A 54,201-nucleotide genomic window follows, 5' to 3' on the forward strand; every position below is an offset into this window, starting at 1 on the left:
AGAAGCCGGGCTCAGAAAGCAATCTGAAGATCGCGCTCTTTTCGCAGAGCAGATGATTGGCATTGTGAGTCACGACCTGCGAAATCCGCTTGCGACGATTCGGTTGGGCGTTCACACACTTGAAAAGAAGGGCGTCTCGCCAGATCAAAGCAAGGTGCTCAGTAAAGTTCACAGGGCCACCGACCGCGCAATCCAGCTCGTTAAGGATTTATTGGATTTCACATCCGCCCGCATTGGTAAGGGGCTCAGCGTGACACCTGAAGCCATTGAGCTTCACCAGGTCGTGGCGCTCGCGGTTGAAGAATTAGCCCTGGCATACCCAGGGAGGCGGATCGTGCATTTGCGTGCCGGCGCAAACACTTGTCAAGCGGATGCGAATCGAATTGCTCAGGCTATCGGCAATCTAGTGTCAAACGCTGTCAGCTACGGCGATCCCAGTCGTGACATTACCGTCTCTTCTGCAATCGAGGATCAAGAGTGGAAGATCGCGGTTCACAACTGGGGGAAGCCTATCGCACCTGAGGCTCAAAAGCACCTTTTCTCACCGATGGTTCGGGGTGTGTCAGCGGATAGCGCTAATAGAAATGTCGGGTTAGGGTTGTATATCGTGAAGGAGCTTGCAAGAGCTCACGGCGGAAGCATTGACGTGGTGTCGACAGAGGAATCTGGAACCAAGTTCGAGCTGCGTGTGCCTTTGCCGGGATCTCCAGATGGTTCGTAACGCTTTCTCAGTTATCGTTGTCAGCAATTATTAATCGAGTAAAGGTTACTTGGAAAAACCGTCGTTTCGAGGACGCGCTTTTTCCAGGTGTCTGGATTAAAAACGCCGCCCATTCCAGCCGTACACCACGCGCCCGCATATGCGCACTGGCTGGGTGCCATCCAGCACATCGACTGTGCGCACGCTGGGGTTATCGCTGGTGATGACATGTGCGCCGTCCATGCGACGGGTCACGCGTTTGATGAACAGCTGGCCATTTGCTTGCAGCACATAAACGCCGTCAATGTCAGCCACCTGGCAGTCCGTATCCACGATGGCGAAGTCGCCTGAATTCAGGGTGCCCAACATGCTGTCGCCGTAGGCGTGCACCAGCTGCAGCGCCTCAGGCCGGGAGCGGGGAACGTTGAGCCCCAACCAGTGGCGCGACACCGGTATCTCACCCATCAGCACGTCCTCAGTGATGAGGTCATTGCCCTTGCCCATGCTGCCGGTGGCGCTGAACAAGGGGATGCGGATGGTGTCTGCATCGCCTGCCGGAGCGGCTGCGGGGCCAGTAAGCGGTTTTGCGATACGGCGGCCAGTGATGATGTATTGCACATCGAGCCCGGAGTCTTCCGCCTGGGCTAAAAACTCTGCCTTGGGCGATCCCCTTCCAGATTCCCAGTCATAGATAGAACGGGATGACCAGCCGCCCATAGTCTGAAAGTCGGTGGGCTTGAGCCCCAGTCGTGTGCGTTCTTCGCGCAATCTCTCACCAATTGCATTGCGAATTTGCGCACCACCCTCCAGTTTCTCTACATTTTTCGCATTCATCTCTTGCCTTGTGCGAATTTGCGCAATATGATCTGGCGCAATAGGTAAACACGCCGTCTAACACGATGGTACACACCGCCACGCATGGCGGGTAGGAGGTTTTGGCAATGGCAGATCAAGACAAACCGGCGCGCAACTGGAGCGGGTTCGACGCCTGCAAGGCGAGGCTCGCGGGTGCGCTGGCAGCCCTGGTGGGCGATAGCCCTGCGCCAGGCACATTTGGCAAGGTGTCCGTTCACATTACGCCCGCGCAAGACGACAACGCCTTGTCGGTAGAGCGCTGGGTGCACGACGCGCAGGTGCTGATTGCATGCCTGCGAGCCATTGAGCCCACGGCGCAGGTGCGCATTGATGTGACGGGAGTGGGCATCCTGCAATACGGTGCCTTGCAAGCTGCGGGGGCGGACGTGGGGGCCTTCGTGAACACGGTGGACTACGCGCCCGCCCTTGCACTTATCCCAGAGGCGCTTCGCCCGTGTACACGTTGCGACCTGCAAGCAAAGCACGCGGTGATTGGTGAGGGGCCGAAAGCTGCCGGAGGGGGGTCGCATGGCTGATCCGTACCGCTGGGGTGGCCAGGCGCCACCTTCTGTTGCCTTGATCAAAAGGCGGCGGATGCATAGAGACAGCCTCAAACGCCATCAGGCAGCCAAGGTGGCCAGCTCGCAAACGGGTTTGCAAAGCTCTTGCGCGAACTTCGCACAGTTAGTTGCGAAGGCTGTATGCGCCGAACAGGAGCGCAGAGAGCGGGCGTTACGAGCGGTCAGCGCCCAACTTGGTGACGCTTGACCATGTTGGCGACGTTGTCCAAACGAATCAGCACCTTTTGCACATACCTATCAAGCGGATTGGTGCGGTTCCATTCGCTCCTCCAGTCGGAGTACTCCTGCGAACGTACCAGCTCAGTCCAATCCAAAGTGGGGTCTGAATACTTCTTGTCGCGCGCAGCATTGAAAGTCCCCTCGCGGAGTTTTACGGCTTGCTCACGCACGGTGGCAGCCAAGAGAAGTTCTTCTGTGGTGTAGCGCATTTGTTCCCTCGGGTAGATCAGTGCGCAACATCGTAACTCGCAAAGAAACAGAAAGTCATACATGGCATACGACAACAAGGAACAGCGCCGCGTTTACCGGCACACCGTGCGCTTCAAGAAGGCCGACGATGTTCTGCTGGCCGTGCTGGCGGACCGCCTGGGCGTGCAGAAGGCCACGCTAATCCAAAACATGGCGCTGCTGGCCGCTGAAAAGGAGCTGCAGAAGCTGGGCCTTGGAGCGATGGCACCCCAGGCCACCATGGGCGCAGCAGCGCGTTGCTGACGCCATGGAACCCGTTCATGCAGACCACAGAAACCCAGGTGGAAGTCTCCGCCGAAATGGAGCACCACCTGGAGCTGCTGCGGCAGGCGTACGGGCTGCCCAGCACGACCGCAGTTCTTGAGCTGCTAATCCGCACCCAAATAGACCGCAGCGTCTACGAAATGACGGGCATCAAGCCAGGCCCAAAGCTGGCGGTTGACAACACCCAAGGAAGAACATGATGCATACCGCAAAAACCTCCGCCCCCAGCTTTCAGGCGCTGGTGGCCGCCAATCGCGCCGCGGGCCGCCTGTCTGAGCCCGTGGCCCCCGACAACAGCAAGAAGATGCAGTTGGCAGGCATGCGCCTGTTGCCCGCTGAGTTGGTACAAGCGAAGGCGCTGGCCGATGCCGACGAACGCAGCCTGGCATGGTTCTGCCGCCGCATGTACCTGCGCGGCCTGGAAGCCTACATGGCCGAGCAAGGCAGCACAGCTGCCGCCGCGCAGTAAGGGGCAGCAAATAGCCGCTCAAAAGCCGCCCAATAGCTGCGCCACGATGACCACAGGGGACCGCATGTTGCACACCACCGCAGAGCAGGAAGCGCTGCAGCAAGCGCAGGCCGCGCGCAAGCACTCCAAGCACCAGGGGCGAAAGCTGCGCTACGAGGGAACGCGCATGGCTTGCCCCATGTGCAAGGCTTCCAGCGAGATTCGCACCAGCTACATGCCGAGCGAGACGATGCGCGAGACGTTCTACCAGTGCACCAACGTGGAATGCGGCTGCACGTTCGCTTTCACAGGCGAAATCTCGCGCATCTTGAACCCGGGCGCCACGCCCAACCCGAAAGTGAACATTCCTCTGTCCACCCACGTGCGCCGCGACATGGTGCGCGTGCTGCTGGACAACGCAGGGGAAGCGGCGCACCAAGCCAGATTCACCACGCCTGTGACCGGCGATCTGTTCGCCGGGGACGCCAACACGTCCTAGAAGGCGCCCAGAGCCGCTGAATAGCAGCGGCACCCATCACCTCCAACCCCGATTTTTTGCAAGGCGGCAACGCCAGGCGGGGATTTCTTTTGCCCAAAAAACCTGAAAGCCAGGGATGAGCCTTTACGCCATGACCTACCGCGCAGCCAATGGCCAGCGGATTACCCAGCACCTGCTGGCCGCTGATCGCCAGGCCGCCACGCACCAAGCGTTCGACCTGGCAGAGCGCCTGACGGGCTCCCGCTGCGGCTTCGGCATCGCCCCCGTGAAGAAGGGGAGCACATGCATCTGAGATTGGTTGCGCCTGACATGGACCTGTTGCAGCCAGCAGAGACGCCAGCGGCCATGCCCGTGCCACCGCCTGCAGACGTGCTCAAGCAGCTGATGAAGCTGCGCGACGAAATGACGCACACCGCGAGCAACGGGCGCTTCTACGACGCTGCGGCTCGTGAGTGGCGCGGGCTGCCGGTGATGTGGCGCGTGGCGCTGCTGATGATTGCTGGCATCGGTGCGGACGTAGAGCACCTGTACACGCTGGCCGACCGCAATTGGCAAGAGCTGCCGCCCCCCGAGCGCGAGGAATTGCGCAGCGTGGTGCGCGATGCGAAACGCCACCTGGGCCACCTGACGGCCCTTGCGGCGAGGGTGTAGCCGTGGCCGCAATACCGCGCAAGCTGCCCAACGGCAGCCTGGCTGAATGGAACGCCAACAAACCCACGCTGCACATGGCGCGCGGGCACTTGGAGCGCGTGATTCGGTGTGCGCCTGCCAGCTGGCAGGCGGCGGTGCGCGAGCGCTTGGCGCCCACCTCGCTGCCCATGCTGACCTCAAACAAGACGGATCGGGAGTGGCTGCAGGAGGCCCCCGAGTGGGCGCAGGCGTGGGACATGCTGCAGTCCATTGCGGACTACGAAGACCGCTTTGGTGCTGCTGCGCTGTGGAATCTGGATGACTTCGCCATCTGCGAGATGGCCAAGAAGCTGGCGGGAGAGGCCGACGAACTGGACGCGCTGGCCATCGGCCAAGGGGCCGGTTTGGCAGAGCGCGTGGACAGCATCCGGCTGCTGGTGCGGTGCGTGGGCATCGTGGAAGACAAGCCCATCACGGGCGAACCCGCCATCAAGCGGGCACAGGATGCCGCATGGTGGCGCCGCCGTCTGCGCGTGCATGTTGCGCGCGTAGTCGAGGGCGGAAACATAGGCATGGGCCGCGTGCACAAGGGCCTGGGCGGATACGTCAGCCATGACGGTCTGGCACGCCGCCAGGCGCAGGTGAAGCGCAATGCAGAGGCCCTGGGCCGCACGCTGTTCCGCAATGAGGCGGGCCAGGTGTACACGCTGCGCGAGCTGGCCGAACTGGGCACAGCAAACCCCATCGTGCGCGGTGGCGAATTGATGACGCGCATCCGTGGTGCCGAGGAATACGCTGACGCCCGCGCGCATGTGGGCCTGTTCGTCACGTTGACGCTGCCCAGCAAGTTTCACCCCGTGAAGTTGGGCAGCGGTGGCCGCCCGGTGCCGAACAAGAAGTATTGCGGCGCCACGCCGCGCGATGGCCAGCTGTGGCTGCGCGACATGTGGGCCAAGACGCGGGCCGCGCTGGGGCGCAAGGGCATTCGCATGTACGGCCTGCGCGTGGCCGAACCGCACCACGACGCCACACCGCACTGGCATGCGCTGATCTGGGCAGAGGATGAAGCGGGCGCGCAGGCCATTGAAGCCAAGGTGCGCCACTACTGGCTGAGCGAAGACGGCGACGAACGCGGAGCCCAAGAGAACCGCGTAAACATCAAGCGCATGGTGAAGGGCGGCGCCGCGGGCTACGTGGCGAAGTACATCGCCAAGAGCGTGGGTCACCTGGCCCTGGCTGAGCACCAGGACATGGTGGACGGCCAGCAGATCGCCATGGACTTCGGCGCCACCGATGCGCGCGACGTGAAGGAGTCGGGCGCCGGTCACCGCCGTGTGGATGCATGGGCCGCGCATTGGGGCATCAGGCAGTTTCAAACCATTGGCATGCCTAGCGTCACGGTGTGGCGCGAACTGCGCCGCGTGACGGGCGACCAGTTGGAGCTGTTCGCGCAGGAAGGCGACCGGGCCACGGTGCGCGCTTTCAACGCGTGCCACCGGCATGGGGAGATCAAGGCCGATTGGCGCATTTTTATGGAGGCCATGGGCGGCCACGCACTGCCGCGCAAGAAGTGGCACTTGCGCACAGCGCACCGCACCCCCGAGGCCGGCCAGGTGAACAAGTACGGCGAGGAGGTCAAGGTGGGCCGCATCGTGGGCTTGCAGGCGCAGCGCGGACGCATGTGCGGGCGCTGGCTGGTAAGCCGCCGCATTGCCTGGGCGCCCGTGGTCGATGAAGTGGCCATTGCCGCGCATGCGGCGGATTCCAAGGCTGCAGCAGGACAAGCGCAGGGCGACGGCACAGCCACGGCCCGCGCGGCTTTGCCGCGCGCTTGGACTGGTTTCAATAACTGTACGGCCCGCATCACGGGCGAGCTGTCGCGGGAGCTTTTTCCCCCGAGCCCGCACTTCAAAGAGGACTGGTGCACCCCTGAAACGGTGGCCCAGTTCCGCGTGTTACGCGCCATGCAGTCCACAGACGCCTTGAACTGATGAAAAAACAAACACCACAGCACACCACCGCCACAGAGGCGCGCAGCGGCATGGCCGAAACGGGCCGTCAGCCCACCCCGCTGCAGGCCCAGGTGCTGCTGGCCGCGCGCCGCCGCTGCGACGACATGGGCGACGGCCAGGCCGCCCGCGACCAGATGAAACACGAAGTGCTGCAGACGCCGGCCGAGCTGCTGCCCGACCTGTTGACCGCTCTTTCCACCGCGCGCATCACGCGCACCGACCTGTTCCACCCGACCACCACCAACCGAAAGGAGTGCAACCCATGAACGCCAAACGAACCGAGCCACGCGTGCATTGCTACCAGCGCCCGCTGCACGCGGGATACGTGCCCGAGGCGGCCACCACGCCGGAACACCTGCGCGCCGTGTTCGACGCGGAGCGCCAGCGCCTGGCCGATGCCGCCAAGCCGCGCCGCCGCCGCCGTCAACCGGCAGCACCCATCCAAAACCCCGCCCAGGCCCAGCTGCAGCTGGTGGCCTGAAGTAGTCACCCACCGAGAAAGCAAGCATGCAAAACCAACAGACCTACATCGACAAATACATGGCAAAGGGTGCGCCGCAAAGCGTGCCGGTGCATGGCATCCAGCGGCTGCGCAGCTACCGCGCCACGCTGGTGCCCGAGGGCGTCACGCTGTCGGACGTGGAAGACCTGGCCGACGCCGATCTGCTGCCCACCATCCGCGTGAAAGCTGCCAACGCCGAACAGGCCGAGGCCAATGCGCACATCACCAGCGGCAAGAACGTGCTGCGCGTGGAGCGCATCGAAGAACGTGCGGAGGCTTGAACCATGACGAAGCCAAAGAACGCAGCAGGCCTCGCCCACCCCGTAGCGCCATCGCGCTGGGCTCAGATCAAGCAGGCGGAGCGCGTGGACTACAGCACCGCGCAGCCCATCAGCATGAACTGGAAGACAGGCAAGCCATACACCTGCCCCGAGCTGCAGCACCGCAGTGCGGCCAATCAACCGCCCAGCCTGCTGATGGGCCGGCGCGTGAGTCGGGAGGGCTGACATGCGTATTTACGTTGCAGGCCCGATGACTGGCCACCCTGACCTGAACTTTCCAGCGTTCCACGCTGCTGCGGCAGAGCTGCGAGCGCTGGGCCACCACGTGGAAAACCCAGCGGAAATTAACGCTGATCCGAACGCGCAGTGGCTGGACTGCATGCGAATGGACATTGCGCGGCTGGTGACGTGCGATGCGGTGTACCTGCTGCCTGGTTGGGAGAAGTCACGCGGCGCGAAAGTAGAGCACGGGCTGGCGGTGGGCCTGGGCTTTCAGGTCATCCACGCGGAGGGCTGACACATGGGGCAGATCATCCTGAACAAGGCCCAGCTGCTGGAAGAGCTGGCCATTGTGGAAAATACTTTGCGGGCGCTCATCGAACAGCGAGAATTCCCCCGCCCGCGCAAGATGGGGTCAAAACTTTTCTGGCTGATATCTGAGGTGGCGGAGTGGCTGCATGGGTGCCCCAAGGCGTGGGCAGCGAGCGTTGAACCTGGGCCGGATTAAGATCACAGCTAACTGGCCGCTATCGGCCACTAGTGGACATTACGACACGTGCTCGCCCTACACATAGTTATTTGAAGCTGTGGCATAGAAAGTAGCTGAGTCCGCCTCTGCTTAGTTAAACAAAGCCTTGAAGGTGTTTTCATACTTCTGTCCAGTCGCAGACTCGATTTGCTGGACTCCTAAGCGACGTTGAATTGATATCGCCAGCAGCATCTGCACATCAAGCGATGAGTAGCCTACCGCCGGCTTGCAGCTGAGGGCGCCATACTGTTGAGTTGCTGTCACCCAAGGCGCCCAGTTGAAACACCGCCACGGTGTCCACCAAGTCGCGGGCCTGCATGTCCAGACTGCCAGCAGCTGCGGCCATCTCTTCCACAAGCGCTGCGTTCTGCTGCGTGGCTTGGTCCATTTGCAAAACCGCTTCATTGACTTGCTGGACGCCTTGGCTTTGCTCGCTGCCGGCAGCGCTGATCTCAGCCACGATATCCGTCACTTTCTGGATCGAGCTCACCACGTCCGCCATGGTCTGACCAGCGCGATCTACTAGTGCAGTACCTGTTCCCACCCGTTCAACGCTGGTGGCAATGAGCGCTTTGATCTCACGAGCCGCTGTGGCGGAGCGCCCCGCGAGGCTTCGCACCTCGCTAGCCACCACCGCAAACCCGCGCCCCTGCTCGCCTGCACGAGCGGCTTCCACAGCAGCATTCAAGGCCAGTATGTTGGTTTGAAAGGCGATGCTGTCGATCACTCCAATGATGTCAGCGATCTTGTTGCTGCTGTCGTTGATGTCTTTCATGGTGCGCACTACGTCTGCCACTACTGCGCCACCCTGTGAGGCGACCGAAGAGGCGCTTTGCGCAAGCTGGTTGGCTAGACGCGCGTTTTCGGCATTAAGCCGAACCGTGGAGTTCAGCTCTTCCATGGACGCTGCAGTTTCCTGCAAAGCACTGGCCTGAGACTCTGTGCGGTTGGATAGATCGTTGTTGCCAGCGGAAATCTGCGTGCTGGCGCTGGCGACGCTTTCCGATCCCATGCGCACTTTTGCTACCACCGTGGACAGGGAGTCCTGCATGACTGCCAGCGAAGCCAGCAGCGGCGAAAACTCGTCGCGGCTGGAGTCCGTAACAGGAACGGTAAGGTTTCCGTCTCGCACTCGGTCGGCTACCGCCTGCGACTCAATCACGCGATGCTTCAACGTAGCAGCGATGTGCCAGGAAAACACTAGCTGGCCCACTGCAATAGTCATCACCGCAGCCAGCAGCACGTGCAGCGATCTCTGAGCATCAATCTCAATGGTGTCCAGAGTGAGATCCAGGTGTTTCTCCTGAGCTATGTTTTCCTTGGCAAGCACGGCGAGCACAACGTTTCGAGCTGGAATGGTCTTCTCGACCAGGAAGTCGAATCCTGCTTCCTTATTGCCTTGCTCGATGAGCTGGATGTTGCCCGTCGCCACCTGCCAGAAAGAGCCGAACGCGGCCGACAGCTCGTCGTAAATGGCCCGCTCTTCGGGAGTCACAGCTGCGCTTGCAAAAGCCGCCAGATCGGCTTCAATGATCTTGCGCTTTTCGCCAATGTCCGCGAGCGTGCTGGTCAGGTCGGCAGGGGTGCGCACAAGCAGGGCGTGCCGGATCTGCAATGAGGAGCGTGTGACGTTCAGCTCCATGCGAGCAACGCGCAGTTGTTGCGGCACGTCGGCCTTGGCCACCACATCGGTAAGCCGAGCGACCTCGTTGAGATTGAACCAAGCGTAGCCCGCGGTGAATAGCAAGCCGAGGATCAACAAGCAGGAGATGGCATACAGCCGCGTGGCGATGCCCAAACGAGAAACGGAAAACATGGAAGAACCTGGTACGTGCCGCATGAATGGCGCGGCGGTGATCGCTGGAGCCTAAGACACGTCAACCTCTGGCGGTGGCCGATAAGACGCCCGCCGCGACTGTCTAGTCACATCTAATACTAACAATTCTAAGGTGTTGCTTAGTGTAACTTCCAGTGCTTTTTTGACTGACTCATCTAGCGAGCGACTTTTGATGCGCCGCAGCAACAGTTAGTCGCCGAGGGTATTTCAGTGCTGATGCGCAACGGCGTTATGGCATGGCCTCGTGGAACATCTTTTCTCGCTAACTTGTAGGTCCGCTTTGGGCCCATAGCAGTCGTCCCCTGTAGAATGATCCTGGGTGCCGCGCCATTCAGGCGCGTCAGGTTTTGCGACAGGTCGGGCCGCCTCGCGGCTTATCTCCGACCTCCTTTAATGTCCCAGACCCACATCCAATGGATGGCTGCAGCCATCTTCGCTATAGCTCTCCTGCATACCTTCGCGGTAAAGCAGTTCGAGCGACTCTCCCATCGTTTCCCCAGGCACGCAGGACTCTTTCACCTTCTCGGTGAGGTAGAGGTCGTTTTCGGATTTTGGGCGATTGTGCTGATCGTCAGCCTTTCGTTTGCGTCGGGCGGCGCTGATGCATTGGCATATGCAGAGTCCCGGAACTACACCGAGCCGCTGTTCGTGTTTGTGGTCATGGTGGTAGCGGCATCGCGACCCGTGCTGGTCACCGTGATCAACCTTTCCAATGTCCTTGCGCGCGTGGTGCCGGTGCGCACGCCGCTGGCAACTGCATGGCTTGGTTTAGCGGCTGTGCCGTTGCTGGGCTCCCTGATCACTGAGCCAGCGGCGATGACCATCGCTGCGCTGATGCTCGCCCCTCAGGTTTTTAGACCGGACGTCCCCGAGCGGGCGAAGTATTTCGCGCTTGGTGTCCTGTTCGTCAACGTATCCATAGGCGGCACACTCACGTCGTACGCCGCGCCTCCGGTACTCATGGTGGCCACCACCTGGCAGTGGGACAGTGCGTTCATGCTCGCCAACTTCGGTTGGAAGGCCGCGATTGCGGTTTGCATCAACGCGACCGCCGCCACCTTTGTGCTCCGCCGCTCACTGGTTTCTGTATCAACCAACGACAGCGCGGCTGCTGCGCCCGTCCCTTGGTCCGTAGTCGCAATACACCTTGGTTTCCTCGCGAGCGTTGTGCTGCTTGCTCATCACCCGGTGGCGTTCTTGGCGCTGTTCCTGATGTTTCTCGGTTTCACGCAGGCTTACGAACGGCACCAGAGCCCACTAATCCTGAAGGAAGCGCTGTTGGTGGGCTTTTTCCTTGCAGGTCTTGTCGTGCTGGGTGGCATGCAGCAGTGGTGGCTCCAACCCATTGTGTCGGCCCTCGCGCCGCTGCAATTGTTCTTCGGCGCTCTGGGCCTTACGGCCATCACTGACAACGCAGCTCTGACCTATCTGGGATCTCTCATCGAGGGCATGTCCGACGAATCGAAATACATGCTGATGGCGGGTGCTGTTGCCGGCGGTGGCCTCACCGTGATCGCGAACGCACCTAACCCCGCGGGCGTGGCATTGCTCAAGCGAGGATTTGAGGACGAGACGATCAGCGCTGGCGGCCTTCTCATGGGAGCCTTGGTTCCTACCTCTGTGGCAGCGGTGGCGCTATTGCTGCTTTGACGCATCCCAGTGTCCGCAGTTGGCTGATAGCAGCCGGTTGAAGCATAGCCTCTGAGCCGTTTACGCCGCAGGGCTGGTTGTTCGGCTTGACTGCTTCATGAAACTCCGCAGCGGGCACGCATAGTCAGCCCATTCTTGCATGATGACTGCGCGTTTTTCGAACATGTCCCCCCGGCGGTAAGCCGCCTCTGTCTTCGTATCAATCGTGTGGGCCAGGCACAGCTCCACCGCATCGCGTGGGTGGTGCGTGGTTTCGCCGGCCCAGTCTCGGAACGTGCTGCGGAAACCGTGAGGTACGGCTGCCAGCTCATGGCGGCGCATCAGTGCTGTGAATGCCATGTCAGACAGGGGACCCTTTCGGTTGCTGGGGAAGACATGCTCCACTAGGTCCTCGCGCGCAGCGCCCTGCGTGCTCAGCAACGCCACCGCCTGCCGCGACAGGGGCACGCGATGTTCCCGGTTGGCTTTCATGCGTGCAGCAGGAATGACCCACAGGGCCGCATCTAGATCAACCTCGCTCCATACCATGCCGCGCACCTCGCCCGACCGCACTGCAGTCAGGATCAGAAAGCAAAGAGCGCGCGCACTTTGACCATCTACAGCGGCAATCTGCCGGTAAGCGGCGGGCAGATCGGCCACGGGTACGGCCGCGCGATGTTTAACCGGCGCAACCTTTTCTGGGTTGGCCAGGATGTGTTCCAACTGGCCGCGCCAGCGAGCCGGGTTCGGGCCGCTGCGGTGTCCGTGTGCGGTAGCCCAATCCAGAACCTGTTCAATCCGCCCGCGCACCCGCGTGGCTGTTTCGGTCTTGATTTTCCAGATGGGCGAGAGCGCTCGCAGGACGTGGGACTGCTCAATCTCGGAGACAGATAGCCGACCAAAGTGCGGTGACGCGTAGGTGGTAAGGGTGTTGCGCCACTGCTGGGCGTGCTTGGCGTTGCGCCAGGTGCTTTCGTGTTCGGCAATGAAGGCATCGGCGGCCTTGTCGAACTCCAGTCGCTGGGCGGCAGCCAGCCTGGCGGCCTCGCGTTCGTCCTGGCGTGACTTAATGGGGTCGGTGCCCGCATCGCGCTGCCCCAGCGCAGCGCGGGCAGCTTCACGTGCGGCGGCCAGCGTCACCCCGGGATAGCTGCCGAGGCCCATACGCCGACGCTGCCGCATGTGCACATAGCGGAACACCCACGTGCGGGACCCTCCCTCGATCCGCAAATACAAGCCACTCACTCCGCCTACAGCGTGCGAGCCTTCCCCGCGCAGCCTGGAAACTTCCAGCGCGGTCATGTCAAGGATTCGCTTTGGCATAGGTCAATTTCTGTAGGCCATCATGTATGCCATAAAAATTTGAACTGAGCATGCGAATCGCTTGGACGCCGTTTGCAAAGATACTGTACAAAACACCATGAAACAGAGCGTACCACGTTGTTTTATATAGGGTCAATGCCGAAGGCAGACGTAAAAAAACCCGCTGGTTTAAGGCGGGTTTTTTCAGCTCTGGCGGAAACGGAGGGATTCGAACCCTCGATGAGGCTCTACACCCCATACTCCCTTAGCAGGGGAGCACCTTCGGCCACTCGGTCACGTTTCCAATCCCACTATTATGCCTCATTTCGGGGGCGGTTCTGGCGGATCAGGCGGCGGCTGGTGCAGCTCGACGGCCTTGTGCAGGCTGCACGGCCAGCTCCACATACTTTTCGTCGATCACGACGAGGTCTTGATGTCGGAGGTGGAGATCATCGGGCTGCTGATGCCATCTTCGCTCAGCACGCGGAACATCTTGGCGGCACGACCACGTGGTTGCGCAGCAGAGCCCATCGAAGTGCGGCCGTGTTTGTGAACGATCAAATGCCGCTGGATTTTGGGGTGTCACGAATCCGGGGACACGGCGCAGTGGTTGGTGAAAAACAGGTTCTAGCGCGCCGCCGTTCTTCGTACAGATCAGGGGAGCAAAACCTGGTGACTGTACCAATCGAGGTGCAGCCCGCTGCGTACTACAAATCCCCGCCCCACCTTGATGTGGATGCGGTGGCCCCGCGTGGTGCAGGCCGCGACCTGGCCCAGCAGCTCGTGGAGCTGCGCTGCCGCGGGCGTGGTCTGGTGCTGGGTGCGCAGCCAGTGCCGCAGCACGTTGGCCTGCCGCGCCCGGCCCAAGCGCTGCAGAAGTTGGATGGCGGGGGGCGTGCCGACCACCTGCGCATCGTCGAGGGCCAGTTCGTCCAGCAGCTCTGCGGCCTGCGCTGCGTTCGATGCGGACCGCGCGAAAGTGTCGCGGAACGCCGGGAAGGCGGCCTCGAGCGCAGGCAGCAACTGGGCGCGGATGCGATTGCGGGTGAAGCGCTCGTCAGTGTTGGTGGGGTCTTCCACCCAGCTATGGCCCTGGGCCCGCAGCCAGTTGCGCACATCGGCAGCGGACACCTGCAGCAGGGGGCGGTGCCACTGCAGGCCCGACCGCTCCCACTGCGCAGGCATGGCCGCCAGGCCTGCCACGCCGGCACCGCGCGACAGGGCCAAGAGCACGGTCTCGACCTGGTCGTCCGCGTGTTGGGCCAATGCTATGGATTTGATAGCTTCTGGCGCTTGTCTGCCCAGCGCTACGGCATCCAAAGCCTTGTACCTGGCCTGCCGGGCCGCGTCTTCCGGGCTTTGGCCGGGCGCGGGCCGCGCATCCAGGCGGCGGATGGCCAACGGCACGTTCAGGTCCTGGCACAGGGCCACGCAGTGGTGCTCGAAGCCGTCGGCGGCTGCCTGCAGGCCATGGTGCACGTGGATGGCCCGCACCTGGCCGGGCCAGCGTCGCGCGCAGGCCAGCAGTAAGGCAGTGGAGTCGGCACCGCCGCTCAGGCCCACGGCCAACGGGAGCGCTGGCGCGAATGCCTGGATCGCGGCGTCGAAAGGCTGGGTCACGCCAGGCCCTCTGACATTGCGGTTGTGACGTGCCCGGCCCGATCAGCACGACACACGCCGACACGACGCACGATGGCACGTTCTAAAAGATCCAAACGACAGCAACCCATTCCCATAGGAGCGGATTATCGCGGCGTCTGCACACACCGGTCCCATTGCGGCCCTATCGCTGCCCCAGCGCAGTAGCGCCCTGCACTGCAGCCGCACCGGGGCGGCCCCGGCACCCGCAGGACGTCAGCCGCGCGACGCCGTCAGGCGCGGCGCGGAGTGCGCGGAGTCGCTGGACAGGCGGAAGGTCCCCACCACTTCGGACAGCCGCACCGACTGGTCCTTGAGGCTTTGCGCGGCGGCGGCGCTCTGCTCCACCAGGGCGGCGTTCTGCTGCGTCATCTGGTCCAGGTGCGCCACGGCCTGGCCGACCTCGCCGATGCTGGTGCTCTGCTCGTTGGTCGACGCAGTGATCTCGGCCATGATGTCCGTGACGCGCTGCACCGAGGTCACGATGTCGGTCATGGTGGTGCCGGCGTCGTGCACCAGCCGCGAGCCATTTTCGACCTGCTCGACCGACGTGTTGATCAGTGTCTTGATCTCGCGTGCGGCCTCCGCACTGCGCTGCGCTAGGCTGCGCACCTCGCCCGCCACCACGGCGAAGCCCCGGCCCTGCTCGCCGGCACGCGCGGCCTCCACGGCCGCATTCAGCGCGAGGATGTTGGTCTGGAAGGCGATGCCGTCGATCACGCCGATGATGTCGTTGATCTTGCGCGAGGCCGCGTTGATCTTGTCCATGGTGGTCACCACGTTGCCCACCACCGCACCGCCATGCTGGGCCACGCTGGATGCCTGGGCGACGAGCTGGTTGGCCTGGCGGGCGGCATCGGCGTTCTGCCGTACGGTCTCGGTGAGCTGCTGCATCGACGCCGAGGTCTCCTGCAGGCTGGACGCGGTGAGTTCGGTGCGCCCGCTCAGGTCCCGGTTGCCGGTGGCGATCTCTTCGGCCGCCACGCGCACCGACCCGCTTGCCTCGCGGATCTGGCCCAGCACGCCCGAGAGCTTGCCGGCAAAGTTGTTGTAGCTCGACGCAATCTGCGCCAGCTCGTCCTCGCCGTGGGTGTCGATGCGGCGCGACAGGTCACCGTCGCCCTCGCCCACTTCGTGCATGGCATCGCGCACCTGCGTCAGGCGGCGCAGGCGCTGCGTCAGCACCGCTGCCAGCAGCGCGACCGCAATGGCCAACACCACGATGCTCGACACGACGGACGTGGTCAGCATGGCGCGGATGGGGGCCATGGCTTCGCTTTCATCGAGCGCCACCACCAGCATCCAGCTCGTGCCCGCGATGGGCACCACCGTGAGCAGCCGCTGGCGCCCGCCGATGTCCATGCCCAGCAGCTCCCGGCTTTTGGCGGCGGCCTGCAGCTTGTCGGACGTGAGGGCGGGCGCCAGGTCGGTCAGGGGCTTGAGTGTGAGCGCTGCATCAGGGTGGGCAATGATCTTGCCGTCGCTCGACGCCATGAAGCCGAAGCTCTGGGGCGTGGGCCGCACCGATGCCACGGTGGCCACGACGGACTCCATGGACACATCGCCCGCAGCCACCCCCTTGAGGGCCGACCCCGCCCCCACGGGCGACGCGAAGGTGACGACCAGCTTGCCGTCGGATGCGGAGATGTACGGCGGCGTGATGACCGGGCCGCCAGCCGCAGCGGCCTGCTTGTACCAGGGCCGGGCGGTCGGGTCATAGTCGGCCGGGAGGTTGCGCGTTTCCGAAAAGACGTATTTCTTGTCGGCAAAGCCGAAGTAGAAGGTGGAGAACTTGCCCGCGTCGCGCAGCAAGGCCAGTGTCTTGACCGGTTCGGGCTCGTCGAAGGCAGTGACGGAGGCCGCGACGATCAATGCCTTGCCACGCCCCCACTCCTCGATGGTTTCCACGTGGCTCTTGGCGGTAGCCAGGCTCTCTTCGATAAGGCTGTCCCGCGCCTGGCTGCGCGCCACCAGGAAATTGGCCACGGTCAGCACCAGCAGCGCCAGCACCAGGCAGGCCGACGACAGTGCAAGGATCTGGCCTTTGAGCGACTTGAGCAGCGACATGGACACTCCTGCATCCCCCGGTGGTGGGGGGCATGACCATGCTACATCCGGTTGCAACCTCCGCGCCAGAGGTTACACGCGCACCTACAGACCGCGTTGGCCCCAAACGACAGACGGCCCCGAAGGGCCGTCTTTGCGGGGCGCCGCCGCGCGGCGCTGCACCGGGGGATCAGCGGCTGTCCGCCTTGGTGTCGCTGAAACGGCCGTAGCTTTGCAGGCGCTCGTAGCGGCGGTCCAGCAGGTCCTTGACCTTGAGGTCGGCCACCTGGCGGAAGGCGTCGCCCAGCGCACGCTTCAAGAAAGCGGCCATCTGCTTGTGGTCGCGGTGGGCGCCGCCCACGGGCTCGCTCACGATCTTGTCCACCAGGCCCAGGGCCTTAAGGCGGTGGGCGGTAATGCCCAGCGCGTCGGCCGCTTCCTGGGCCTTGTCGCTGGTCTTCCACAGGATGGAAGCGCAGCCCTCAGGGCTGATCACGGAGTAGATGGCGTACTGCAGCATCACGACCTGGTCGCCCACACTGATGGCCAGTGCGCCGCCGGAGCCGCCTTCGCCGATGATGGTGGTGATGATGGGCACTTCGAGTTGCGCCATCTCGAAGATGTTGCGGCCGATGGCCTCGGACTGGCCGCGCTCTTCGGCGTCGATGCCCGGATAGGCGCCGGGTGTGTCGACAAAGGTGAACACGGGCAGCTTGAACTTCTCGGCCGTTTTCATCAGGCGCAGGGCCTTGCGGTAGCCCTCGGGCTTGCTCATGCCGAAGTTGCGCGCGGCACGCTCCTTGGTGTCGCGCCCCTTCTGGTGGCCGAGCACCATGCAGGCGTGGCCGTTGAAGCGCGCCAGGCCCCCCACGATGGACAGGTCGTCCGCGTAGTGGCGGTCACCGTGCAGCTCGACAAAGTCAGTGAAGATGTCGCGCACGTAGTCGAGCGTGTACGGGCGCTCGGGGTGGCGGGCGATCTTGGTGATCTGCCAGGGCGACAGCTCGCTGTAGATGTCCTTGGTGAGCTGCTGGCTTTTCTTGCTCAGCTGGTCGATCTCTTCCGAGATATCGACGGCACTTTCGGTCTGCACGTAGCGCAGTTCTTCAATTTTGGACTCGAGTTCCGCGATGGGCTGTTCGAAATCCAGAAAGGTCTTTTTCGCCAACGTTATTCTCCTAAAGGCTCATGCCGGTAAGCGGCGGCCACGAATGGCCCGCACTGTAACCGACATGTAACGAGTTTTGTAAAAGCGCGTCAGGCGGCGTCGTCAGCCGTTCAAGCCACCGTTCCATCTGTTCATTCAGTCTGCACCGGCAGGGGGTCGAGCGAGCGCCAAATATACCAAGTCGCCACGCTGCACCAGGGCTTCCAGGCTTCCGCCACTTCGCGCGCGTCGCTGCGGCTGACGGGGTCGCCCGAAAAATAGTTGTGGCTGATGCCGGCGATCAGCCCTGGGTCGTCCAGGGGCAATACGTTGGGCCGCATCAGATAGAAGATGAGGAACATCTCGGCCGTCCACCGGCCGATGCCGCGGATGGCGACCAGTTCGGCAATGATGGCTTCGTCGTCCATGGCCGCCCAGTCCTTCACATGCAGCTTGCCGCTCTCGAAGTGAATGGCCAGGTCCACCAGGTAGTCCACCTTGCGGGCCGACAGGCCGGCGGCGCGCATGTCGTCGATCTTGAGCTTGAGCACGCTGGCGGGCTTCATGCCGCGCGGCAGCAGCGCCACAAAACGCTCCCAGACGGCTTGCGCCGCGGTCACGGACACCTGCTGGCCCACGATGGAGCGCGCCAGCGTGACGAACGCGTCGCGACGTGTGCGCAGCGCGGCGTCGCCGAACTGCGGGATCAGGCGCTTCATCACCCGGTCCTTCTTCATCAGGTGCTTGCAGGCCTCGGCCCAGTAGTCAGGCGTGGGGGGCGTCAACGGCGAGTCCGCGGTGTCGACCGCTATCTTTTTAGTAGCTGCCACCGCTTACCCCACGAGCGACAGGCGCATTTTTTGCATCAAACACGGGCTCACTGCGCTGCTTCCCATGTGGTGCCGGCGGCGGAGTCCTTGAGAACGATGCCTTGCGCCAGCAGCGCCTGGCGGATGCGGTCCGCCTCGGCAAAGTTCTTGGCGGCCTTGGCGGCGGCGCGGGCGGCGATCTGCGCTTCGATGTCGGCACCGCTGGCACCTGCACCGGCCTGCAGGAAGGCCTTGGGGTCGCCCTGCAGAATCCCCAGGCAAGCGCCCAGGGCCTGGAGCAGACCGGCCAGTTCGGCCGACCGGGTCTTGTTGACCTCGCTGGCTAGGTCGAACAGAACGGCCACGGCTTCGGGCGTGCCGAAGTCTTCGTCCATCGCCGCCTTGAAGCGGGCGGCGTAGGGGTTGGTCCAGTCGATGGCAGGGACTTGCGCAGGTGCCACCAGGCTCAGCGCCGTGTACAGGCGCTTCAGGGCCTGGCGGGCGTCGTCCAGGTGCGCATCGCTGTAGTTCAGCGCGCTGCGGTAGTGGGCGCGCACGATGAAAAAGCGCACCGTTTCGGCGTCGTAGGTCTTGAGCACGTCGCGGATGGTGAAGAAGTTGCCCAGGCTCTTGGACATCTTCTCGTTATCCACCCGCACGAAGCCGTTGTGTACCCAGAATTTGGCCAGCGGCTTGCCGGAGGCGCCTTCGCTCTGGGCGATCTCGTTCTCGTGGTGCGGGAACTGCAGGTCCGCGCCGCCGCCGTGGATGTCGAAGGTCTCGCCCAGCGTGGCGCCGCACATCGCCGAGCACTCGATGTGCCAGCCGGGGCGGCCGGAGCCGAATTCGCTGTCCCACTTGGCCTCGGGCGGCTCCTCGGGCTTGGAGGACTTCCACAGCACGAAGTCGAGCGGGTCTTCCTTGCCGTCCAGCACGGCCACGCGCTCGCCGGCGCGCAGCTCATCGAGCGACTTGCCCGACAGCTTGCCGTAGCCGTCGAACTTGCGCACGGAATAGTTCACGTCGCCGTTGCTCGCGCGGTAGGCCAGGCCCTTGCCTTCCAGCTGGCCGATGAGCGAGAGCATCTGGGGCACGTACTCGGTGGCGCGGGGCTCGATCGAGGGCGGCTCGATGCCCAAGAGGCTGATGTCCTGGTGCATAGCCGCGATCATCTCGTCGGTGAGCTCGCGGATGGTGATGCCCCGCTCCAGCGCGCGCTTGATGATCTTGTCGTCGATGTCAGTGATGTTGCGCACGTAGGTCACACGCAGGCCGCTGCTCTTGAGCCAGCGCTGCACCACGTCGAACGCCATCATCATGCGGGCGTGGCCGATGTGGCACAGGTCGTAGATGGTCATGCCGCACACATACATGCGCACATGGCCGGGTTCGAGCGGGGAAAAGTCTTCCAATGCACGCGACAGCGTGTTGTAGATGCGCAAACTCATGGGATTTTGGTAACGGGGGATGGGGTGGTGGGTGAATGAAAATTCACCCGGCAGCTGGGGGCAATGGCCCCCGGCGAGGGTTGGCCCGGCGTGGGGCCTACAGCGAAATCACCCGCGGCAACAGCGTTCCGTCATGACAACCCCCTCAGCTACAATCCGCCGCAGTATAAGCCCCCGCTCCTGCGGGCCGCTGCCCAACTCCCCGGAATCCCCCCATGAAGCCAGTCCTCTGCACACTTCCACGACTTCTGCGCCTGGCGGCGCTGACCGCGCTGTTGAGCACGGGTGTGGCGCATGCCGATGACTACGCAGACATCGCCCAACTGCTCAAGACGGGCAAGTCCGCCGAAGCGCTGGCCAAGGCCGACCAGCGCCTGGCAGCCAACCCGCGCGACCCGCAACTGCGCTTTCTGCGCGGCGTGGCGCAGGCCGACAGCGGCAAGCCCGCCGACGCCATCACCACCTTCACCAAGCTGACGGAAGAGTACCCGGAGCTGCCCGAGCCCTACAACAACCTGGCAGTGCTCTACGCCAACCAGAACCAGCTCGACAAGGCCCGCACGGCGCTGGAGATGGCGATCCGCACCAACCCGAGCTACGCCACCGCGCACGAGAACCTGGGCGACATCTACGCCAAGCTGGCCAGCCAGGCCTACAACAAGGCCCTGCAGCTCGACGCCACCAACGCCAACACCGTCAAGCCCAAGCTGGCACTGATCCGCGAGCTGTTCTCTGCCGATGCTGCCAGCAAGTCGGGCCGCCCGGCAGCCGCTGCCGCTCCATCCCCCGTGGCTGCTGCAACGCCCAAGCCTGCCCCTGCGCCCGCGCCGGTGGTGGTTGCTACGCCAGCGCCGACACCAGCACCTGCCCCTGCGGTCAAGGCGGCACCAGCCCCTGCACCCGCTGCAGCACCCACACCAGCCACCGCCCCTGCGCCATCGCCTGCTGCGGCACCAGCCCCAGCTTCTGCCGCACCGTCTCCGGCTGCCACCCCGGCTCCAGCCCCAGCCGCAGCCGCGTCCGACGCCTCCGTGCAAGCAGTCACCGCCGCCGTGCAGGCCTGGGCCGCAGCTTGGGCCGCCAAGGACATGAGCGCCTACCTGGGTGCGTACGACAAGTCTTTCGACCCACCCGGCCGCCAGGCACGTGCCGCCTGGGAAAAGGAGCGCGAATCGCGCATCGTGGGCAAGTCTAAGATCAGCGTGCGGGTGTCGGACCTGAGCGTGACCGTCAGCGGTGACAAGGCCAAGGCGAGTTTTCGCCAGGCCTACAGCGCCGACTCGCTCAACGTCACCAGCCGCAAGACGCTGGACCTGGTGAACAACAACGGCCGCTGGGCCATCGTCCGCGAATCCACGGGCGGCTGATCGTGGCGCCAGACACAGCGCCTGCGCCTGCCGCGCAGGCGTTTTTTCATTTCTGCCATCACTGAGCCAAAGACACGCATGCTGGTGGAGTTGACCGCACGACGCCGCCGGGCCGCGGCTGGCACCCTGCTGCTGGCGGCGCTGTTGCAGGCCGCCCCACCGGTTGCCTTGGCACAAAGCCACAAGCCGCGCCGCGCCGCCACAGAACCCACCCACGCGGCCAAGCCTGCAGACAAGCCCACCGAGCTGCGCGACGGCCAGGCCGAGTCGCGCCTGCTGGCGGTCTACCAGCTCATCGGCGAAGGCCGCCAGCGCGAGGCCCTGGCACAGGCCGAAAGCCTGGCGCGCGACTACCCGAACTTTCAGCTGGCGCAGCTGGCCGTGGGCGACCTGATGATGTCGCGCACGCGGCCCATCCGCCGCATGGGCGACGTGCCCGTGCCCGACTCCACCCGCAGCATCCAGGCCTCCGCCGTGCTCGAAGAGCTGCGCAACGAGTCGCGCCAGCGCGTGGACGCGCAGCGCAGCCGGCCGCCCGCCAACACCATCCCGGCGCAGTTTCTCGAGCTGTCGCCCCGCTCGCGCCACGCCATCGCCGTGGACGCGTCCCGCTCGCGGCTGTACCTGTTCGAGAACACGGGCAAGGGCCTGCAACTGGTGGCCGACTACTACGCGTCGGTCGGCAAGCTGGGCACCGAAAAAGCTGCCGAAGGCGACCAGCGCACGCCGCTCGGGGTGTACTTCATCACCAGCCGCCTGGACCCTTCCACGCTGAAGGACTTCTACGGCGCGGGCGCCCTGCCAATCAACTACCCCAACCCGCTGGACCAAAGCCGCGGCAAGACCGGTGGCGGCATCTGGCTGCACGGCACCCCGCCCGACCAGTTCGCGCGCGCACCGCTGGCCACCGATGGCTGCCTGGTGCTGGCCAACCCGGACCTCGAACGCATCCTGCGCACGGTGGAGCCCCGGTCGACGCCCGTCGTCATCGCCCGCCAGCTGCAGTGGGTGGCGCCGCACAGCGTGAACGCCGAGCGCAAATCGTTCGAGGCGGTGCTCAACGCCTGGCGCAACGCCAAGACGCAGGGCGACATGACGCGCCTGCTGGGCTTTTATGCACCGGACTTCCAGACCTACCGCAAAAAACCGCTCGAAGAGTGGATCCACGTGCTCAAGGCCGAGACCCGCGCCCTGCAGGGCCGGGAACTCCATCTCAAAGACAAGTCTTACCTTCGGTGGACAGATTCCGCCGACACCATGGTGGTAACGTTCGGCGAAGTCGCCGAAGGCGCCCGCACGGGCCCGGTCAAGCGCCAGTACTGGGCGCGGCGGGGCCAACAATGGCAGATATTTTTCGAAGGAGTGATTGGATGATTTCCAGAAGAAATTCGACCCTGGCGCTTGCCAGCATTGCGCTGGCAGCTACGTTTTCCGTAGCAAACGTGCAGGCGCAAGAGGCCCCCAAGGTCAAGCTGGCCACCTCGATGGGCGACATCGTCGTGCAACTCGACCCCGCCAAGGCACCCAAGACGGTCGAGAACTTCCTCGCCTACGTGAACGACAAGCACTACGACGGCACGGTGTTCCACCGCGTGATGAACGGCTTCATGATCCAGGGCGGTGGCTTCACTGCCGATATGCAGCAAAAGCCCACCAAGCCCCCGATCGCGCTCGAAGCCAACAACGGCCTCAAGAACGACAACTACACCATCGCCATGGCGCGCACAGGCAACCCCAACTCAGCCACCTCGCAGTTCTTCATCAACGTGAAGGACAACGACATGCTGAATGCCCCCAAACCCGACGGCCACGGCTATGCCGTGTTCGGCAAGGTGGTGAGCGGCACCGACGTGGTCGACAAGATCAAGGCCGTGGCCGTGGGCAACAAGGGCCCACACCAGAACGTGCCCAACACCCCCGTCACCATCAACTCCGCCACGTTGGTGAAGTGATCCCTTTTTTTGCTGATTCATTGATTCATTGATCGAAAGAACCTTGCCATGAGCAACCCCCAAGTCGAACTGCACATTGCCGGCTACGGCGTCATCACCCTCGAACTCGACGAAGCCAAGGCCCCCAAGTCCGTGGCCAACTTCCTGTCGTACGTGAACAAGGGCCACTACAACAACACCGTGTTCCACCGCGTGATCCCCGGTTTCATGGTGCAAGGCGGCGGCTTCGAGCCCGGCATGAACCAGAAGAACTCGGACGCGCCCATCGAGAACGAAGCCAACAACGGCCTGAAGAACGCCAACTACACCGTGGCCATGGCCCGCACCAGCGACCCGCACTCGGCCACCGCCCAGTTCTTCATCAACGTGGCCGACAACGGCTTCCTGAACCACACCGCACCGTCGGCCCAGGGCTGGGGCTATGCCGTGTTCGGCAAGGTGGTCGGCGGCACTGACGTGGTAGACAAGATCAAGGCCGTGAAGACGGGCCGCAAGGGCTTCCACGACGACGTGCCGAAGGAAGACGTGATCATCGAAAAGGCCGTGGCACTCTGAACATGACATTCCCCTGTGGCGCTGCGGCGGCCCCGGTTGCGGGCCCCGCGTACATCACGCAGCCCAGGGGATGATCGACATAAGCACAAGCCCAAGCCTTTTTGTGACCACGACCGTGCCCCGGTTCGAGGAGCTCATCGCTCCCTCGCACTGGCGCACGGTCGAATTCATTTCAGACCTGCATTTGCAGGCCAGCGAGCCGGCCACGGTGGCGGCCTTCGAGCACTACCTGCACACCACGACGGCTGACGCGCTGTTCATTCTGGGTGACCTGTTCGAGGTGTGGGTGGGCGACGACGCCATCGACGAGCCCGGCAGCTTCGAGGCCCAGGGCTGCGCCGCGCTCTGCGCGGCATCGCAGCGCAGGCCGCTGTACTTCATGCACGGCAACCGCGACTTCCTGGCGGGGCCCGCATTCTTGCAGCGTACCGGCATGACCGGCCTCGCAGACCCCACGGTCCTTGTCTTCGGCCACCAGCGCATCGTGCTCAGCCACGGCGACCTGCTGTGCCTGGACGATGTGGACTACCAGCGCTTTCGCATCCAGGCGCGCAGCAGCGCCTGGCAGCAGGCCTTTCTGGCCCAGCCCCTGGCCACGCGCCGCGCCCAGGCCCGCGGCATCCGCCAGGAGAGCGAGGCCAAGAAGCAATCCGGCGTCACGTACGCCGACGTGGACGGCCCTGCCGCCATCGCCTGGCTCCAGTCTGCGGACGCCAGCACGATGGTGCACGGCCACACCCACCGCCCTGCCACCCATGCGCTGACCCCGAAACTCACGCGTGTAGTACTCAGCGACTGGGATGCTGCTGCATTACCCCCGCGGCTGGAAACACTGCGTTTGTCGGCCCAGGGCTTGGAACGCGTCGCACTCGACCCCAGGTAGGCTGTGTCTTGAATTCCAGGGGCCTGCCTTTGTCGGCATGCTCTGACACCATGCCCCCCATCCTCAACCGGCTCTGGCGCCAAGTGCGCACCACCGTCGCCCCCGTGCCCGACATCTCGGCCGCACTGTGGCTGCAGACGCTGCAGCTTTATCCCTTCCTGGCCAAACTGTCGCTGCACGACCAATCCAAGCTGCGGGCGCTGAGCGCCCTGTTTCTGCACGAAAAGCGGTTCCATGGCGCACACGACCTGGAGGTCACCGACGCGATGGCCATCGACATCGCAGCCCAGGCCTGCCTGCCCCTGCTGCACTGGGGCGACCCGGCCAAGGCCCTCAAGTGGTACGACGATTTCGTCACCATCGTGCTGCACCCGGGCGAGGCCGTGGCGCGCCGACAGGTGATGGACGAAGCCGGCGTTGTGCACGAACAGGCCCAGGTGCTGCTGGGCGAGGCGATGGACCGCGGCCCCATCATGCTCAGTTGGCAACACGTCGCCAACGCGGCCGAGAACACCGAGCGCGGGCACAACGTGGTGGTGCATGAGTTCGTGCACAAGCTCGACATGCGCAGCGGCGAACCCAACGGCTGCCCGCCATTGCCATCCGGCTTCATGGGCGCGCGCACCGGCCGCGCCGCGTACGAGGCGTGGTGGTCCGCCTGGGAGCCGGCGTACGAGCAGTTTCGCGAACGCGTGATCATGTCTGAACGCTTCGGCGCCGAGCGGCCCTGGCTGGATGCGTACGGCGCGACCTCGCCTTCGGAGTTTTTCGCCGTGGCCTGCGAGGCCTACTTCGTGAATCGCCAACGGTTTGGGCAGGAGTTCCCGACGTTGATGCCGGTGTTGGACGCGTTCTTTCAGCGCCCTGCCCACACGGACTGACACGCGCTCTGCCGCAGCGTCGTGCCGCTCTGCACGTTGACCAGCGCAGCGTTGCATTGCGGTGGATACGACTGAAGGCTGTCGTTGGCGCATGTCCAAATGACGCTGCGTAGCGGCCGGATGACTCGGCTCCGCGATTGAGTCTGGATTCCAGATTTTGACAATTTGTCCATTTTTGGATAAATTGTCGACATGACCCGCCCAACGCCCTCCACGCCACCAACACCCCGTCAACGCACCACCCGGCGGGCGCGCCCCCGCTCCCCCGAACACACCGTCCTGCTGTCGCAGATCGAGCAGGTCGCGCAAGGCCTGGCCGCCACCTTTGCGCCCTTTTGCGAAGTGGTGGTGCACGACCTGCTGGACCCGGGGCAATCCATCCTCGCGATCCACAACAACCTCTCGGGCCGGGCCGTGGGCGAGCCGACGACCGAGCTGGGCTTGGCGCGCATTGCCGACCCCGACTACCCGCAGGTCATCGCCAACTACGCCAACCAGTTTGCCGACGGGCGCCAGGCCAAGAGCACATCGGTGGGCATCAAGGATTCGTCGGGTGAGTACATCGCCGCGCTGTGCCTGAACGTGGACCTCACGCTGTTCCGCAGCCTGCAGAGCGTGGTGGGGCAGTTCACCGCGATCGACGGCGACACCGGGCTCACCGAGTCGCTCGACCCTGCGGGGGCCGATGCGATCCGCCTGCGCATCGACCAGTTCGCGGCGCGCCTGTCCACCGCGCCGCGGGCGCTCAAGGCCACCGAGCGGCGCGCGCTGCTGCGTGAACTGCGCGAGTCGGGCAGCCTGGAGGTGCGCCGCGCGATGGAGGTGGTGGCGCAGCACCTGGGCGTATCGCGCGCCACGGTGTATGGCGACGTGGCCAAGTGAGGTGACGGCATGAGCGCCCACCCCACCACCATCGACCGCGCACAGGCCGGCCTGCGGCTGCTCGACACCCACCAGGTCAACACGCTGCTGCAGCCGCACGGTGTACTGGCTGCCGTGCGCGAGGCCTTCACCCTGCACAGCCAGCGCGCGGGCCGCGTGTTCCCCGTGGTGCGCGAGGCGCTGGCCACGGGCGGTGTGTTCGGCATCAAGTCGGGCGATGTGCCCGCCCAGGGGCTGCTGGGCTTCAAGGCCGCGGGCTTCTGGCCCGCCAACCGTGCGCAGGGCGGCGAGCCGCACCAGGCCACCGTGATGCTGATCGACCCCGCCACCGGCCGCCCGCTGTGCGTGCTGGACGGCAATGCCATCACCACCGAGCGCACGGGCGCGGCCGGCGCACTGGGGCTGCAGCACCTCGCACGGGCTGACAGCGAGCAGCTGTGCCTCTTCGGCACCGGCGTACAGGCGCGCGTGCAGCTGCGCTATGCGCTGCAGGTGCTGCCCGCGCTGCGCCGGGTGCGCTATGTGGCGCATGGCGGGCAGCGCAACCAAGGCTTCGAGGCGGCGTTGGCCGACCGCTGCGACATCGCCCTGGCCACCGACGCGAATGCCGCCGTGGTCGCGAGCGACGTGGTGATCACCGCCACGCCCGGCGGCGGCGCGCTGTTCGACGCAGCGGCCGTGCAGCCGGGCACCCACATCAACGCCGTGGGCACCGACACCCAGGGCAAGCGCGAGCTGCCCGAAGGCCTGCTGGAGCGCGCCCGCGTGTTCGTGGACGACGCCGCGCAAGCCCGCCAATTGGGCGAGCTGCAATGGGCGCCGCCCGGCCTGCCCTGCACCGAACTGGGCGATGTGATCACGGGCCAGGTGCAGGTGGCGCGCGGCGCGCAGGACATCACCGTGTTCGACATGACGGGCCTGGCCCTGCAGGACCTCACCGTCGCCCGCATGCTGCACACGCAGGCCCTGGCGCAGGGCGTGGGCACTGCGATGGCCTGGCCGTGGTGACAGGTACCGGCCCCCCCCGCCTCCTCCCCTCTCTTCATTTCCGCTTCCATCCCGCTTTCAACCACCAACACCCATCGTTGCCATGACCACTACCACCCCCATTGCAAACAGTCTCCCCACTTACGACGACGTCGTGGCTGCCGCTGGCCGCATTGCAGGCGTTGCGCACCGCACGCCCGTGCTCACCTCGCGCATCCTCGACGAGGAGATGGGCGCCCAGGTGTTCTTCAAGTGCGAGAACCTGCAGCGCATGGGTGCGTTCAAGTTCCGCGGTGCCTACAACGCGCTCGCCCAGTTCGACGCCGCGCAGCGCAAGGCCGGGGTGATCGCGTTCTCGTCGGGCAACCATGCGCAGGGCATTGCCCTGGCCGCGCGCGAGCTGGGCATGCCCGCCACCATCGTCATGCCGCAGGACGCCCCCGCCGCCAAAGTCGCGGCCACGCAGGGCTACGGCGCCCAGGTGGTGTTCTACGACCGCTACACGCAAGACCGCGAGCAGATCACCCGCGAGCTGGCCGAGCGCGATGGCCTGACCATGATCCCACCCTACGACCATGCCGACGTGCTGGCCGGCCAGGGCACGGCGGCCAAGGAGCTGTTCGAAGAGGTGGGCGAACTGGACGCCTTCTTCGTCTGCCTGGGCGGTGGCGGCTTGCTGTCGGGCTCGGCCCTGGCCACCCGTGCACTGTCGCCAAACTGCAAGCTCTACGGCGTGGAGCCCGAGGCGGGCAACGACGGGCAGCAGTCGTTTCGCAGCGGCTCCATCGTGCACATCGACACGCCCCAGACCATTGCCGATGGCGCGCAGACGCAGCACCTGGGCAACATCACCTTCCCCATCATCCGCCGCGACGTGGACGACATCCTCACCGTGAGCGATGCCCAGCTGGTGGACGCCATGCGCTTTTTCGCGACCCGCATGAAGCTGGTGGTGGAGCCTACGGGCTGCCTGGGCTTTGCGGCGGCGCGTGCACGGGGTGCAGAACTCAAGGGCAAGAAAGTGGGCGTGCTGATCAGCGGCGGCAACGTGGACATGGAACGTTTTTGCAGCCTGCTCGCCGGGTGAGCCAGCCACACAACGAGGACCCTTTGCCATGCAAGAAGCACCCACCACCTCCCCTGCGATCCCCCTGTCCCAGGTCGACACGCCCGCTGCGCTGATCGAGCTGCCGCGCATGCAGCGCAACATCGCGCGCATGCAGGAGCGCATGAACGCGCTGGGCGTGCGCTTTCGCCCGCACGCCAAGACCGCCAAGTGCCCGGCCGTGACCCAGGCGCAGATCGCAGCCGGCGCGCAGGGCATCACGGTGTCCACCCTCAAGGAAGCCGCGCAGTTCTTTGCCCACGGCATCACCGACATGCTGTACGCGGTGGGCACCGTGCCACACAAGCTGCCCCAGGTGCTGGCGCTGCGCCGCCAAGGCTGCAGCCTGAAGATCGTCACCGACAACGTCGCCGCAGCCCAGGCCATCGTGGACTTCGGCCGTGAGCACGGCGAGGTGTTCGAGGTGCTGATCGAGGTGGACACCGACGGCCACCGCTCGGGCATCCGCCCCGACGAAGCCGCGCTGATCGACGTGGGCCGGGTACTGCACGCGGGCGGCATGCGCCTGGCCGGCGTCATGACGCACGCAGGCGGCAGCTACGACCTGAACACCCCCGAGGCCCTCACCGCCCTGGCCGAGCAGGAGCGCGCTGGGTGCGTGCACGCGGCCGAGCGCCTGCGCGCAGCGGGCATGCCCTGCGCCGTGGTGAGCGTGGGCTCCACGCCCACGGCCCTGTCGGCGCGCGACCTTGCGGGCGTGACGGAGGTGCGTGCGGGTGTGTATGTGTTCTTCGACCTGGTGATGCACAACGTGGGGGTGTGCAGCACCGACGACATCGCGCTGAGCGTGCTCACCACCGTGATCGGCCACCAGGTGGACAAGGGTTGGGCCATCGTCGACGCCGGCTGGATGGCCATGAGCCGCGACCGGGGGACGCAAAAGCAGTCGCGCGACTATGGCTATGGGCAGGTGTGCGATGTGGATGGGGCTGTGCTGGACGGGTATGTGCTGAGTGGTGCGAACCAGGAGCACGGGATCCTGTCGCTGGCCGGTGGTTCTGATGCGCCGGGCGTGGGAGATATTGCGCGGCGGTTTCCGGTGGGGATGCAGTTGCGGATCTTGCCGAACCATGCGTGTGCGACGGGGGCGCAGCATGGGGAGTATCGGGCGGTGGACGGTGGGGTGGTGGTGGGGGAATGGGGGCGGTTTGGGGGGTGGTGAGGTGAGCTGGTCTGACCTTTTGTTTGGTGCGTGACTTGACTGTGTGGGCATGGTTACCGTGTGCTTTTGCGAGGGGCGGGGGCCGGGGTGTGCGCCCGGCGGCGCAGTAACTTTCTCTTGCGTCGCCAAGAGAAAGTCACCAAAGAGAAGGCGACCCCCAGTCTGCGTCCCCCTTCGCCCGTTGGGCGAAGGGGGCAACCTGCGATGCTCGGTCGTGGGGTGGCGTCGCAGAACTCGCTGCGTTTGGCCGCAGGCCAAACTACGCTCAAACATCTGCGACGAGTCAGATCACGAAGTGCGTGTGTCCTGCGGCACACGCACCCACCCCACGCCCTGCGCTTCTCGGCGCAGCCAGCAGGGGTGGGGAGCGGGCTCCACACGGGCCATTGCTTCGCTCGGCCCGGGTTGCCTCGCTGCGCTTCGGCCTGGTGGGGAGTGCATCGCTTGTGCTGTGGGCGGTGCGCAATGTGGCAACCAACCACCGCTATCTGATGCGTCACCAATGTTGGAGTAGCGGCGGGAAGTTGTCTAAATATGAATCATTGCTTCCCTCTGCCTTGGCGACCTCGCGACGCTTCGATCTAAGCAGAGCGACCGCGCCAGTGTCGTGGGCAGCGCGCAGCGCGTTACCCACCCCAGGCGCCGCTGCCCAGGCAGCAGCCGGGTGGTGTTCACCCCCTGCTGGCTGCGCCGAGAAGCGCAGGGCCGGGGGTGGGCGTGTGTGCCGCAGGACACACACGCTTCGTGATCTAGCTCGTCGCAGATGTTTGAGCGGAGCGGGGCCACAGGCCCCGCGCAGCGAGTTCTGCGACGCCACCCCCGGCCCGAGCATCGCAGGTTGCCCCCATCGCCCACCGGGCGATGGGGGACGCAGACTGGGGGTCGCCTTTTCTTTGCCTTCTTTCTTTTGGCGACGCAAAAGAAAGAAGGTGCGCCGCCGGGCGCACACCCCGGCCTCCGCCCTCAACCCAAGCACAGCCCCCCGCAAGAACACTGGCAGGAGAGCACCAAGGTACAGCCCCCGCAATCGGCAACGCTCTCAGTACCCTTAAACCCTCACCGATCCGCCGTAGCCCCCATCGCAAACTTCGCAGCCCGCACCACCGCCTCCGCATCCACCCCAAAGAACGCACGCAACGCCGCCCGCGTATCGCTGCGCCCGAACCCATCCGTCCCCAACGTCAGGTACTTGCGCCCCTCCGGCACAAAGGCGCGCACCGTCTCAGGCACGGCACGCACATAGTCGGTCGCAGCGATCACCGGTCCGCTCGTGGCGGCCAGTTGCGCTGCAAGCCAGGGGGTCCCCGGCTCATCTTCTCCCGCGATGGCACGCTGCTCGCACGCCACGCCGTCGCGTGCCAGCTCGCTCCAGCTGGTCACGCTGATCACCGTCACCTCCACGCCCTCGGCGGCCAGCAACTCTGCCGCCTTGACCACTTCGGTGAGGATCGCGCCCGAGCCCAGAAGGGTCACGGTTTGAGGTAAAAAAGCCCCCTGCCGCTCGTCCAGCAAGCGCGGGTAGCTCCTGAAAACATAGCAACCACGCAGCACACCTTCTGCCGCACCGGCGGGCAGATCAGGCTGCGCGTAGTTCTCGTTCATCAGCGTGACGTAGTAAAAAACGTCGCGCTGCTCGGTCACCATCTCGCGCATGCCGGCGTCGACGATGACGGCCATCTCGCCCGCATAGGCCGGGTCGTAGGCCTTGCAGTTGGGGATGGTCGCCGCCACCAGGTGGCTGCTGCCGTCCTGGTGCTGCAGGCCCTCGCCGCCCAGCGTGGTGCGGCCCGACGTGGCGCCCAGCAAAAAGCCGCGCGCACGCTGGTCGGCGGCGGCCCAGATGGCGTCGCCCACGCGCTGGAAGCCGAACATCGAGTAGTAGATGTAGAACGGCAGCATGGCCAGGCCGTGCACGCTGTAGCTGGTGGCCGCGGCCGTCCAGCTGGCGATGGCGCCGGCCTCGCTGATGCCTTCTTCCAGGATCTGGCCGTCCAGCGCCTCGCGGTAGCTCAACACCGAGCCGATGTCCTCGGGCGCATAGCGCTGGCCCACGCTGCTGTAGATGCCGACCTGCTTGAACAAATTGGCCATGCCGAAGGTGCGCGCCTCGTCGGCCACGATGGGCACGATGCGGGGCCCCAGCGTGGCGTCCTTGAGCAGACTGCCCAGCATGCGCACAAAGGCCATGGTGGTGCTCATCTCCTTGCCATCGGCCTGCAGCGCGAACTGGGCGTAGCTGGCGATGGCGGGCACGGGCAGCGCCTCGCAGGCCGTCTCGCGGCGCGGCAGGTAGCCGCCCAGGTTCTGGCGGTGGGTGCGCAGGTAGCGCATCTCGGGGCTGTCTTCCGCGGGCTTGAAGAACGCGAGGCTCGTGGCCTGCTCGTCGGTGAGCGGCAGGTTGAAGCGGTTGCGGAACTCGATGAGGTCCGTCTCGTCAAGCTTCTTCTGGCTGTGGGTGGTCATCTTGCCCTGGCCGGCCGTGCCCATGCCATAGCCCTTCTTGGTGTGCGCCAGGATTACGGTGGGCTGGCCCTGGTGGCGCGCGGCGGCGGCATACGCGGCGTGGATCTTCACCAGGTCGTGCCCGCCGCGCTTCAAGCGGTCGATCTGCTCGTCCGTCATGCCCTGGGCCAGGGCTGCGAGCTCGGGGTTCTGGCCGAAGAAGTTGTCGCGGTTGAAGCGGCCGTCCTTGGCGGCAAAGGTCTGCATCTGGCCGTCCACCGTGCCTTCGAGCGTGCGCACCAACGCACCGGTCAGGTCGCGGGCGAACAGGCCGTCCCAGTCGCTGCCCCACACGAGCTTGACCACGTTCCAGCCCGCGCCGGCGAACAGGCGCTCCAGCTCGTCGATGATGCGGCCGTTGCCGCGCACCGGGCCGTCCAGGCGCTGCAGATTGCAGTTGACCACCCAGACCAGGTTGTCCAGGCCCTCGCGCGCGGCCAGGGTCAGCGCGCTCATGCTTTCGGGCTCGTCCATCTCGCCGTCGCCGAACACGCCCCAGACCTTGCGCGCCGAGCAGTCGAGCAGGTTGCGGTGCGTGAGGTAGCGCATGAAGCGCGCGTGATAAATGCTGCTGATGGGACCGATCCCCATCGACCCGGTGGGGAACTGCCAGAAGTCCGGCATCAGCCAGGGGTGCGGGTAGCTCGACAGGCCCTGCGCACCTGCGCCTGGCGCGGTGAGCTCCTGGCGGTAATGCATCAGGTCCTGCTCGCTCAAGCGGCCTTCCAGAAACGCCCGCGCATACACGCCCGGCGCGCTGTGCGGCTGGAAGAACACCAGGTCGCCCCGGTGCTGACCCTCGCCCACGCCTTCACGGGCGCGGAAGAAGTGGTTGAAGCCGCTCTCGAACAAATCGGCCGCGCTGGCGTAGCTGGCGATGTGCCCGCCCAGTTCGCCATACGCCTGGTTGGCGCGCACCACCATGGCGAGCGCGTTCCAGCGCACGATGGAGGCCACGCGCTCTTCAACAGCCAGGTCACCGGGGAAGGCAGGCTGGTCCTGCGCGGCCACGGTGTTCACATACGGGGTATTCAGGTCCGGCTGCCAACCAATGCGCTGCGTGCGCGCCAGCCGCACCAGCTCTTGCAGGATGTGGCGCGCGCGCTCCGGGCCTTCGGTGGCCACCAGGGCCAGGAAGGCGTCGCGCCACTCGGCGGTTTCCTCGGGGTCGATGTCGGGGACGGCGCCGGGCGCCAGCAGCAGGTTGTGGGGTGTGAGCGCGTTCATGCAGAGCACTGTAGCCATGCCCACCCCGAATGAGTTGCCGTTTTGCAGCCGATGCAGCGCAATACCAGCAGCTTATGCCGCAAAAACAATAAACTGCAGCATATGAAACTCGATACCCTGGACCTGCGCATTCTGGCCGAGCTGCAGGCCGATGGCTCCCTGTCCAACGTGGAGCTGGCGCGGCGTGTGCACCTGTCGCCCTCGCCGTGCCTTGCGCGGGTGAAGGCGCTGGAGGCCGCAGGCGTCATCAGCCGCTATGTGGCGCTGGCCAACGCGGCGGCGCTGGGGCTGGGGCTCAACGTATTCATCAGCATCAGCCTCAAGGCGCAGAGCAAGGAGGCGCTGGCCGACTTCGAGCGCCGCATCGCGGAGCACGACGAGGTGATGGAGTGCTACCTGATGAGCGGCGACAGCGACTACCTGATCCGCGTCGCCGTGGCCGACATCTCTGCGCTGGAGCGTTTCATCGTGGAGCAGCTCGCCCCGATGCCCGGTGTGGAAAAGATCCGGTCGAGCTTTGCGCTCAAGCAGGTGCGCTACAAGACGGCGCTGCCGCTGCCCCGGGCATAGCGTTCGGGCTCCAGCGCCCTGCTCTTCCTCCATCGTCCAGCTTCCATCACTCCGCACGCGCCGTGCTGGGCGGGTGACCGATGATCCGCTTGTAGGCGCGGCTGAACGAGGCTTCGGACTCGTACCCCAGCCGGTGGGCCGCCACGGCCACGCGCATGCCGTCGCGTGCGATCCAGCGGCGGGCCTGCGACATCTTCACCTTGGCCACGTAGCGCGCCGGGCTCTCCCCCATGGTGCGCGTGAACGATTCGGAAAAGCTCGAGCGCGAGGCACCCATCAGGTCGGCCAGCAGCGGCACGTTCCAGTCGCGCTCGGGCTCGGCGTGGATGGCGGCGATCACCTTGCCGATGCGCGGGCAGCGCACGGCGGCGATCCAGCCCGTGGGGCTGTTGCAGCTGCATTCCACCCAGGCGCGGATGATGCTGGCCGCCAGGGCGTCGGCCAGGCGCGCCAGGATGGCGCAGGCGCCCATGCGGTCCTGCGCCACCTCGCGCTCCATGGCGTCGAGCAGCACGGGCACGGTGGCGTCGCGCCGCGCCAGGTCGCCGGCCATCATCACGGCAGGCATCATGGCCATCAGCGGGTGCAGCGGGTCGAGGTTGAAGCGCAGCGCGCCGCTGAACAGCACGTCGGGCGCCAGCGGCGGGGGCGGCGCAACCGGGGCCCCCAGGGGCGCGCGGCCCGCCTCGCGGCCATCCACCAGGTAGATGTTTTCAGACACGGCCTTGCGCGCCAGCGAGTCGATGTCCACCGGCGGCACGTCGGGCGAGCTGGCCAGCACGTGGAAGCTTCCGTGCGGCAGCAGTACTGCATCGCCCATGTTCAGGCGCTGCCATTCGCTGCCCGGCGTGCGCAGCCAGGCGCCGCCGTGGCCCACGAAGTGAAACCGCGCCGAGCGCTGCGCCGGAAAAGCGATGGCCCAGGGCGGGTGCAGCACGCAGCGGCCATACTCCACGCCGTCCAGGCGCAGGCCGAGCAGGATCTGGGTCAGCAGGTCCGGCGGCTCCACCCACGGCGGCTGCGGCACCTGGTCAAACAATCTGGATGAAAAGTCAAGCATTTCGGCTTTTACGGCATGGAAACGCCGACATCTTATCCCTAGCATGGACGTCCGTTCCAACCCAAGGCTTTGCCCGTGTCCTCCTCTTCTTCCTGCTCCACCTGCCTGGATGCGCCCATGGGCGCCGTGGCCGATGCCGACTCCGTACCTGCATCGGCGTTCGAACCCGTCCCCCACGCCACCCCCGAGCCCGCCGAGGCCCGCTGGGCGGCCGTGGCGTCCATGGCGCTGGGCGTGTTCGGCCTGGTCACGGCCGAATTCTTGCCCGCCAGCCTGCTGACCGCCATGGCCAGCGACCTGCGCGTGAGCGATGGGGCCGCGGGCCAGGCGGTCACCGTCACCGCGCTGGTGGCCGCCGTGGCCGCCCCGTCGCTGCCGCTGCTCACGCGCCGCATCGACCGCCGGCTGGTGATGATCGCCTTCACGCTGCTTCTGGTGCTGTCCAACGTGATGTCGGCCCTGGCCGGCAGCATGGCCACGCTGCTGGCGGCGCGGGTGCTGCTGGGCGTGGCGCTGGGCGGGTTCTGGTCTATGTCGGCAGCGTTGGCCATGCGGCTGGTGCCGGCCTCGCTGTTTGCGCGGGCCATGTCGTTCATCTTGACCGGGGTGTCGGTGGCCACCGTGTGTGCGGCCCCCATCGGCGCGTGGATGGGCGATATGTGGGGCTGGCGCAGCGCCTTCATCGCGGCGGGCGGCATCAGCCTCGTCACGCTGGCGGTGCAGCTGGTGGCCCTGCCCGCCCTGCCCCCGCGCGACAACCCCAACCTCAAGGTGCTGGGCGAGCTGCTGCGCCGCCCGCCGGTGCGCGTGGCGCTGCTGGCGGTGCTGCTGGTGATCTCGGGGCACTTTGCCGGCTTTACCTACATTCGCCCACTGATGGAGCAGGTCACCCACCTGTCGGTGGCCACCATCACGGCCGTGCTGCTGGGCTATGGCGTGGGCGGTTTCTTCGGCAACTTCGTGGGGGGATGGATCGCGGGGCGCAGCGAGCGCCAGGCCATCGTGGCCGGTGGTGCCGTCATTGCCGTGCTGGCCGCCGTGCTGTTGGTGGCCGGGCAGTCGGCGGCCATCACGGCGGTGGCGGTCACGCTTTGGGGCTTTGCATTCGGCGCGTTTCCGGTGGGCTTTCAGACCTGGATCGTGCGGGCCGCGCCGGACCAGGCGGAGGGCGCGGGCGGGCTGCTGGTGGCGGCGTTTCAGATCGCGATTGCCAGCGGTGCCATCTTTGGCGGGCTGATGGTGGACCATGTGGGCGCGCTGGGCGGGCCGGCCTTTGCCCTGGCCGCACTGACGCTGGGCACCCTGCTGACCCTGCGCCACGGCCCCCGGCCCGCGCAGGCCTGACCCGCCGAGGGGTGGAGCCGTAAAGCTCCATCCCCACCGCACAGCCTGCCGCCACGGCCCCACGCAGTGCGGGACTACGGCACGGGCTTGCGGGCCACCGCTCCGGTGGCGACGCGCTGGCGCACTTCGCGGATCAGCGCCTTGGCCCGCGCCTCGTTGGCGGGGCCCATGCGCACCAGGATCTTCTGGCCGCTCGACAGGGCCTGCAGCGCCGGGTCGGCAAACTCGTAGCGCACCCAGGGCTGCAGGTCGGGCACGTCGGTGTTCACCGGCAGCAGCTTCACGCGCAGCGGCTCCTTGGGCTCGGGCGCAAGCAGCAGGTGGTCCAGCACGGCCACCAGGCGGTCGTTGAAGTAGCGCCGGGGGTAGCCCACCTCTTCATACGCCTGCTGGAACAGCGGGTACAGCCGCGCGTACAGCGCCACGGCGGCGTCCAGCGGCACGGCCTCGGCAAAGGCCAGCACCGCGCTGTAGCGCGCTGCGTTGGCGGGGGCGATGGTCTGCGCTCCCTCGGCGCCCTCCACCGTGAAGCGCTCGGGCGTGGGCTGCACCGGCCACATGCGCGACGGCGCCTGGGCGCGGCCCAGGTTGTCCACCGTAGCGACCACGCGGCGCACGAAGCCTTCGGTCCACAGAAACCTGGTCACCTTGTCGCGGCCCAGCAGTTCGCCGAGCAATGCCGCCACGCGGGTGTCCGATTCCGCCAGCGGCGGCAAGGCGGCATCGGCGGGCGCGAGGCCATCGACCAGGTTCTGCGGACCCGAGGCTTCGGGCATGGGGGGTGCAGCGGCCGGGGCTGCGGGCGCGCTGGCCACAGGCGGCGGTGATGGCGCGGGCTGAGGCTCTGCGGGGCGCAGCCAGAACCACCACGCAGCGCCCGCGATGGCCGCGCAGCCCAGGGCTGCGAGGGCGACTTTGGGCAGGGGCGATGCCCCCTCGGGTGCGGGGCGAAACTCGGCGGTGTCGTGATCGGGCATCGGGTCTCCTGTGGCGGTGCATGGCGCACGCCCTGGGTACGACGGCGTGGGCCGCCACGCGTTCCCGTGCGGGGTGCAATGCACCATTGGAAACCGCGACTGCGCCCTGCGCGTAACGCCATGTACCCGCTGGGCGATGCCTGTGCCTGCCCAGACCTCGCCACGCCACCACTGCGTGAGCGGCGCGGCACGGCACGCCAGCTCTGCGGGGGCAGGCGGGTGTGGATGTGCTGGCCTAAACCTCAGCCCGCCGGGTCAGAAAGCCGCAGGCGGGCCGGCCAGCGAGTCCAGCCAGGTCACTGTGGCGGACAGCTCCGCAGGGCGGATCTCGTGCGCGCCCGGAAACTCCCGGTACGTCACCGCCACGGGCAGTGGGCCCATGTGCTGCGCGATGGCCTGCGCGTGGGCCAGCGGGATCACGTTATCGTGCGTGCCGTGGCTCAGCCACAGCTGCTTGCCCCGCAGCGCATCGGGCGGTGCGGCCAGGGGCAGCACCTGCGCCAACAGGCGGCTGTGCCACACCATGGCCGCCTGCATCAGCGCGGGCTGGGTCAGCAGCAGCGACAGCGCCATGATGCCGCCCTGGCTGAAGCCGCCCACCACCACGCGCTCGGGCGGAATGCCCAGTTGCTCTGCGGCGGACGCGATGGCCTTGGCCACCAGGGCGCGGCTTTGCGCTTCTTGCGCCTCGTTGATGGTGCGCTCGCCGTTGGGTTCGATGGAAAAGTCGAACCATGCGTGCGAGCCCGGTCCCATGCGAAACGGCGCCCGCAGGCTCAGCACATGAAAACGCTCCGGAATGTGCGGCGCCAGGCCGAACAGGTCCTGCTCGTTGCTGCCCACGCCGTGCATGAGCACCAACAGCCAGGGCCGGGGCGTGGTGGCAGCGGCCGGGCGCTGCAAAAAGGTGAGCGGTAGATCAAGCATGGATGAGCGGCAGGGCCGGTTTTGAAGATGAATGGATGGGTGGCTGGACGAACGGGCTGCGTCAATGCACGGGCTGCAAGGCGAAAGCATCCATCGACAGCATGCTGTACATCACCTCGCGGCTCAGGTAGTGGGCCTGCAAGTCGTCGCCCGCGGCGCCCAGCGCAAAGAAGATGGGCAAAAAGTGGTCCTCGGTCGGGTGTGCACGGCGTGCATGCGGCGCCTCGCTGCGGTAGTTGAGCAGTGCCTTCATGTCGCCGCGCGCCAGGGCCGCTTCGATCCAGCGGCTGAACTCCAGCACGTAGGGCGCGGGCTCGCGCTCGCCGCCAAAGAACTCGGCCAGGTTGTGCGTCATGCTGCCCGAGCCGATGACCAGCACGTTCTGGTCACGCAGGCTGCGCAGTGCCGCGCCCAGCGCGTACACCTCGGCCGGCCCAGCGCCCACGGGCAGGGCCACCTGCACCACCGGCACATCGGCCTGCGGGAACAGATGCATCAGCGGCACCCAGGCACCATGGTCGAACGGGCGGGCCGCGTCGCCCTGCGCCGCTACGCCGGCGGCTTGCAGCAAGCCCAGCACCTCCTGCGCCAGCGCGGGCGAGCCCGGGGCCGGGTATTGCAGCTGATACAGCGCGGGCGGAAACCCGCCAAAGTCGTGCCAGGTCTCCGGCTGCGGGCCGGTCATGACCTGCGGCGAGCGTGCCATCCAGTGGGGCGACATGATCACCACGCCGCGCAGCCCGGGGTACTGCGCCTTCACGCTGTCACCCCACTGCGTGAGCGCAGGGCCGGTGGTGCCCGCGTCCAGCGCAAACAGCGGCGCGCCGTGCGAGACGAACAGTGCAGGGATGACGGAGGAAGCGTGGGCAGTGGCAGACATGGCGATGTCCTTTGGATTCATTGCGTAGGGGGATGCATTGAATGTAGGACCGACAGCCCGCGATACCAAGCCCTGTGCATCAGACAGATCGTTCCACGGGTGGTGCTAATGAGGCGGTAAAAACTGCCAATGCGCCGGGCAACAAAACATCGCCACCCAACAACGGCAACCTGCCCGCGGTCCGTCAACAGCCCCTCAGGACCCATCTTTCACCCGGCCGCGCAGCGCCTTGGTTTCGCTGCGCTGGCTTTTGCCCGCCAGCCGCCGCTGCTGCGAGCCATAGGTCGGCCGCGTGGCACGCCGCACGCGGGGCGGCACGGCGACCGTGTTGACCAGCGCGTTCAGGCGCTGCAGTGCGTCGGCACGGTTCTGGTCCTGGCTGCGGTACTGCTGCGCCTTGATCACCACCACGCCGTCCTGCGTAATCCGGCTGTCTCGAAGGGACAAAAGGCGCTCCTTGACCCCTTCGGACAAAGACGACGCCCATACGTCAAAGCGCAGGTGCACCGCGCTCGATACCTTGTTGACGTTCTGCCCACCCGCGCCCTGCGCCCGCATGGCGGTGATCTCCACCTCGTCTTCGGGCACCTCCAGCAGCGGGGTTGGTGCGGTGGTCATGCGTATCCCCGGCTAGCGTGCAGCAGTGCGCCCGGTGTTACCACAGCGCTCAGGCAGCCACCTGGGGCTGCAGCTGCGCCAGCCCGTCGATGGCCAGGCCATAGCCCAGCACGCCAAAGCCGCACATCACTGCCTTGGCGGCTGCGGCCATGTACGAGTGGTGCCGGAAGGATTCGCGCGCGTGCACATTGCTGATGTGCAGCTCGATCAGCGTGATGCCCGTGCCCTTGGTGGCATCGTGCAGCGCCACGCTGGTGTGGGTGTAGGCACCGGCATTGATCACCACACCGGCCAGCTCACCCGCCGCATGCAGGCGGCCCGCTTCGTGAATCCAGTCGATCAGCGCACCTTCGTGGTTGCTTTGGTGAAACCGCAGCGCAAAACCGTGGCGCGAGCAGGCGTCGGCACACAGTTTTTCGACATCGGCCAGGGTGTGCGCGCCGTACACGGCAGGTTCACGCGTGCCCAGCAGGTTCAGGTTGGGGCCATTGAGGACGAAAACGGTTTTCACAAACATGCACTCCGAGGGGTTGCACCCGCCATGCAGCGGGCAAAGGTGCCAAATTATGCTGCGCCGCCACCTGCGCGCCCCAAAGAAAAAGCGGCCCGAAGGCCGCTGTAAAAGGCAGCCTGTGCAAAGACGCTGCCTGTGAGCGACTAGCGCCCAAGAGGTTGGTTACAAGTTGCGGCAACCGCGCCGGTCAGGCCTGGCTGCATGGGCTGGGACGATCAACGATCCCAGCGGCCGTAGCCGCGGTCATGGCGGTGATGATGGTGGCGATGGCCTCGGTAGCCACGGTCACCGTAGTACACCACGGCAGGTGGAGGGGCGTAGTACGCTGGCGGGGGAGCGTAGTACACGGGCCGTGGAGGCGCGTAGTACACAGGCGGGGGGGCCACATACACCGGGGCGGGTGCGTAGTAACCGCCATTGCTGGCCCCTACCACCACACCCGGCACGCCGATGCCCACGGACCAGTTGACGTCGCGGGCCTGGGCGGCGCCCGCGCCACCCAGCAGGGCCAGCGCTACACCAGCGGAAGCTGCCAAGGCATAGATAGAACGGGATTTCGTCATGGATATCTCCTTTTGAATGAGGACAGCCAGCCAAATGGACTCGCCTCACCGGTACATAACGCACCAGGTAGGCAAAAGGATGGCATAAATTTGTCTTTACGTTGTGTCTGGAAGTACATTCGACCGTTTCCATGCGTAAACGTTCACGAAACCGGGCCCTAAAATGACCCGATGAGCACCCAAAACCCCGTCAATCCAGCCGCCAGCACACCGGCTGCTGCCACTGCACCAGCCCCAGAAGCCGCCAAGCCCAGCAACTTCCTGCGCCAGATCATCGAAAGCGATCTGGAAAAAGGCACCTACGCCGCCCGCCGCTGGGGAGGCACCCCGGGCGACGCCGCCCACCATGCGGCCGGCCAACCCGACCCCGCCAAGATCCGCACCCGCTTCCCGCCCGAGCCCAACGGCTACCTGCACATCGGCCACGCCAAGAGCATCTGCATCAACTTCGGCCTGGCGCGCGACTACGGCGGCGTGTGCCATCTGCGCTTTGACGACACCAACCCCGAAAAAGAAGACACCGAATACGTCGACAGCATCATCGATGCCGTGAAATGGCTCGGCTTCGACTGGAACGGCCACCCCAGCGCCCCGCCCTACCAGGCCAGCGACTACTTCGACTTCATGTACCGCGCGGCCGAATACCTGATCGAAGCCGGCCACGCCTACGTGGACGAGCAAACCATCGAGCAGATGCGCGTCAACCGCGGCGACTTTGGCAAACCCGGCGTGAACAGCCCCTTCCGCAGCCGCACCCCGGCCGAGAACCTGGCCAAGTTCCGCGAGATGAAGGCCGGCCTGCACGAAGACGGCTCCATGGTGCTGCGCGCCAAGATCGACATGGCCAGCCCCAACATCAACATGCGCGATCCGGCCATCTACCGCATCCGCCGCGCCACCCACCACAACACGGGCGACACCTGGTGCATCTATCCGATGTACACGTATGCGCACCCCATCGAAGACGCGCTCGAGCAGATCACCCACAGCCTGTGCACGCTCGAATTCGAAGACCAGCGCCCCTTCTACGACTGGCTGCTGGAGCGCCTGACGGAAGGCGGCCTGCTGAGCAACCCGCCACCCCGCCAGTACGAATTCGCCCGCCTGAACCTCACCTACGTGATCACTAGCAAGCGCAAGCTGGCCCAGCTGGTGTACGACCACAAGGTCAGCGGCTGGGACGACCCGCGCATGCCAACAATAGTCGGCCTGCGCCGCCGCGGCTACACGCCCGAATCGCTGCAGGTGTTTGCCGAGCGCATCGGCGTGACAAAGAGCGACAGCTGGATCGACTACAGCACCCTGGAAGGCTGCCTGCGCGAAGACCTGGAGCTCAAGGCCTTCCGCGGCATGGCCGTGCTCAACCCCGTCAAGCTGGTGCTCACCAACTGGGACGACGTCATGGGCGCCGGCCACCTGGAGCCCTGCACCCTGCCCTCCCTGCCCCACCCCCCTGAAGGCGTGGAAAGCCCCGAGCGCCACTTCACCATCGGCAAGGAAGTCTGGATCGAACGCGAAGACTTTGAAGAAGTGCCGCCCAAGGGCTACAAGCGCTTGTTCCCGGGCAACAAGGTGCGCCTGAAGGGGGGCTACGTCATCGAATGCACCGGCTGCAACAAGGACGCCAACGGCACCATCACCGAAGTGCTGGCCACCGTGGTGCCCGACACCAAGAGCGGCACCCCCGGCGCCGACAGCGTCAAAGTGAAAGCCGCCATCACCTGGGTCGGCGTGGCCGACGGCGTGAATGCAGAAGTGCGCATGTACGACCGCCTGTTCCTGGACGCCCAGCCTGACGCAGGGGGCAAGGACTTCATCGAGAGCCTGAACCCGAACAGTCTGAAGGTGGTGACGGCCATCGTGGAGCCGTCACTGGCCAAGGCCCAGCCGGACGACAAGTTCCAGTTCGAGCGGCACGGGTACTTTGTGGCGGACCGGGTGGATCACCGGGCGGGGAAGCCGGTGTTTAACTTGGCGGTGGGGTTGAAGGACTCCTGGGGGAAGTAAATTTTCTCGATCATGAAGAGATCACCGGAGGGGTGAAACGTGTTGGCGGCTCCGATACCCATGGCCCTAAGCGCGCGCAAGTGCTCCAGCAATCAGCGTCAAGAAAAACGTAGTGCGCCAATACATTTCAACTCCACTCGGTAATCTCTCACTCCTCGCAAAAAGCAGCGGCGTGGGCGGTGGGGCGTGGGATCAGGCCCCCCGCATATTCAGGAAATCCGTCGAGCCAGCGCTTCCAGACGGCATGTCTGTTCTTGGCTGCCACATCGTGTTGCTGCAGTGCACGCCGGGCGAAGCCTCAGAAGGCGTCACGTTCGAATGCAGTTGGGCCGACGATGTGCCGCTTTGTACAGGGCCGGAAACTGGTGAATGGCTTGAAGCCCAGGGCTGGGAGGGGCTCGGCTACAAGATCATCGTTGGGACTGAAGACTACGACTGTTTTGCAAAACGGCTGGGGCCCGAGATCGCTATCTCTGCATCGCAGCACTCAGTGCTCTATTCCGAAAGAGGAATCCGGATTCAGGTCGGCCCACTAGCAGGCGGCATCGAGTTATCTCTGCACTTCGTGGTTTCGTGGAACCGTCCCCCTGACCCAGCTGACTGTTCGTGCTGGTATGCGGTAGGTATATCCCATCCCACAGTTCTCAGCCACGCCCATTCCGAGGTAGGGTGAGTTGTCTGCTGCAACGCAAAGCTGAAGGCGGCAACAGCGCACTGGAATCCGGCAGGCGCGATAGCTGATTGCGTCTGAAGTCGAGAGAAATTCGGCGGCTGTAGAACGAACACACGGCGCTGAATCGATCGTCTCGGTCAAACCATTTTGCGCGTCCCTTCAGCTAATGTCGTCCGACCTGCAATCCCCCGCGCGTTATCACGGAAGAACCCACTGCCAGGCCAGCGATGTAGTGATCACCTCCCTTTTTGAGATACAACCGCGCAATGCTGAACCCGCCCGAACAACCGCCTACCGTCAAACCCACCTTCGCCCACATGCCGCCCGGCCCAGTGGCAGGCCCCTTGCAGTTATTGCCTGTCAACGAATCGGTGGTGGCAGTCCACACGGCCGATGGCGCACACCTGGGTTCACTCAAAAAGATCGGCGCGGTCTGGAAATTCAAAGCCATGGGCTACGGCGCTGACGGCGGCATGGAGCCGGGCCACGGCGCGCTGACCGATCAGCACAACATGCAGTTCGCCACGCCCGATGCGGCCGAAGTGAGCGCCCGGTTGCTGGGCGCGCTGGGAAGCACCCTGTAAGAGCGGCCAAGAAGCCCAGCGACGTCTGCCTTGAACGGCAGAGCCCCTCAGTTCGACGCTTCAGCCAGCACGAACTCCACCGCAGCACACACCGCCGCCACCTGCGCATCGACGCACTGCTCCGGCGTGGCACGCGCACTGTCCGGGTACACCTCCGTCGTCGTGGTGTAGCGCGCCCCGCTGATGCCCGCGCACAGGCCCCACTGCTTCATCGGGTAGTGGATCACGCCATGCGCCACCATCGGCGAGCCGATGATTTCCCCCTGGTCATCCGCAGGCGCGATGTGCGTCACCCGGCTGACCGCATCGATGATCGCCTGCTGGAACGCGGGCTGCGGGTTGTCGGTGTCATCCACCAGATAGAACCCGTCCGGGATGCTGCCCGGCTCGAACACCTTGCCGTCGCGCGCGGCCACGGCGGGGCGGTATTCGGATTCGTCGGTGTCTGTCGTTTCGTGCAGGTCGATGTGCGCGGCCCACTGGCCGCGCAGCGGGGCCACCAGGCGGATCAGCGCGGCAGCCTCTTGCGCGGGTGAGCCTTCGCGAAAGGACCGGTTGGGGTCGATGGCGTCGAAGTTCCAGCGCTGGAAGCGCTCGTACGCCCAGGGACTGACGCAGGGCACCACCAGCAGGTTGACCCGGCCCGCAAAGCGCTCGGCCTGCGTGTCCACAAAGCGCAGCGCGCCGTGCACGCCACTGGTTTCGTAGCCGTGCACGCCGCCGGTGACCAGCACGCTGGGCGACCCTTCGTTCCACTGGCGGCTGCGCAGGGCCCGCAGGGGAAAGCGCTCTGCCGCGTGGTGGGCGTCGGCATAAACGACATCGCCATACATCTCCACATCGAATCGGCCGCGCAGTGCCTCGATGGCGGCAAGCACGTCATCGGCGTAGCTGCGCTGGCGCACTTGGCGAGCGCGCCATTGGTCGCGCTCTGCGGCGCCCCAGGGCTGGCCGGGTGTGCCGATGGGGTAGGAATGGGTGTCTGGCATGGCGGTCGTGTGGCGTGTGTGAAAAGCGAAATGGGGGTGCGTGGCGTGGGGTGGCTCCACCGCCGGCGCGGAGCACAGTGCAGAGCGTTCATAGAATACCCCGATGCCCCTTCCCCTGCCTTGGCCGATTCGGCTCGTCACACCCTTCGTTGTCTTGCTGGCCTGCATGTCAGCCCACGCCCAGAACGCACCCGTTGCGCCGCCTGCGCCCACAGCGCCTGCCAGCACAGCACGCCCTGCAGGCGGGCTGCCGCCCTTGGCGCCCGGCCCGGCAGCACCGGCAGCACCGACAGCTCCGTCAGCGCCTGGCGGTGAGGCCACCGGCAGTGCAGACCCTTCCACAGCAGGTGCGGCCGTGCCGGTGCCCGCCACAGCGCTGTCGCGCGACGCACGGCGCATCTACGAGCTGTCGCGCGACAAGCTGGTGCAGATCCGCACGCTGCTGCGCAATGCCGACACGCAGGCGTCCATCGGCTCGGGGTTCTTCGTGTCCGCCGACGGCCTGATCGTCACCAACTTCCATGTGGCCAGCCAGCTTGCGCTGGAGCCCGAGCGGTATCGCGGCGTGTATGTGACGATGGAGGGGCAGGAAGGCGACGTGGAGTTGCTGGCGTTCGATGTGCAGCACGACCTGGCCGTGTTGCGCACCAAGGCCCGCACCGCCGCTGCGCCGGTGCTGAGCTTTCGGCCCGCCACCGAGGCCCTGGCGCAGGGCGAGCGCATCTATTCGCTGGGCAACCCCCTGGACATCGGGTTTGCCGTGACCGAGGGCACGTACAACGGGCTGGTGCGGCGCAGTTTCTACCCACGCATTTTCTTTGGCGGCACGCTCAACCCCGGCATGAGCGGCGGCCCGGCGGTGGACGATGCGGGACGTGTGCTGGGTATCAACGTGGCCAAGCGGCTCGATGGGGAGCAGGTCAGCTTCCTGATTCCTGCCGAGTTCGCGCAGGCGCTGGTGCAGCGCGCAGCGGCCGCCGAACCCATCACCCAACCTGCGTTCGGCGAGATGACCCGGCAGCTGACGGGCCATCAGCAGTTGCTGACGGACCGGTTCCTGAAAGCACCGTTTCGCGAGCAGCGCCATGGCAACTACCGCGTGCCGGTGCCGGACGACGCACTGGCGCGGTGCTGGGGCTCGGGGCGCGACCCGGCCTTTCCCGGCCTGAACCTGGAGCGCACACAGTGCCGGGCCGACAGCGATGTGGTGGCGGGTGACTTCAACACCGGCGCAGTGCGCCTCGCCTACGAGACCTACAACGCCCCGACCCTGGGTGCCGCCCGGTTCGGGCGCATGTACTCGCAAAGCTTTGCCAACGAGCAGTTTCTGCGGCGCGGCAACCGCCACCAGACGGCGGTCGATTGCTCCGAACGTTATGTGGACCCTGGCAGCCTGCCGATGCGCGTGGTGATCTGCATGTCGGCCTACCGCAAGCTGCCCGGCCTGTACACCATGACGGTACTGGCCGCGAGCACCAACCAGCCCACCCAGGGCGTGCTGGGCCGCCTGGACGTGCAAGGCATCGCTTTCGACAACGGCATGAAGCTGGCAAGCCACTACCTCAAGGCGTTTCGCTGGGAGGCCGCACCATGATGCCGACCCTCGGACTGATCGAAGCCTTCGACCGCCACGGCGCCCTGTTGGCGCGCGCTCCCATCACGCGCTGGCCGGTGACCGTGGGCCGGGGCCTTGACTGCGACCTGGTGCTGGACGACCCCTTCGTCGCACCCACGCACCTGCGCATCGACCGCGCGGTGGATGCGCCCATGGGCGTGCAGGTGCAGGTACTGCAAACTCGCAACGGCGCACGCCTGGGCCGCAAGCGCCACGGCGAAGGCGACCGCTTCGACTGGCCGGAAGGCACGCAGATCGACCTGGGCCGCACCCATGTCGCGCTGCGCCTGGCAGACACCCCCATCGCCCCAGAACAGGCGCTGCCGACGTTTCCGTGGCGCACGGCGGGCACCACAGCCGGCCTGGTGGTACTGATGGTGGCCACGGCAGCCGGCAATTCGTGGCTGGAGGCCCGGGACACGTTGCAGTACTTGAAGGCACTGCCGAGCGTGCTGCTGATGATGCTGCTCGTGCTGGGCGCCTGGTCGGGCATGTGGGCAGCGGTCAACAAGGTGTTTGCGGGCCAGTTGCAGTTCTGGCGCCATGTGCGCATTGCCTGCGCCGCAGCCCTGGCGGTGGATGCGGTGCATGTGGTGGCGCATTTGACGGCGTTTGCTTTTTCGCTGGAGTCGTTCTCGCAGTTCGCCAACGTGCTGGCCATGGTGGTGCTGGCAGGGGCGCTGTACGCCCACCTGGCCACCGTGCTTCCACGCAGACGGGTCGGCCTGGCTTTGATGGTGGTGGCCGCCGTGGTGGTAGGTGTGCCGTCGTGGCTGGGTGCACAGTGGCTGAACAACATGCGGCTGTCTTCCGCGCTGTACATGAGCAGCCTGTTCCCGCCCAGCCTGCGCGTGGCCCCTGCCGTGCCGGTGGACCAGTTCCTGCAAGAGACCGAATCGCTGCGCGGCAAGCTCGACCGCCGCCTGCGTGACGACGGCCAGGGGAACGACGACGAGTGAACAACCGGCCAGGCGCCGCAGCCCCAGCTGTGGCGCGGCACCAAACCCGCCACCGCAGTCCTGACTACCAGCGCTCACGCAACGACCCACCCATGCGCCGCCGCAAACTCCATCACCACGTCTACGTCGTCGAGCTCTCGAAAGACGTGCTGCTGGAGCCGCGCTTTCGCAAGAACAACCCGGGCTACATCGACGGCAAGCCCTGCGTGTACGTGGGCATGACGGGCCTGGACCCGGACGTGCGGTTCGACAAGCACAAGGCGGGCATCCAGGCCAACCGGTTCGTGACCCAATACGGCCTGCGCCTGCTGCCCGACTTGTACGAAGGCTTCAACCCCATGAGCTACGAGAACGCGGTGGACCGGGAGATCGAAATCGGTATTGACCTGCGCTCTGCCGGGTTCGGGGTGTGGCAGGCGTGATGGATGGCAACACCCGAGCGAGCGATGTGCACCCGGCGTTACACACCAGCATCAATGCTCCTCATTGAATAGCAACCACCGCTTGCCAGTAATGCGGTAGCGGTATTTTTTTACTCCACCCCATCTTTTATGAACTTCGCAGACCGCCTCAAGCAACTCCCCGCCGCCACCCACCTCGCAGCCCTGCAGCTGCTGGATGCCGGCGGCCAGGTCGTGGCCACCATCGAGAACAAACCGGGTCAGACAGGCTCGCTGGTCGTCTACTCCGCGCTGGCGGCCCTGTACGGCGGCAGCATCACGCCGGCCGCCGCCGCGCTGGGCCTGGAGTGGTATGCAGAGCACACGGCAGACGCCAAGGCCTTCCCTGGCAAGCACCCCAACATCGACCGCCTGCTGGCCTGGGCCGAGGGCAGCGAGAGCTTTCGCGTGCGCACCGTGGCCGCCTGAGGCCAGGGCTGGACAGCGCCAGGCGTTCAGAAAAAAATGCCGGCGCCGGCCGCCTGTTGTCGAAAACGGCCTGCCCCGTTCGTCGTAGGAATGTGAACAGCTGCGACCCCCGCTGCTGCCCACCTTCTTCATCCACCCTGAGTAGTTGACACCCCAAGGAGACAACCCATGACGACCAGCGATCCCAGCGACAACAGCAGCCACAGCGCTGCAGCCAGCGGCACAGTCACCCTGCACCGCGTGCTGCGCGCCCCGCCAGAGAGGGTGTACCGCGCCTTTCTGGACGCAGACGCCATGTGCAAATGGCTGCCTCCCCACGGGTTCACGGGCCGGGTGCTGAGCCTGGACGCGCGCGTGGGCGGCACCTACCGCATGCAGTTCACCAATTTCAGCAACGGCCAGACGCATGCGTTCGGCGGCGAATACCTGGAGCTGGTGCCCGGCGAGCGCATCGTGCACACCGACCGCTTCGACGACCCCAACCTGCCCGGCGAGATGCGCACCAGCATCGTGCTCAAGAAGGTGCTGGTGGGCACCGAGGTGTCCATCGTGCAGGCAGGCATCCCCGCCGTGATCCCGACCGAGATGTGCTACCTGGGGTGGCAGGAGTCGCTGCAGCTGCTGGCGCAGTTGGTCGAGCCCGACATTCCTGCGGAGTGATCTGCAGCACCCGCACGCCGGCCGGTGCTGCGGCAACCGCGCCCGGCGCAGGGCGCGGGCTCGTGCCGTCAGGCGGGCGGGCGCCACCATCGTCATCATCCGTATCACTTGAGCCACTTGTCGGCGGCCTGCTTGAGCACGCCCCGGCTGTCCACCTGGCCCCAGACGAAGTTCATCACCCGGGTGTAGTCCGCATCGTCCTTGGGCAGCATGAAGCCCAGGTAGCTCTTGGGCGTGAGCGGCGCGTCGATGAAGGCGGCGTGAAGGCGCGGGTCGGCCTTGCTGTAGACCACGGCCTCGTAGGTCTCGGTGATCATCACGTCGCCCTTGCCTTCGGCGATCAGCGCAGGGATCTCGGCGTTCTTGTCGTGCGTGCTGACCTGCGCGGTCTTGAGGTTCTGCAGCACAAAGGTCTCGTTGGTGCCGCCGGGGTTCTTGATCACGCGCACCGTGGGCTTGTTCAAGTCGTCCACGGTGTTGTACTTGGCCTTCTCGGCCGAGCGCACCAGCGCCACTTTGCCGAAGGGCGCATAGCCCGGCAGCATCTCGATCAGGCGGATGCGCGCCACATTGCGCGTGATGCCGCCCACCGCGATGTCGAACTGGTCGGCCTGCAGGTCCTTCATCAGGTTGGGCCAGGAGGTCTGCACGTATTCGATCTTCACGCCCAGCTCCTTGGCCATCGCCTCGATCACGTCGATGTCGTGGCCCGAAAGGCCCGCGTCGGTCTTGATGGCGAACGGCCGGTAGTCGCCCGGCGTGCCCACGCGGATGACCTTGGTCTCCATGATCTTGTCGAGCCGGGGGCCGGCCTGCGCGGCCTGGCTGAAGAGGGACAGGCCCGCCACCAGGACGGTGGCAGCCACGGCGAGTGTTTTCTTGGTGATCATGATTTTTGAAACGCTCCAGAAGGGGGATGGACCAGCGTCCCTTGGGGGCCGCGCGGCAAACGCTGCACCGGCAGGACGCACAAAAGATACGCCAGCCACTAGCATCAACCATGCCGAGCAGGCGCCCAATGATGGCACCCGCCGCGCACTGCCACCGTGCTGAGTTACCCTGCAAGCCCGATCCGCTGTTTAACAGGTGGATCATCCATGGGTCGACCATCGACCATGGACCTGCGAATCGATGGACCTGCCCTTCGCAGATCCCCTCAACACACAAGGAACACCATGAAAAAACTCAACGTCACCATCCAGCTCGAAATGACCGTGCCCGACGACTGGCAACTGGTCGAGACCTCCGAAGGGACGCCCGTGATCCAGATGGCCGAAGGAAAATTCCTGGACATCGCCATCGAGCCGCTGTTCGCATCGGACCCCGAAGACATGTGGAGCAGCAGCGAGACCGACGACGAGCTCAACGACGTGCTCGACATGGTGGAGAGCGAGGAAGTGGCGTACGAGTTTGTGACGCACTGAGCGGTAGCACGCGCCCCGGCAGGCCCTGGGCTCATGCGAAAGTGTTTCTCATACCAGTCACATTCCGTCTTTTGCAAAGAATGAGACACACTTTCTGCAAGGCCCACCGCACAGGTATGGAGTGCTCCGGCGCTGAATGGGCCTGACAGGGCGCAGTGGCGACGGCGGCGACGGCGGTAATTGCCGCCGCAGTCACAACTGCGAGCGCAGCAGACCGGTCATCTTCTCGTGCAGCTTTTCGCGCAGCGGCCGCTCCAGCCAGTCTGCGTGCGTCACGCGACGCGACCGCTTGATGTCGTCTTCGAACACCAGCGTCTGGCGCTGCGCGAACTTCGCGTCGTAGACGTTCAGATTGGCCTCGTCGTTCAGGCGAAACGACCGGTTGTCGAAGTTGGTGGAGCCCACCGACACCAGCAGCTGGTCCACGATCATTACCTTGCAGTGGTACATGGTGGGGCGATACTCGTAAATCTCGGCGCCGGCCTGCAGCAGGTCGCCCCAGGTGGCGCGTGATGCAGCCTTTACCGTTTCAGTATCAGTGTGCTCGCCGGGCGTGACCAGGCGCACGCGCACACCGCGTTTCAAGGCGTCCATCAGCAGGTTTTGCGTGAGCTCGTCGGGCACGAAGTACGCCACCGACAGGTCGATGCTGCGCTCCGCAGCCGTGATGGCCAGGTGGTACATGAGCTGCATGCTCTCGCTGCCGCTCGATGGCGAGCTGGAGAACATCTGAGCCTTTTGCGTGCCCACCGGTGCGATGGCCGGAAAGTACGCATCGCCATGCAGCACCTTGCCCGTGACCTTGAGCCAGTTGTCCAAAAACGTGGCCTGCATCTGCGCCACGGCCGGGCCGCGCACCAGGTAGTGCGAGTCGCGCCAGTGGTCGGGGTTTTGCGCATTGCCGGTCCATTCGGGCGCAATGCCCACGCCACCGGTAAAGCCCACCTGCCCGTCCACCACCAGCAGCTTGCGGTGGGTGCGGTTGTTCAGGCGCGCCAGGTTGTACCAATGGGGCTCGTGGAATTTTTTGATCTGCACGCCGGCCTGCTCCATCTCGGCCAGGTAGCTGTCTTCCATCTTGGCGCTGCCCACCCAGTCGAGCAGTACGTGAACTTTCACGCCCGCCTGGGCACGCTCGCTCAGCGCGTCGGCAAACTGCTTGCCGATGTCGCCCGACCAGTAGATGTAGGTTTCGAACGTGACGCTCTTTTGCGCGGCCTTGATGGCTGCGAGCATGGGCGGAAAGATCTGATCGCCGTTGAGCAGCTCGGTCACCTCGTTGCCTCCGACGATGCCGGGGCCCAGCAGGCTGCCCAGGGCGCGCTCGAACTGCGGGCTGGCGGTGTTGTACAAGCGGGGCAGCTCGTGCTGCACCTTCTTTTCACCAGCGGTGAAGTTCAGGGCCAACAGCACCAACACTCCGGTGACCAGTGCGGTCAGGAAGATGGTGAGGGGGGTGGAAAGGCGGCAAGGGCCAGCGTGGGGCATGCGGGCGATTGTGGCGGCGGTCCATGTCCGCAACATGTAGGCCGAAGTCGCAGCGCCGCGGCGGCACAATGGCCGGTTATCGCACTGCGTCCATGCAGCCGGTCACCCACCCCCTCAACGCATTCACTGCCATCGTGTCCCAGCTACCCCGCACCCTCGCTGCCCCACCACTCTCCACGCTGACCCGGCGCGCCCTGATCGGCGCAGGCGGCCTGCTGGCCCTGCCCGCCACCGGCTGGCTGCATGCCAAGCCCCTGCCGCCCGCGCCTGTCGTCTGGCCCCAAGCCCTGCCGGTGCCCGGTGGCGTGGCGCGGCTGTCGCTGGGCCCGGCGGCCACGCGGCCGGTGGCGCATGTGCGCCAGGGCGATGTGGATGTGCCGGTGCTGGTGGTGGGCGATGCCATCGAGTGGACGGCCGTGGTGGGCATACCGCTGGCTGCGGAGCCCGGCGACGTTTTCATTACCGTGCAGCCTGCGGGCGGCAAGCAACGCGAGGGCAGCGCACGGCAAGTGCCGTACCGCATCGCGCCCAAGCAGTACAAGGAGCAGCAGCTCAAGGTCGCGCCTGGCAAGGTGGACCTGTCGCCCGAAGACCAGGCCCGCTACGAGCGCGAGCGCGACCACCAGGCCGTGGTCGTGGCAGCCTTCACCGAACAGCCTGCAGGCCAGGCGCTGGCATCGCTGCGCATGCGCGTGCCGGTGCCGGGGCGGCGGTCCAGCTCGTTCGGGCTGCGGCGCGTGTTCAACGGCCAATCGCGCAATCCGCACAGCGGCATGGACATCGCGGCAGGCACGGGCACGCCCATCGTCGCGCCCCTTCCAGGCCGGGTGATCGACGTAGGCGACTACGTCTTCAGCGGCGGCAGCGTCTGGCTCGACCACGGCCAGGGCCTGCTGACGGTGTACGCCCACCTGAGCAGCATGGACGTGCGCGTGGGCGATATCGTGAAAACCGGAGAGGCATTCTGCAAGGTAGGCGCCACAGGCCGCGTGACCGGGCCGCACCTGCACTGGGGCGTGATGCTCAACCGCGCGATGGTGGACCCGGCGCTTTTCGTGCCGGCTTAGATCGCAGAGCCGGCTAACGGTCCAACGGTTTTTCAACCTGTGTCCACACCACATTGCCCACACTATGAATTTGATAGCTATCAGCGCATACCCAATGCGCGGTAGACGCCTTTTTATTTCAATCTCCGGCCCATAGCATGACCTCGCGCCTCATCCGCTTCAACAAACCCTACGGCGTGCTGAGCCAGTTCACCGCCGAAGGCAAGTGGCAGGGCCTGAAGGACTACATCGACCTGCCCGGCGTGTACGTGGCAGGGCGGCTGGATGCGGACAGCGAAGGCCTGCTGCTGCTCACCAACGACGGCCCGCTGCAGGCCCGCATTGCCGACCCGCGCTTCAAGATGGAGAAGACATATTGGGTGCAGGTGGAGGGCATCCCAGATGCTGCCGCGCTTGCCGCCCTGTGCCGCGGCGTGGTGCTGAACGACGGCCCCACCCTGCCCGCCCGCGCGCGCCTGCTGGACCCGCCCCCCGCCGCCTGGCCGCGCAACCCGCCCATCCGCGAGCGCAAGGCCATACCCACCGCGTGGATCGAACTCGTCATCCGCGAAGGCCGCAACCGCCAGGTGCGGCGCATGACGGCCGCAGTGGGCCACCCCACGCTGCGGCTGATCCGCGCGGCCATCGGGCCGTACTCGCTGCAAGGGCTGGAGCCGGGCACCTGGGCTGACTGAGGCACCGGGGCACGGTCCGGTCGCTGTCGATGTCTGCCCGGCATCAGCGGCCAAGGGCTTGCGGCTGTTCACCGACTGGCTCGGCCCAGGCCAAAAGGCTGCGAATCCCATCGGCAACACATTCCATTGTTGCCAGCACGCTGTCACCAGCACGCCCTAGAGTCCCGAGCTGACCAAGACACGAAGGTACGTATGACAACGCAGTTCTACGGCGCATCCAGCCTGGACGGATTCATTGCCACGCCCGACCACGACCTGTCCTGGCTGCTGCAGTTCGGCGACATCGAGGGCAGCAGCTACCCCGCCTTCATCCGCGATGTGGGTGCGCTGGCCATGGGTTCGCACACCTACGAATGGATGCTGAAAAATGC

60 protein-coding genes, 1 tRNA gene and 1 pseudogene (2 of these 62 running past the window's edge) are annotated in these 54,201 nt (G+C 65.6%); 40 read left to right on the top strand and 22 right to left on the bottom strand.

Features of this window, described 5'->3' with window-relative positions; genetic code table 11:
• On the top strand, positions 1-721 hold the 3' portion of the coding sequence (locus tag ACSQ3N_RS18565) for an ATP-binding protein (protein ID WP_436147074.1). It extends 416 nt beyond the left edge of the window; 721 of the gene's 1,137 nt are visible here — the last part of the coding sequence; the start codon falls outside the window, past its left edge; it ends in the stop codon at positions 719-721.
• A gap of 96 nt (positions 722-817) precedes the next feature.
• Here ACSQ3N_RS18565 and ACSQ3N_RS18570 read toward each other — a convergent pair whose 3' ends face one another.
• Positions 818-1,534 carry an XRE family transcriptional regulator gene (locus ACSQ3N_RS18570; protein WP_436147075.1) on the bottom strand — a complete coding sequence of 239 codons (717 nt, stop codon included), beginning with the start codon at positions 1,532-1,534 and terminating at the stop codon, positions 818-820.
• Between the two features lie 107 nt (positions 1,535-1,641).
• Here ACSQ3N_RS18570 and ACSQ3N_RS18575 point away from each other — a divergent pair, with 107 nt between their 5' ends.
• Positions 1,642-2,091 carry a hypothetical protein gene (locus tag ACSQ3N_RS18575; RefSeq protein WP_436147076.1) on the top strand — a complete coding sequence of 150 codons (450 nt, stop codon included), beginning with the start codon at positions 1,642-1,644 and terminating at the stop codon, positions 2,089-2,091.
• Positions 2,092-2,297: 206 nt separating this feature from the next.
• Here ACSQ3N_RS18575 and ACSQ3N_RS18580 read toward each other — a convergent pair whose 3' ends face one another.
• The gene (locus ACSQ3N_RS18580; protein WP_436147077.1) at positions 2,298-2,564 is read right to left on the bottom strand and encodes a hypothetical protein; all 267 of its coding nucleotides are present in this window, start codon (positions 2,562-2,564) and stop codon (positions 2,298-2,300) included.
• Positions 2,565-2,625: 61 nt separating this feature from the next.
• Between ACSQ3N_RS18580 and ACSQ3N_RS18585 the strand changes: the two genes are divergently transcribed.
• From ACSQ3N_RS18585 to ACSQ3N_RS18645, 13 genes are all read left to right on the top strand, one after another.
• Entirely contained in the window at positions 2,626-2,847 is a 222-nt protein-coding gene (locus ACSQ3N_RS18585) for a hypothetical protein (RefSeq protein ID WP_436147078.1), read from the top strand.
• 17 nt (positions 2,848-2,864) lie between these two features.
• Complete coding sequence (locus tag ACSQ3N_RS18590; RefSeq protein WP_436147079.1) at positions 2,865-3,068, top strand: hypothetical protein; 204 nt, start codon at positions 2,865-2,867, stop codon at positions 3,066-3,068.
• Positions 3,068-3,337: a hypothetical protein gene (locus ACSQ3N_RS18595; RefSeq protein WP_436147080.1), complete on the top strand. Its 270-nt coding sequence runs from the start codon at positions 3,068-3,070 to the stop codon at positions 3,335-3,337. Before ACSQ3N_RS18590 ends, ACSQ3N_RS18595 begins: the two co-directional genes overlap by 1 nt.
• 64 nt (positions 3,338-3,401) lie before the next feature.
• Positions 3,402-3,815, top strand: coding sequence for an ogr/Delta-like zinc finger family protein (locus ACSQ3N_RS18600; protein WP_436147081.1), 414 nt, complete (start codon positions 3,402-3,404; stop codon positions 3,813-3,815).
• A 115-nt stretch (positions 3,816-3,930) separates the two neighbouring features.
• On the top strand, positions 3,931-4,107 hold the full coding sequence (locus tag ACSQ3N_RS18605; protein WP_436147082.1) for a hypothetical protein: 177 nt from the start codon (positions 3,931-3,933) through the stop codon (positions 4,105-4,107).
• Complete coding sequence (locus ACSQ3N_RS18610) at positions 4,098-4,466, top strand: hypothetical protein (RefSeq protein WP_436147083.1); 369 nt, start codon at positions 4,098-4,100, stop codon at positions 4,464-4,466. The genes ACSQ3N_RS18605 and ACSQ3N_RS18610 overlap by 10 nt, the downstream gene beginning before the upstream one ends.
• Positions 4,467-4,468: 2 nt before the next feature.
• Positions 4,469-6,436, top strand: a complete 1,968-nt coding sequence (locus tag ACSQ3N_RS18615; protein WP_436147084.1) for a replication endonuclease — start codon at positions 4,469-4,471, stop codon at positions 6,434-6,436.
• The gene (locus tag ACSQ3N_RS18620; protein WP_436147085.1) at positions 6,436-6,723 is read left to right on the top strand and encodes a hypothetical protein; all 288 of its coding nucleotides are present in this window, start codon (positions 6,436-6,438) and stop codon (positions 6,721-6,723) included. Before ACSQ3N_RS18615 ends, ACSQ3N_RS18620 begins: the two co-directional genes overlap by 1 nt.
• Positions 6,720-6,938: a hypothetical protein gene (locus ACSQ3N_RS18625; protein ID WP_436147086.1), complete on the top strand. Its 219-nt coding sequence runs from the start codon at positions 6,720-6,722 to the stop codon at positions 6,936-6,938. The genes ACSQ3N_RS18620 and ACSQ3N_RS18625 overlap by 4 nt, the downstream gene beginning before the upstream one ends.
• Before the next feature lie 26 nt (positions 6,939-6,964).
• The gene (locus tag ACSQ3N_RS18630; protein ID WP_436147087.1) at positions 6,965-7,240 is read left to right on the top strand and encodes a hypothetical protein; all 276 of its coding nucleotides are present in this window, start codon (positions 6,965-6,967) and stop codon (positions 7,238-7,240) included.
• A 3-nt stretch (positions 7,241-7,243) separates the two neighbouring features.
• Positions 7,244-7,465 carry a hypothetical protein gene (locus tag ACSQ3N_RS18635; protein WP_436147088.1) on the top strand — a complete coding sequence of 74 codons (222 nt, stop codon included), beginning with the start codon at positions 7,244-7,246 and terminating at the stop codon, positions 7,463-7,465.
• A gap of 1 nt (position 7,466) precedes the next feature.
• Complete coding sequence (locus tag ACSQ3N_RS18640) at positions 7,467-7,757, top strand: DUF4406 domain-containing protein (RefSeq protein WP_436147089.1); 291 nt, start codon at positions 7,467-7,469, stop codon at positions 7,755-7,757.
• A 3-nt stretch (positions 7,758-7,760) separates the two neighbouring features.
• The gene (locus ACSQ3N_RS18645) at positions 7,761-7,967 is read left to right on the top strand and encodes a helix-turn-helix transcriptional regulator (protein WP_436147090.1); all 207 of its coding nucleotides are present in this window, start codon (positions 7,761-7,763) and stop codon (positions 7,965-7,967) included.
• 220 nt (positions 7,968-8,187) lie between these two features.
• On the opposite strand, the gene ACSQ3N_RS18650 is transcribed toward ACSQ3N_RS18645, so the two are convergent.
• Positions 8,188-9,804 (bottom strand): methyl-accepting chemotaxis protein, encoded by a 1,617-nt coding sequence (locus ACSQ3N_RS18650; protein ID WP_436147091.1) that lies wholly within the window; start codon positions 9,802-9,804, stop codon positions 8,188-8,190.
• 414 nt (positions 9,805-10,218) lie between these two features.
• Between ACSQ3N_RS18650 and ACSQ3N_RS18655 the strand changes: the two genes are divergently transcribed.
• A complete protein-coding gene (locus tag ACSQ3N_RS18655; RefSeq protein ID WP_436147092.1) occupies positions 10,219-11,475 on the top strand; it encodes a putative Na+/H+ antiporter in 1,257 nt (418 codons plus the stop codon).
• Positions 11,476-11,535: 60 nt separating this feature from the next.
• On the opposite strand, the gene ACSQ3N_RS18660 is transcribed toward ACSQ3N_RS18655, so the two are convergent.
• The 8 genes and pseudogenes from ACSQ3N_RS18660 to cysS form a co-directional block, all read right to left on the bottom strand.
• A complete protein-coding gene (locus ACSQ3N_RS18660) occupies positions 11,536-12,756 on the bottom strand; it encodes a tyrosine-type recombinase/integrase (protein ID WP_436147093.1) in 1,221 nt (406 codons plus the stop codon).
• Between the two features lie 211 nt (positions 12,757-12,967).
• Positions 12,968-13,060 (bottom strand) — tRNA-Ser (locus tag ACSQ3N_RS18665).
• 17 nt (positions 13,061-13,077) lie between these two features.
• A pseudogene (locus ACSQ3N_RS18670) lies at positions 13,078-13,263 on the bottom strand (ACT domain-containing protein); the annotation flags it as partial.
• A gap of 147 nt (positions 13,264-13,410) precedes the next feature.
• Positions 13,411-14,376, bottom strand: a complete 966-nt coding sequence (gene tilS, locus ACSQ3N_RS18675) for a tRNA lysidine(34) synthetase TilS (RefSeq protein ID WP_436147094.1) — start codon at positions 14,374-14,376, stop codon at positions 13,411-13,413.
• 234 nt (positions 14,377-14,610) lie between these two features.
• Positions 14,611-16,461 (bottom strand): methyl-accepting chemotaxis protein, encoded by a 1,851-nt coding sequence (locus ACSQ3N_RS18680; RefSeq protein WP_436147095.1) that lies wholly within the window; start codon positions 16,459-16,461, stop codon positions 14,611-14,613.
• A 169-nt stretch (positions 16,462-16,630) separates the two neighbouring features.
• Positions 16,631-17,608, bottom strand: a complete 978-nt coding sequence (locus tag ACSQ3N_RS18685) for an acetyl-CoA carboxylase carboxyltransferase subunit alpha (RefSeq protein WP_056169948.1) — start codon at positions 17,606-17,608, stop codon at positions 16,631-16,633.
• Between the two features lie 131 nt (positions 17,609-17,739).
• Positions 17,740-18,324: a DNA-3-methyladenine glycosylase family protein gene (locus ACSQ3N_RS18690; protein WP_436147976.1), complete on the bottom strand. Its 585-nt coding sequence runs from the start codon at positions 18,322-18,324 to the stop codon at positions 17,740-17,742.
• Between the two features lie 140 nt (positions 18,325-18,464).
• Entirely contained in the window at positions 18,465-19,844 is a 1,380-nt protein-coding gene (gene cysS / locus ACSQ3N_RS18695) for a cysteine--tRNA ligase (protein ID WP_436147096.1), read from the bottom strand.
• A 215-nt stretch (positions 19,845-20,059) separates the two neighbouring features.
• Here cysS and ACSQ3N_RS18700 point away from each other — a divergent pair, with 215 nt between their 5' ends.
• The 10 genes from ACSQ3N_RS18700 to ACSQ3N_RS18745 all read left to right on the top strand — a co-directional run bounded on the left by ACSQ3N_RS18700 (position 20,060) and on the right by ACSQ3N_RS18745 (position 29,639).
• On the top strand, positions 20,060-21,211 hold the full coding sequence (locus ACSQ3N_RS18700; protein WP_436147097.1) for a L,D-transpeptidase Cds6 family protein: 1,152 nt from the start codon (positions 20,060-20,062) through the stop codon (positions 21,209-21,211).
• Positions 21,212-21,289: 78 nt separating this feature from the next.
• Entirely contained in the window at positions 21,290-22,585 is a 1,296-nt protein-coding gene (locus ACSQ3N_RS18705) for a L,D-transpeptidase family protein (RefSeq protein WP_436147098.1), read from the top strand.
• Complete coding sequence (locus tag ACSQ3N_RS18710; RefSeq protein ID WP_056169959.1) at positions 22,582-23,163, top strand: peptidylprolyl isomerase; 582 nt, start codon at positions 22,582-22,584, stop codon at positions 23,161-23,163. The genes ACSQ3N_RS18705 and ACSQ3N_RS18710 overlap by 4 nt, the downstream gene beginning before the upstream one ends.
• Positions 23,164-23,211: 48 nt before the next feature.
• Positions 23,212-23,718 (top strand): peptidylprolyl isomerase, encoded by a 507-nt coding sequence (locus tag ACSQ3N_RS18715; RefSeq protein ID WP_056169962.1) that lies wholly within the window; start codon positions 23,212-23,214, stop codon positions 23,716-23,718.
• Positions 23,719-23,821: 103 nt separating this feature from the next.
• The gene (locus tag ACSQ3N_RS18720; protein WP_436147099.1) at positions 23,822-24,601 is read left to right on the top strand and encodes a UDP-2,3-diacylglucosamine diphosphatase; all 780 of its coding nucleotides are present in this window, start codon (positions 23,822-23,824) and stop codon (positions 24,599-24,601) included.
• A 50-nt stretch (positions 24,602-24,651) separates the two neighbouring features.
• Positions 24,652-25,482, top strand: a complete 831-nt coding sequence (locus ACSQ3N_RS18725; protein WP_436147100.1) for a zinc-dependent peptidase — start codon at positions 24,652-24,654, stop codon at positions 25,480-25,482.
• A 192-nt stretch (positions 25,483-25,674) separates the two neighbouring features.
• Positions 25,675-26,364, top strand: coding sequence for a helix-turn-helix transcriptional regulator (locus ACSQ3N_RS18730; protein WP_436147101.1), 690 nt, complete (start codon positions 25,675-25,677; stop codon positions 26,362-26,364).
• A gap of 9 nt (positions 26,365-26,373) precedes the next feature.
• Positions 26,374-27,372, top strand: a complete 999-nt coding sequence (locus ACSQ3N_RS18735; protein ID WP_436147102.1) for an ornithine cyclodeaminase family protein — start codon at positions 26,374-26,376, stop codon at positions 27,370-27,372.
• Positions 27,373-27,454: 82 nt separating this feature from the next.
• A complete protein-coding gene (locus ACSQ3N_RS18740; protein WP_436147103.1) occupies positions 27,455-28,438 on the top strand; it encodes a threo-3-hydroxy-L-aspartate ammonia-lyase in 984 nt (327 codons plus the stop codon).
• Between the two features lie 28 nt (positions 28,439-28,466).
• A complete protein-coding gene (locus tag ACSQ3N_RS18745; RefSeq protein WP_436147104.1) occupies positions 28,467-29,639 on the top strand; it encodes a DSD1 family PLP-dependent enzyme in 1,173 nt (390 codons plus the stop codon).
• Positions 29,640-30,695: 1,056 nt separating this feature from the next.
• Here ACSQ3N_RS18745 and mdeB read toward each other — a convergent pair.
• Entirely contained in the window at positions 30,696-33,368 is a 2,673-nt protein-coding gene (gene mdeB / locus ACSQ3N_RS18750; protein WP_436147105.1) for an alpha-ketoglutarate dehydrogenase, read from the bottom strand.
• Positions 33,369-33,470: 102 nt separating this feature from the next.
• Between mdeB and ACSQ3N_RS18755 the strand changes: the two genes are divergently transcribed.
• The gene (locus ACSQ3N_RS18755) at positions 33,471-33,938 is read left to right on the top strand and encodes an Lrp/AsnC family transcriptional regulator (RefSeq protein ID WP_396504035.1); all 468 of its coding nucleotides are present in this window, start codon (positions 33,471-33,473) and stop codon (positions 33,936-33,938) included.
• A 46-nt stretch (positions 33,939-33,984) separates the two neighbouring features.
• On the opposite strand, the gene ACSQ3N_RS18760 is transcribed toward ACSQ3N_RS18755, so the two are convergent.
• Positions 33,985-34,998, bottom strand: coding sequence for an AraC family transcriptional regulator (locus ACSQ3N_RS18760; RefSeq protein ID WP_436147106.1), 1,014 nt, complete (start codon positions 34,996-34,998; stop codon positions 33,985-33,987).
• 117 nt (positions 34,999-35,115) lie between these two features.
• On the opposite strand from ACSQ3N_RS18760, the gene ACSQ3N_RS18765 reads away from it, so the two are divergent.
• Positions 35,116-36,342 carry an MFS transporter gene (locus ACSQ3N_RS18765; RefSeq protein ID WP_436147977.1) on the top strand — a complete coding sequence of 409 codons (1,227 nt, stop codon included), beginning with the start codon at positions 35,116-35,118 and terminating at the stop codon, positions 36,340-36,342.
• A 74-nt stretch (positions 36,343-36,416) separates the two neighbouring features.
• On the opposite strand, the gene ACSQ3N_RS18770 is transcribed toward ACSQ3N_RS18765, so the two are convergent.
• The 6 genes from ACSQ3N_RS18770 to ACSQ3N_RS18795 all read right to left on the bottom strand — a co-directional run bounded on the left by ACSQ3N_RS18770 (position 36,417) and on the right by ACSQ3N_RS18795 (position 40,821).
• Positions 36,417-37,319, bottom strand: coding sequence for a DUF3014 domain-containing protein (locus ACSQ3N_RS18770; RefSeq protein WP_436147107.1), 903 nt, complete (start codon positions 37,317-37,319; stop codon positions 36,417-36,419).
• 255 nt (positions 37,320-37,574) lie between these two features.
• Complete coding sequence (locus ACSQ3N_RS18775; RefSeq protein WP_436147108.1) at positions 37,575-38,246, bottom strand: alpha/beta hydrolase; 672 nt, start codon at positions 38,244-38,246, stop codon at positions 37,575-37,577.
• Positions 38,247-38,307: 61 nt separating this feature from the next.
• Entirely contained in the window at positions 38,308-39,126 is an 819-nt protein-coding gene (locus ACSQ3N_RS18780; protein ID WP_436147109.1) for a DODA-type extradiol aromatic ring-opening family dioxygenase, read from the bottom strand.
• Between the two features lie 195 nt (positions 39,127-39,321).
• A complete protein-coding gene (gene arfB / locus ACSQ3N_RS18785; RefSeq protein ID WP_436147110.1) occupies positions 39,322-39,744 on the bottom strand; it encodes an alternative ribosome rescue aminoacyl-tRNA hydrolase ArfB in 423 nt (140 codons plus the stop codon).
• A 49-nt stretch (positions 39,745-39,793) separates the two neighbouring features.
• The gene (gene aroQ, locus ACSQ3N_RS18790; protein WP_436147111.1) at positions 39,794-40,261 is read right to left on the bottom strand and encodes a type II 3-dehydroquinate dehydratase; all 468 of its coding nucleotides are present in this window, start codon (positions 40,259-40,261) and stop codon (positions 39,794-39,796) included.
• Positions 40,262-40,473: 212 nt separating this feature from the next.
• Positions 40,474-40,821 carry a hypothetical protein gene (locus tag ACSQ3N_RS18795; protein ID WP_082517001.1) on the bottom strand — a complete coding sequence of 116 codons (348 nt, stop codon included), beginning with the start codon at positions 40,819-40,821 and terminating at the stop codon, positions 40,474-40,476.
• Between the two features lie 171 nt (positions 40,822-40,992).
• On the opposite strand from ACSQ3N_RS18795, the gene ACSQ3N_RS18800 reads away from it, so the two are divergent.
• From ACSQ3N_RS18800 to ACSQ3N_RS18810, 3 genes are all read left to right on the top strand, one after another.
• On the top strand, positions 40,993-42,828 hold the full coding sequence (locus ACSQ3N_RS18800) for a glutamine--tRNA ligase/YqeY domain fusion protein (RefSeq protein ID WP_436147112.1): 1,836 nt from the start codon (positions 40,993-40,995) through the stop codon (positions 42,826-42,828).
• A 112-nt stretch (positions 42,829-42,940) separates the two neighbouring features.
• Positions 42,941-43,501 (top strand): hypothetical protein, encoded by a 561-nt coding sequence (locus ACSQ3N_RS18805; RefSeq protein ID WP_156372121.1) that lies wholly within the window; start codon positions 42,941-42,943, stop codon positions 43,499-43,501.
• 266 nt (positions 43,502-43,767) lie between these two features.
• On the top strand, positions 43,768-44,085 hold the full coding sequence (locus ACSQ3N_RS18810) for a hypothetical protein (RefSeq protein WP_082517002.1): 318 nt from the start codon (positions 43,768-43,770) through the stop codon (positions 44,083-44,085).
• Positions 44,086-44,132: 47 nt separating this feature from the next.
• On the opposite strand, the gene ACSQ3N_RS18815 is transcribed toward ACSQ3N_RS18810, so the two are convergent.
• On the bottom strand, positions 44,133-45,074 hold the full coding sequence (locus ACSQ3N_RS18815) for a M14 family metallopeptidase (RefSeq protein ID WP_056170011.1): 942 nt from the start codon (positions 45,072-45,074) through the stop codon (positions 44,133-44,135).
• 166 nt (positions 45,075-45,240) lie between these two features.
• Here ACSQ3N_RS18815 and ACSQ3N_RS18820 point away from each other — a divergent pair, with 166 nt between their 5' ends.
• The 5 genes from ACSQ3N_RS18820 to ACSQ3N_RS18840 all read left to right on the top strand — a co-directional run bounded on the left by ACSQ3N_RS18820 (position 45,241) and on the right by ACSQ3N_RS18840 (position 49,177).
• Positions 45,241-46,668 carry a S1 family peptidase gene (locus tag ACSQ3N_RS18820; protein ID WP_436147113.1) on the top strand — a complete coding sequence of 476 codons (1,428 nt, stop codon included), beginning with the start codon at positions 45,241-45,243 and terminating at the stop codon, positions 46,666-46,668.
• Complete coding sequence (locus ACSQ3N_RS18825; RefSeq protein WP_436147114.1) at positions 46,665-47,648, top strand: FHA domain-containing protein; 984 nt, start codon at positions 46,665-46,667, stop codon at positions 47,646-47,648. Before ACSQ3N_RS18820 ends, ACSQ3N_RS18825 begins: the two co-directional genes overlap by 4 nt.
• 92 nt (positions 47,649-47,740) lie before the next feature.
• Positions 47,741-48,070 carry a hypothetical protein gene (locus tag ACSQ3N_RS18830; RefSeq protein ID WP_436147115.1) on the top strand — a complete coding sequence of 110 codons (330 nt, stop codon included), beginning with the start codon at positions 47,741-47,743 and terminating at the stop codon, positions 48,068-48,070.
• Positions 48,071-48,199: 129 nt separating this feature from the next.
• Positions 48,200-48,517, top strand: coding sequence for a DUF2322 family protein (locus ACSQ3N_RS18835; RefSeq protein WP_436147116.1), 318 nt, complete (start codon positions 48,200-48,202; stop codon positions 48,515-48,517).
• A 168-nt stretch (positions 48,518-48,685) separates the two neighbouring features.
• Positions 48,686-49,177, top strand: coding sequence for an SRPBCC family protein (locus ACSQ3N_RS18840; protein WP_436147117.1), 492 nt, complete (start codon positions 48,686-48,688; stop codon positions 49,175-49,177).
• 104 nt (positions 49,178-49,281) lie between these two features.
• Here the strand turns inward: ACSQ3N_RS18840 and ACSQ3N_RS18845 are convergent, their stop codons facing one another.
• On the bottom strand, positions 49,282-50,067 hold the full coding sequence (locus ACSQ3N_RS18845; RefSeq protein WP_056170035.1) for a transporter substrate-binding domain-containing protein: 786 nt from the start codon (positions 50,065-50,067) through the stop codon (positions 49,282-49,284).
• Between the two features lie 285 nt (positions 50,068-50,352).
• On the opposite strand from ACSQ3N_RS18845, the gene ACSQ3N_RS18850 reads away from it, so the two are divergent.
• Entirely contained in the window at positions 50,353-50,601 is a 249-nt protein-coding gene (locus ACSQ3N_RS18850) for a hypothetical protein (RefSeq protein ID WP_056170038.1), read from the top strand.
• 192 nt (positions 50,602-50,793) lie between these two features.
• Here the strand turns inward: ACSQ3N_RS18850 and ACSQ3N_RS18855 are convergent, their stop codons facing one another.
• Entirely contained in the window at positions 50,794-52,089 is a 1,296-nt protein-coding gene (locus ACSQ3N_RS18855; protein WP_436147118.1) for a phospholipase D-like domain-containing protein, read from the bottom strand.
• 134 nt (positions 52,090-52,223) lie between these two features.
• Here ACSQ3N_RS18855 and ACSQ3N_RS18860 point away from each other — a divergent pair, with 134 nt between their 5' ends.
• The 3 genes from ACSQ3N_RS18860 to ACSQ3N_RS18870 form a co-directional block, all read left to right on the top strand.
• The gene (locus ACSQ3N_RS18860) at positions 52,224-53,156 is read left to right on the top strand and encodes a peptidoglycan DD-metalloendopeptidase family protein (RefSeq protein ID WP_436147119.1); all 933 of its coding nucleotides are present in this window, start codon (positions 52,224-52,226) and stop codon (positions 53,154-53,156) included.
• A gap of 137 nt (positions 53,157-53,293) precedes the next feature.
• Positions 53,294-53,830: a pseudouridine synthase gene (locus tag ACSQ3N_RS18865; RefSeq protein WP_436147120.1), complete on the top strand. Its 537-nt coding sequence runs from the start codon at positions 53,294-53,296 to the stop codon at positions 53,828-53,830.
• A gap of 192 nt (positions 53,831-54,022) precedes the next feature.
• Positions 54,023-54,201, top strand: the 5' portion of a protein-coding gene (locus ACSQ3N_RS18870; RefSeq protein ID WP_436147121.1) for a dihydrofolate reductase family protein. Its footprint extends 367 nt past the window's final position; only the first 179 of its 546 coding nucleotides appear in the window; its start codon is at positions 54,023-54,025; its stop codon lies beyond the right edge, outside the window.

Origin of the sequence: Acidovorax sp. LjRoot194 (assembly GCF_964253015.1) — a bacterium.
GTDB lineage: Bacteria > Pseudomonadota > Gammaproteobacteria > Burkholderiales > Burkholderiaceae_C > Acidovorax.

Coding starts and splice junctions, on each gene's coding strand:
- ACSQ3N_RS18815 (WP_056170011.1), bottom strand. CDS start 45,074: ATGCCAGACACCCATTCCTACCCCATCGGCACACCCGGCCAGCCCTGG.
- ACSQ3N_RS18630 (WP_436147087.1), top strand. CDS start 6,965: ATGCAAAACCAACAGACCTACATCGACAAATACATGGCAAAGGGTGCG.
- ACSQ3N_RS18850 (WP_056170038.1), top strand. CDS start 50,353: ATGAAAAAACTCAACGTCACCATCCAGCTCGAAATGACCGTGCCCGAC.
- cysS (WP_436147096.1), bottom strand. CDS start 19,844: ATGAGTTTGCGCATCTACAACACGCTGTCGCGTGCATTGGAAGACTTT.
- ACSQ3N_RS18835 (WP_436147116.1), top strand. CDS start 48,200: ATGAACTTCGCAGACCGCCTCAAGCAACTCCCCGCCGCCACCCACCTC.
- ACSQ3N_RS18570 (WP_436147075.1), bottom strand. CDS start 1,534: ATGAATGCGAAAAATGTAGAGAAACTGGAGGGTGGTGCGCAAATTCGC.
- ACSQ3N_RS18745 (WP_436147104.1), top strand. CDS start 28,467: ATGCAAGAAGCACCCACCACCTCCCCTGCGATCCCCCTGTCCCAGGTC.
- ACSQ3N_RS18715 (WP_056169962.1), top strand. CDS start 23,212: ATGAGCAACCCCCAAGTCGAACTGCACATTGCCGGCTACGGCGTCATC.
- ACSQ3N_RS18660 (WP_436147093.1), bottom strand. CDS start 12,756: ATGACCGCGCTGGAAGTTTCCAGGCTGCGCGGGGAAGGCTCGCACGCT.
- ACSQ3N_RS18735 (WP_436147102.1), top strand. CDS start 26,374: ATGAGCGCCCACCCCACCACCATCGACCGCGCACAGGCCGGCCTGCGG.
- ACSQ3N_RS18840 (WP_436147117.1), top strand. CDS start 48,686: ATGACGACCAGCGATCCCAGCGACAACAGCAGCCACAGCGCTGCAGCC.
- ACSQ3N_RS18770 (WP_436147107.1), bottom strand. CDS start 37,319: ATGCCCGATCACGACACCGCCGAGTTTCGCCCCGCACCCGAGGGGGCA.
- ACSQ3N_RS18605 (WP_436147082.1), top strand. CDS start 3,931: ATGAGCCTTTACGCCATGACCTACCGCGCAGCCAATGGCCAGCGGATT.
- mdeB (WP_436147105.1), bottom strand. CDS start 33,368: ATGAACGCGCTCACACCCCACAACCTGCTGCTGGCGCCCGGCGCCGTC.
- ACSQ3N_RS18640 (WP_436147089.1), top strand. CDS start 7,467: ATGCGTATTTACGTTGCAGGCCCGATGACTGGCCACCCTGACCTGAAC.
- ACSQ3N_RS18680 (WP_436147095.1), bottom strand. CDS start 16,461: ATGTCGCTGCTCAAGTCGCTCAAAGGCCAGATCCTTGCACTGTCGTCG.
- ACSQ3N_RS18585 (WP_436147078.1), top strand. CDS start 2,626: ATGGCATACGACAACAAGGAACAGCGCCGCGTTTACCGGCACACCGTG.
- ACSQ3N_RS18590 (WP_436147079.1), top strand. CDS start 2,865: ATGCAGACCACAGAAACCCAGGTGGAAGTCTCCGCCGAAATGGAGCAC.
- ACSQ3N_RS18600 (WP_436147081.1), top strand. CDS start 3,402: ATGTTGCACACCACCGCAGAGCAGGAAGCGCTGCAGCAAGCGCAGGCC.
- ACSQ3N_RS18725 (WP_436147100.1), top strand. CDS start 24,652: ATGCCCCCCATCCTCAACCGGCTCTGGCGCCAAGTGCGCACCACCGTC.
- ACSQ3N_RS18655 (WP_436147092.1), top strand. CDS start 10,219: ATGTCCCAGACCCACATCCAATGGATGGCTGCAGCCATCTTCGCTATA.
- ACSQ3N_RS18610 (WP_436147083.1), top strand. CDS start 4,098: ATGCATCTGAGATTGGTTGCGCCTGACATGGACCTGTTGCAGCCAGCA.
- ACSQ3N_RS18730 (WP_436147101.1), top strand. CDS start 25,675: ATGACCCGCCCAACGCCCTCCACGCCACCAACACCCCGTCAACGCACC.
- ACSQ3N_RS18845 (WP_056170035.1), bottom strand. CDS start 50,067: ATGATCACCAAGAAAACACTCGCCGTGGCTGCCACCGTCCTGGTGGCG.
- ACSQ3N_RS18645 (WP_436147090.1), top strand. CDS start 7,761: ATGGGGCAGATCATCCTGAACAAGGCCCAGCTGCTGGAAGAGCTGGCC.
- ACSQ3N_RS18575 (WP_436147076.1), top strand. CDS start 1,642: ATGGCAGATCAAGACAAACCGGCGCGCAACTGGAGCGGGTTCGACGCC.
- ACSQ3N_RS18580 (WP_436147077.1), bottom strand. CDS start 2,564: ATGCGCTACACCACAGAAGAACTTCTCTTGGCTGCCACCGTGCGTGAG.
- ACSQ3N_RS18760 (WP_436147106.1), bottom strand. CDS start 34,998: ATGCTTGACTTTTCATCCAGATTGTTTGACCAGGTGCCGCAGCCGCCG.
- ACSQ3N_RS18740 (WP_436147103.1), top strand. CDS start 27,455: ATGACCACTACCACCCCCATTGCAAACAGTCTCCCCACTTACGACGAC.
- aroQ (WP_436147111.1), bottom strand. CDS start 40,261: ATGTTTGTGAAAACCGTTTTCGTCCTCAATGGCCCCAACCTGAACCTG.
- ACSQ3N_RS18595 (WP_436147080.1), top strand. CDS start 3,068: ATGCATACCGCAAAAACCTCCGCCCCCAGCTTTCAGGCGCTGGTGGCC.
- arfB (WP_436147110.1), bottom strand. CDS start 39,744: ATGACCACCGCACCAACCCCGCTGCTGGAGGTGCCCGAAGACGAGGTG.
- ACSQ3N_RS18780 (WP_436147109.1), bottom strand. CDS start 39,126: ATGTCTGCCACTGCCCACGCTTCCTCCGTCATCCCTGCACTGTTCGTC.
- ACSQ3N_RS18650 (WP_436147091.1), bottom strand. CDS start 9,804: ATGTTTTCCGTTTCTCGTTTGGGCATCGCCACGCGGCTGTATGCCATC.
- ACSQ3N_RS18825 (WP_436147114.1), top strand. CDS start 46,665: ATGATGCCGACCCTCGGACTGATCGAAGCCTTCGACCGCCACGGCGCC.
- ACSQ3N_RS18620 (WP_436147085.1), top strand. CDS start 6,436: ATGAAAAAACAAACACCACAGCACACCACCGCCACAGAGGCGCGCAGC.
- ACSQ3N_RS18830 (WP_436147115.1), top strand. CDS start 47,741: ATGCGCCGCCGCAAACTCCATCACCACGTCTACGTCGTCGAGCTCTCG.
- ACSQ3N_RS18820 (WP_436147113.1), top strand. CDS start 45,241: ATGTCAGCCCACGCCCAGAACGCACCCGTTGCGCCGCCTGCGCCCACA.
- ACSQ3N_RS18625 (WP_436147086.1), top strand. CDS start 6,720: ATGAACGCCAAACGAACCGAGCCACGCGTGCATTGCTACCAGCGCCCG.
- ACSQ3N_RS18810 (WP_082517002.1), top strand. CDS start 43,768: ATGCTGAACCCGCCCGAACAACCGCCTACCGTCAAACCCACCTTCGCC.
- ACSQ3N_RS18855 (WP_436147118.1), bottom strand. CDS start 52,089: ATGCCCCACGCTGGCCCTTGCCGCCTTTCCACCCCCCTCACCATCTTC.
- ACSQ3N_RS18795 (WP_082517001.1), bottom strand. CDS start 40,821: ATGACGAAATCCCGTTCTATCTATGCCTTGGCAGCTTCCGCTGGTGTA.
- ACSQ3N_RS18700 (WP_436147097.1), top strand. CDS start 20,060: ATGAAGCCAGTCCTCTGCACACTTCCACGACTTCTGCGCCTGGCGGCG.
- ACSQ3N_RS18635 (WP_436147088.1), top strand. CDS start 7,244: ATGACGAAGCCAAAGAACGCAGCAGGCCTCGCCCACCCCGTAGCGCCA.
- ACSQ3N_RS18705 (WP_436147098.1), top strand. CDS start 21,290: ATGCTGGTGGAGTTGACCGCACGACGCCGCCGGGCCGCGGCTGGCACC.
- ACSQ3N_RS18710 (WP_056169959.1), top strand. CDS start 22,582: ATGATTTCCAGAAGAAATTCGACCCTGGCGCTTGCCAGCATTGCGCTG.
- ACSQ3N_RS18765 (WP_436147977.1), top strand. CDS start 35,116: ATGGGCGCCGTGGCCGATGCCGACTCCGTACCTGCATCGGCGTTCGAA.
- ACSQ3N_RS18800 (WP_436147112.1), top strand. CDS start 40,993: ATGAGCACCCAAAACCCCGTCAATCCAGCCGCCAGCACACCGGCTGCT.
- ACSQ3N_RS18690 (WP_436147976.1), bottom strand. CDS start 18,324: ATGAAGAAGGACCGGGTGATGAAGCGCCTGATCCCGCAGTTCGGCGAC.
- ACSQ3N_RS18755 (WP_396504035.1), top strand. CDS start 33,471: ATGAAACTCGATACCCTGGACCTGCGCATTCTGGCCGAGCTGCAGGCC.
- ACSQ3N_RS18865 (WP_436147120.1), top strand. CDS start 53,294: ATGACCTCGCGCCTCATCCGCTTCAACAAACCCTACGGCGTGCTGAGC.
- ACSQ3N_RS18775 (WP_436147108.1), bottom strand. CDS start 38,246: ATGCTTGATCTACCGCTCACCTTTTTGCAGCGCCCGGCCGCTGCCACC.